The following is a 57671-nucleotide window of genomic DNA, read 5'->3' as shown; positions in this document are numbered from 1 at the left end:
GGCATAGGGGAGTGAGAGTCGAGATGGATCTGTCTGGCTACACCCTGGATACGTTGCATCAGGACGGCGATTTCACACTGTGCCGGGGGCGTGCCACGGCCGGTCCTGGTGCGCAAGCAGCTTCGGTGCTGGTGTCGATACTGAGCTCGGAGCATCAGCGCCCTGACCAGATTCAGATGCTGGAACGCGAGTTTGCCTTGGCGCCTGAACTCGATCCAGAGTGGGCCATCCGGCCGCTCGCCCTGTCGAACTACCAAGGCCGTCCAGCTCTTTTCCTCGAGGACCGGCCATGCGAGCTGCTCGAGCGAATTCTGAAAGCTGCGCCAGCCTACCGCGGATCGTCGACACACTCCGAACCCGAACCGGGGATGAGAATTGGATTGTTTCTGCGGCTGTCCGTTCATCTCGCCGCCGCTATAGCAGGCATGCACGGGCGTGGCATCGTTCACAAGAACATCAAACCTGCCAATATTCTGGTCGACACCGCGACTTCGAGGGTGTGGCTGACCGGCTTCGGAATTGCCACGCGACTCCCGCGAGAAAGGCAGGCGCCCGACCCACCTCAGACGATCGCGGGCACGCTGGCGTACATGGCGCCCGAGCAAACTGGACGCATGAATCGCTCGATCGACACCAGGAGCGATCTCTACGCCCTGGGCATCACGCTCTACGAAATGCTGACGGGCTCGCCGCCGTTCAGCGCTGCGGATCCGATGGAATGGGTGCACTGTCACATCGCGAGGCAAGCGGTGCCGCCGAGCGAGCGAATGAAGGACGTTCCGCCGACTGTTTCGACGATCACCATGAAGCTGCTTGCAAAGACGGCCGAGGATCGCTACCAGACCGCAGCCGGCCTGGAGCGCGACCTCCGGCGCTGCCTGACGCAGTTCGAAGCCGAGCGTCGCATCGACGACTTCGCGGTCGGCGAGGGCGATACTCCAGACCGCCTGTTGATCCCCGAAAAGCTGTATGGGCGTGAGCGCGATGTCGAGACCTTGCTCGCCGCATTCGAACGCATCGTCAGGGGAGGCCCTTCCGAGCTGGTCCTGGTCTCAGGCTATGCCGGAATCGGCAAGTCCTCGATGGTCAACGAGCTGCACAGGGTGCTCGCTCCGCAACGGGGCCTCTTCGCAGCCGGAAAGTTCGACCAGTTCAAGCGCGACATTCCTTATGCGACCGTGGGCCAGGCCCTGAAAGCCCTGGTGCGCTCGCTGTTGGCCAGCAGCGATCGAGAGCTCGAACAATGGCGCGAGGACCTCCGCGAGGCTCTGGGACCAAACGGCCAACTCATCATCGAACTTGTCCCGGAGCTGAAGCTCGTCATCGGCGAGCAAGCACCTGTCCGGGAGCTCCCGCCACAGGACGCTCAATGGCGCTTCCTGTTCGTCTTCAGACGCTTCCTGGCCGTGTTTGCGCGGCCGGAGCATCCGCTCGCTCTGTTCCTGGATGATCTGCAATGGCTTGACGCAGCCACCCTGGCTCTGCTCGAGGATCTGCTGAGTCATCCGGATGTACGACATGTGCTGCTGATCGGTGCCTATCGGGACAATGAAGTCACGTCAGCGCATCAGCTGATGAGATCGCTCGATCGAATCAGGAAAGCGAGCGCGAACGTCGAGTCCATCGCCCTTGCGCCGCTTGCGCAAGAACACGTGATCCAGCTGACTGCTGATGCTCTTCACTGCAATCGTGAGCGTGCAGCATCCCTGGCTGAACTCATACAGAAGAAGACGGGAGGCAATCCATTCTTCGCAATCCAGTTCCTTGCAACGCTGGTCGACGAAGGACTGCTCAGATTCGATCACGCTGCGGCGCAGTGGACGTGGGAGCTGGCTCGCATTCATGCGAAAGGCTACACCGACAACGTCGTCGACCTCATGGTCGACAAGCTGAGCCGCCTTCCGAAGCGCACTCAAACGCTCCTGCAGCAACTCGCCTGTCTGGGAAACAGCGCAAGACTCGAACTGTTGGCCGCCGTCTGCAAGGTTTCGCGGGCAAAGCTGCGCGACGACTTGCAACAGGTGCTGCGAGCCGAACTCCTACTGCATTCAGAAGGGTCCTATCAATTCGTTCATGACCGCGTTCGAGAGGCCGCATACTCGATGATTCCTGATGCACGGCGGCCTGCGGCACATCTGCGAATCGGCAAGCTCCTCGTCACCCATGCAAGGCCTGACAGGCGGGACGACTCCGTCTTCGAGATCGTGAATCAGCTCAACCGGGGCGCACCGATCATCACGTCACCTGAAGAACTCAGACAGTTCGCAGAACTGAACCTGGCCGCTGGCAAGCGCGCCAAGGCATCGTCAGCCTATGCCGCGGCCCTCGCGTATCTCACCACCGGATTGGATCTCTTGGCGACTTGTCCATGGGAGCGCCGGCGCGAACTGGAATTCGAGCTCGAGCTGCATTCAGCCGACTGCGAAGTGTGTACGGGTGCGCTGCGAAGAGCTGAAGATCGCCTCGCGGAGCTCGCGAATCGCACGGTCGACGTGGTCCAGCGCTGCGCCGTGGCTCGGCGACGCGTCGAGCTGTACGCAATGATGGGTGCAAGCGACAGGGCGCTTGACGTAGGGCATGAATGCCTGCGGCATGTCGGCATCGATTGGCCCCTCAATCCGACCAAGGAAGAAGTGCGCGCAGTGTACGACCGGCTCTGGTCAAAACTCGGAGGACGCGCGATCGAGGATCTTGTCGGCCTGCCGTTGATGCAGGATGCGAAATCCCTCGCAATGCTGGAAGTACTCGCCGTGCTGACACTGCCGGCCATGCTGAACGACGAGAACCTGCATGCACTCAACGTCAGCACGGTCGTCAATCTCAGCCTCGAACGCGGCAACAGTCACGCCGCGCCGGGCGCCTACGCGGCTCTGGCGTTGATCACAGGTGCGCGGTTCGGCCGGCACGATGAAGGCTATCGCTTGGCAAAAATGGCTTGCCATCTCGTCGAGAGTCGCGGACTCAACCACTTCGGAGCAAAAACCTACTTCAACTTTGCGGTCCTGCTGCCGTGGACGCGGCCATTCAAGGACGCTATCGAGCCGGCGCGCCGTGCATTTCAACTGGCAAGGGAGCAGGGTAACCCGGCATCTGCAGCACATGCCTGCCGCATTTTCATCTTCCTTCTTCTTTCCTTGGGCCATCCTCTCGACCAGGTCGAGTCCCAAGCCGAGGAGGCACTGGTATCGATCTCGCCGTTTGGCTTCTTCCTCGACAGAATCTCGGCGCCGCTCGGGCTTGTACGGTCCCTGCGTGGGAAGAACACCAAGTTCGGATCGCTCGATGATGGTCGCTTTGTGGAGTCGTCCTTTGAGAAGCGCCTCACTGGTGACCCAAGTTTCGCTCTTCTCGAATGCTACTACTGGCTCAGAAAGCTCCAGGCGCGCTTCTTCGCTGGCGATTTCGTGTCGGCGGCAGACGCGGCCAACAGAGTGGAGAGATGGTATGCCACATCAGTGGCATTGCCCTTGTTCCTGGTGGAGATGGCAGATTGCTGCTTCTTTGCCGCCCTCGCTCGCGCTGCATGTTGTGCTCCCCTGGGCACCGATCCGTATGCCGAGCACCAAGAGGCAATTCATAAGCATCACCAAGAGCTCCGAGGCTGGGCAGCGGCGTGCCCAGAGAACTTCGAGGATCGTGCAGCGTTGGTCGCCGCTGAGATCGCCCGCCTGGAGGGGCGTCCCCTTGACGCGATGGACCTGTACGAGCGTGCCATCGAGGCCGCGCGGGCTTCCGGCTTTGTCCACAATGAGGCGCTCGCCTGCGAGCTTGCGGCGCGCTTCCATGCGGCGCGTGGCTTTGCAACCATCGCGCGTGCTTACCTGAGGAATGCAAGATCCGCATATCTGCGTTGGGGCGCAGATGGAAAGGTCCGCCAGCTCGATTTGCTTTACCCGGACCTGAGTGCCGGCGCTGCTGTAGCCGTTCCCAAGGACACCATCAACGCCTCGGTCGAGCAACTCGACCTCGCGACCGTGATCAAGGTGTCGCAGGCTGTATCGAGGGAAATGGTCCTCGATGCATTGATCGATACGTTGATGCGTACCGCAATGGAGCACGCAGGTGCGCAGCGTGCAATCTTGATACTCTCGCGAGGAGAGCAGCAGCGAATAGCGTCTGAAGCCACGAGCGGCTTTGACGACGTTCTCGTTCGCTTGTGTGATGAGCCTGCGGACGGTTCCGTGATTCCGCAGACGGTGCTTCACTACGTTTGGCACGCACAGGAGACTGTGATCGTTGACGACGCCATCAAGGACCCTTTGTTTTCGATAGACCCGTATATCGGAGAGCGCCAGGTGCGATCGGCGCTCTGCCTGCCGCTCACGAACCAAGGCAGGAAAATTGGCGTGTTGTATCTCGAGAACAACCTCTCCTCGCGCGTTTTTGCGCCGGCGCGCACCGCCGTGCTCAAGCTACTCGCCTCGCAGGCCGCGGTCTCGCTCGAGAATAGCCGCCTGTATCGCGACGTCGCTGAACGCGAGGCCAGGATTCGGCGTCTGGTCGATGCCAACATTGTTGGCATCTTCATCTGGGAACTTGATGGTCGCATCGTTGAGGCGAACGATGCATTTCTCGGTATGGTCGGATATGACCGTCAGGATCATGCTGTGCGTGGGTTGCGATGGACCGACTTGACACCTCCGGAATGGCGTCGACGCGACGAGCAAATGGTCTCCGACCTCAAGACAAGCGGGACCTTGCAGCCATTCGAGAAGGAGTACTTCCGGAAGGACGGTGGTCGCATTCCAGTGCTCGTCGGAGTGGCCAGCTTTGATGAGACGGCGAGCCAGGGCGTGGCCTACGTGGTCGATCTAAGCGAACGCAAGCACGCGCAGGAAGCGCTCGATCGTGCCGCCGCCGAACTGGCGCATGTGTCAAAGGTCAGCACACTGAGCGCTCTCACCGCGTCGATCGCGCATGAGGTCAACCAGCCGCTTTCGGGCATCATGACCAATGCGAGCACCTGCCTTCGGATGTTGGATTCCACACCTCCGAACATTGACGGAGCGCGCGAAACTGCGCGCCGCACGATCCGAGACAGTACCCGAGCTTCCGACGTCATCGCACGTCTGCGAGCCATGTTCAGCAAGCGCGACTCTACGCTTGAGTTGCTGGATCTGAACGTGGGGGCGAGAGAAGTGATCGCGCTTTCGTTGGGTGAACTTCAACGAAATCAGATCGTGCTTGAGACGCAGCTCGCCGAGAATCTTCCGATCGTGAAGGCTGATCGAGTTCAGCTTCAGCAGGTCATGTTGAATCTCATCCGGAATGCGACGGATGCGATGGCAGAGGTCGCCGATCGACCAAGGCAGTTGCTCATCAAGACTCACCGAGATGATGTCGACCGGGTCTGCGTTGTCGTCCGAGATACCGGCGTCGGACTGTTGCCGCAGAACATTGAATCACTCTTCAATGCTTTCTACACGACAAAGAGCGACGGCATGGGGATTGGTCTGTTTGTCAGTCGCTCGATCATCGAGCGACATCGCGGTCGCATCTGGGCAGAGCCCAATCCCGGCGCTCCCGGCGCGACATTCACGTTCGCGATTCCATGCATGTCGAGCGATAGTCTCGAGAGCTGATCTGCTATTGCGCTGCAAGATTCTTTGGTCGTGAAGTAGCGTCGCGCTGCCCCGAAACTGCGCCAGTTGTGCACGAATCCACAGCGTGGCTCAAACGGTCATCGGGTTGGCCTTGGAAGGATCGAGTTCGTACTTGCCGATCGCCGCTGCCACAATCTTCTGTTCGATCGTGCCTTCGCCGGCCAGCGCGTTGAGGGCGGCGACCGTCACCCAGTATCGGTCGACTTCAAAGAAGTGCCTCAGCGCGGCGCGCGTGTCCGACCGTCCGTAGCCGTCCGTACCGAGCACCACGAACTTGTTCGGAACAAAGGGATAGATCTGGTCGACAAGCGCGCGGATGTAGTCGGTCGAGGCTATGACCGGCCCCGGCGCGCCGCTCAGCAGTTTCGTGACGTGCGGCACCCTCTTCTCTTCGCCCGGATGCAGCATGTTGTGGCGCTCGGCCGACTGGCCGTCGCGCGCGAGCTGCGTGAAGCTCGGCACACTCCACAGGTCCGCAGCGACACCCCAGTCATTCTTCAGCAGGTCAGCCGCAGCGATCACTTCGTTGAAGATCGTCCCGGCCCCCAGGAGCTGGACGCGCGGCGCACCCGCTGCCGCTTGCGCTTTCCGGAACGAGTACATGCCCTTCACGATGTCCGACGCCACCGTGTCGCCTTGCGGCATCGGCGGATGATCGTAGTTCTCGTTCATCACGGTCAGGTAGTAGTACACGTCCTCCTGTTCTGCCATCATTCGGCGTAGACCGTCCTGGATGATCACCGCCAGTTCATAGTTGAAAGTCGGGTCGTAGCTCATGCAGTTGGGGACGCCCGCGGCAGCAAGGAGCGAGTGGCCGTCCTCGTGCTGGAGGCCCTCGCCGTTGATGGTCGTTCGGCCCGAAATACCGCCCAGCAGGAAGCCTCTCGATCGCATGTCGCCCGCTGCCCATGCGAGATCTCCGATCCTCTGGAAGCCGAACATCGAGTAGAAGATGTAGAACGGCACCATGGGCTCACCGTGAGTCGAGTACGAGGTGGCCGCAGCGATCCAGTCACACATGCCCCCAGCTTCGTTGATCCCTTCCTGCAGGATCTGGCCCGTCTCGGATTCCTTGTAGAACGTCAGTTGCCTCGAATCTTGAGGTATGTACTTCTGCCCATCCCGGTTCCAGATGCCGATCTGGCGGAAGAGCCCTTCCATCCCGAAGGTGCGTGACTCGTCCGGCACAATCGGCACGATGCGCGGCCCGAGAACCGGGTCCTTCAGCAGGATGCCGAGAATCCGCACGAAGGCCATCGTGGTCGACATGGTTCGGCCTTCGCTGGTGCCTCGAAGCATGGGCTCGAAGGCGGACAGCTCGGGCACCGGAAGCGATTGCGCGTTCTGCCTGCGCGACGGCAGGTAGCCGCCCAGCTCGGCACGGCGAGCGCGCATGTACTCGAGTTCCCTGGATCCCTCCTCGAACACGACGTATGGCGTATCGGCGATCTGGTCGTCAGCGATCGGCAGACCGAACTGATCGCGAAAACTCCTTAGCTGCTCGTTCTGCATCTTCTTCTGCTGGTGATTCGCGTTCGATGCCTGAGCGGACTCACCCATTCCATAGCCCTTGATGGTCTTGGCGAGGATCACCGTCGGCCGATCCTTCGCGTTCTGAGCCTGCATGTACGCTGCGTAGACCTTCTGGGGATCGTGTCCACCGCGATCCAGGCTCCAGATATCCGAATCGGACCAGTCGGCGACCAGTGCCTTCAGCTCGGGCGTGTTGAAGAAGTGTTCCCGAACATATGCGCCGGATTCCGCCTTGTACGTCTGGTACTCACCATCGACGACCTCCATCATCCGGCGCATCAGCGCACCTGAGCGGTCGCGCTCGAACAGAGGATCCCAGCGGCTGCCCCAGATCACCTTGATCACGTTCCAGCCGGCGCCTCGAAATTCGGACTCGAGTTCCTGGATGATCTTCCCGTTGCCGCGGACGGGGCCATCGAGGCGTTGCAGGTTGCAGTTGATCACGAAGACGAGATTGTCAAGGTGTTCGCGTCCCGCCAGGCCCAGCGCACCGCGCGACTCGGGTTCGTCCATCTCACCATCCCCGAGGAAGGTCCAGACCTTGCGGCCCTCGGTCTTGGTGATGTCGCGCGCCTGCAGGTACTTCATGAAGCGCGCCTGGTAGATCGACATGATCGGACCGAGACCATTCGACACAGTGGCGAACTGCCAGAAGTCCGGCATCAGCCACGGATGGGGATAGGAGGAGATGCCATGTCCGGCGACCTCCCGGCGATAGTTGTCCAACTGCGCTGCAGTCAGCCGACCGAGCAGGAACGCCCGCGAGTAGATTCCGGGAGCGGCATGACCCTGCACGTACACAAGGTCGCCGCCATGCTGTTCCGAAGGTGCGTGCCAGAAGTGATTGAAGCCCATGTCATACAGCGTGGCCGCCGAGGCGAACGAAGCGATGTGTCCTCCCACATTGCTCTCCTTCGCCGCGCGCAAGACCATTGCCGCGGCGTTCCAGCGCGTGTAGGCGCGGATTCGGTGCTCAACGGCCTGATCGCCCGGCAACCGCGGCTGGTCACCAACCGGGATCGTATTGACATACGGGGTCGTAGCGGAGAACGGCAGATGCCTGCCATGCATCCGGGCGAACTCGATCTGCTTGTCGATCAGATAATGGGCGCGATCCGCTCCGACGTTAGAGATGACGCCGTAGAGCGCACCGAGCCATTCGGCGGTCTCCTGCGGGTCATCGTCGCCGGCATCGGTGACGTACTTGAGTACTTCGCTGGGAATCGCGGCCATGTGCATCTCCTGTGCAAGCACCCATCACAGATCGGCTAGCAGCTGCCTGGCTGCTGTGAAGTGCCTACGGGCAAGCTCCATTCGGGCCGAACGTAGTGACACGTGTAGCCGCCGGGATGCTTCAGCAAGTAGTCCTGATGCTCGGGTTCGGCCTCCCAGAAATCGCTCGCCGGAGTCACTTCGGTCACGACCTTCCCCGGCCATACGCCCGAAGCATCGACGTCGGCGATCGTACGGTGCGCGACCTGCTTCTGCTCATCGGTCATGAAGAAGATGGCTGACCGATAGCTGGAGCCGACATCGTTGCCCTGTCGATTGCGCGTGGTCGGATCGTGGATCTGGAAGAAGAGTTCGAGGAGCTTGCGGTAGCTGATGCGCGACGGGTCGAAGACGACCTCGACCGCTTCGGCATGTCCGCCATGGTTTCGATACGTGGCGTTCCGGATGCTGCCACCCGTGTAACCTACTCGCGTCGACAGCACACCCTCATGGCTTCGGAGAAGGTCTTGCACGCCCCAGAAGCAGCCTGCGGCAAGCAGGGCACGTTCTTCAGTCATTGGCGTTCTCCACATGGTGCAGGTAGGCCCCATAGCCTTCGGCCTGCATATCATCGCGATGGATGAACCGCAACGCGGCTGAGTTTATGCAGTAACGCAACCCGCCACGATCGCTTGGGCCATCAGGAAACACATGTCCGAGATGGCTGTCGCCATGCAGCGATCGAACCTCTGTCCGAATCATTCCATGGTCGGTGTCCTTCAGTTCGTTGACATAAGCGTGTTCGATGGGTCTGGTAAAGCTGGGCCATCCAGACCCGGACTCGAACTTCTCGGAGGAGGCGAACAACGGTTCACCCGACACCACATCTACATAAATTCCCGGCTCCTTGTTGTCCAGGTACTCGCCGGTCCCGGCGATCTCGGTACCGTTTTGCTGTGTGACGCGATACTGCTCCGGCGAGAGCTTGGCGATCGCCTCGGGGTCTTTGCTGAATCTCGGCATCTTCTTCTCCTGATGGTGGCGATGAGAACGTAAGGCTAGTCGGAGGGACCCTTGCGAAAACCGACCGCAAGGCGGTTCCAGCCGTTGATCGCGACGATGGCGACGGTCAGATCGACCATCTCCTTGTCGGCAAAATGGTCGCGGACGAGGGCGTAGTCCTCGTCTGGCGCATGAGTGTCGGCAAGAAGCGTCAGCGATTCGGTCCAAGCGAGTGCCGCCCGCTCTCGCGGCGTGAAGAACGGTGCCTCTCGCCATACGACCACCGAGTGCAGACGCCTCTCCGATTCACCCATCTTCTTCGCGTCGCTCGCGTGAAGATCGACGCAGTATGCGCATCCATTGATCTGGGACGCACGCAGTTTCACCAACTCAAGGAGGCTCTTTTCAAGCCCCAACTGGGTCACAGCTTTCTCAAGGCTGACCAAGGCGCCGACCGCCTCTTTGGATGCCTTGTAGTAGTCGATTCTCTGCGTCATGACGTGCTCCTGCTTTCTGGTGTGTGCTGGTGGATTCAGGGGGTACAGCTGACAAGGATGCCTCAGCGAAGCGGGAGCACTGCGTCCGGGCCCTTGTTCTTGAAGAAGACGACGAGGAACTTCGCGGGCATGGTGCTGCTCGCGTTCCGAGACACCGTATGGACATCCAAAGGTGCCTCATAGAAGGTCTGGCCTCTTGTGAGGGTGACTTCCGCGCCGCCGCGCAGCGCCATGACGATCGATCCCTCCAACACATACACAAACACGTGCGCATCATGCCGATGGATGGGATCCGAGCCCCCGGGCGGATACTCGACCGTGATGGCCAACAGCTCCTTTCCGGGGTGATCTCCGAGTTCCTTCGACAGCAGTGTCGTCAGCACGGGGCCCGGCCCGGCTTTGGCGAGCTGCGCACCGAAAGCCGCGAGGGGGAACACCAGCAGCATTCCGAGATAGTTCAAGCGATTCACTGTGAGTCCTTTCATTTCGGTGTATAGGTTGGGCCGAGGCGTTCATCTTGGCGGGGCTGCAGGCGAGCGGGATCGGCCAGAGGTTCGTCGAGAGGGTCATCCGAAGGACAGTGAGCGCCTTGATCCCACCTCCGGCCACTGCAATTGCCCGCTTTGCAGTCGACCCGATTCGCAGCCACCGACACGCGGCTCTTGGACCAAAGGCAGCCATGGGGCCTTCTCCGGGGCTGGCCGACCGGTCGGTCCCGCGGGATGCTCAGGCGCATTGCGATGCTGGCTCGCGCATGGGGCTGTTGGAGAACCGTGCCTCAGCTTCGTTCGCAGCATCGTTTTCGAGCAGCCCGCGGGCCGCGGCTATTCGAGCCGCGTCGGTGCGAGAGCTCGCGCCGAGCTTCGCCATGGTCGCGCTCATGTGCGACTTGACTGTCCCGACCTCGATTCCGAGCATTCGCCCAATCGTCTTGTTCGGCCGCCCGGCTGCAGCAAGCTTCAGGACTTCGATCTCCCGGGAGGTGAGCGTCGCTCGCGTCAGGCTGTCGGCGATCCTTTGCGCCACGGCCTGGCTCATGTAGCGTAGACCGCTGGCAACGGCAGTCACGCCGTCGATCAGGTCGTTCAGCGGTCCGCCGACCAGCAGGTAACCATGCACCCCGGCCTCGATCGCGCGGCGGATATCAGCCTCGCGATCATTGCGCGTGAAGGCAAGCATCCTTGCCTCGTCCATGAGGCCATACGCGACGCGCTGTGCTGGCTGCGTGAGTTGCATTGCATTGCCGTAGTCAGCAATGACGACGTCAATCCGAGCCCCCTCCGGGCCCAGGTTGTCTACCCCGTGGACATAGACCTCGAACGCGGCATGCTGCCGTAGCGCAGCCACGAGACCAGCAGAAAGAATCGGGTCTGGTTGCATGACCAGGACGTTCGAGCGGCGCAGGGAGCAGTAGTTCATGCTTGTCTCCTTATGAGTGCGGGTAAAGACGGATGTGGTCTTGCGAGCGGCACCGCGAGTTCACAACAATAGGAGCGCGCGTTCCATTGCACGTTGGTACCGTCGATACCAAAGTTGTGCCTCGGCGCGAATGCCATGCTTTCCATTTGCTCCCTTAGTTGCGCGCTTGCTGTCGTTTGCGGCGGGATGCAGACCGGCGCCACGTCGCTGCACATGAAGGAGCGGGACTTGAGCAGTTTGCGGGCGCAATGATTCGGCAGTCTCACCTCGTTGAAAGGGCGACGGTCACCGCATCGAGAAGCGCCTTCTCGCTGAAAGGTTTGAACAAGCATTCCACTGCGCCTTGCTGGATCAGCTGTGGGCGCAGGGTCCGATCGATGTGGGCGGTGACAAAGATGACGGGGATGCATTGACCGCGCCGCCTCAGCTCCAGGTACAGCTCCGGACCGGTCATGCCCGGCATCGCCACATCCAGGACCAGACAACTCGCCCGGTCAAGCAGGTGGGACGCAAGTAGTTCTTTCGCCGAGGCGAACGCCTCCGACGCGAAGCCGAGCTCGCGGATCAGGTCCGGCAATGCCTCGCGCACCGACTCATCGTCGTCGACAACGCAAACGAGCGGTGGGTTCAGAGCCTCGGAATCTGTCACTTAGACGCCTCCGTCGCAATCCGCATTCACCAGGGGCTCGAAATCGCGACCCGGTGTGAATGCGTGAGCCAACCTGCGGCGAGTTCGCGGCAGCCATTCTTCATCACAACCCCTTGGCGCAGTTCTGGTGCAAGAGTGAACCACTTCGGTGACAAGGTAAACAATACCTTGGTATTGGTCGGCTGTCTGGCGCCAAGGATGCTCGACGCACGGCCAACAGCTTTGGTATCGGCGAGACCTTGGTGCAATGAAATCCGCCCGAGCATCTGCTTTGATGGGAACCCTTTCATTTACGCCAGGAGGGCTCCGTGATGACGCAAGCGAAACACTTTCCTTCCGGGGTTTGTGCCGCCCGATGCGGGTTGCACATGCGCACAGCATTCCCCCTGCCCAATCGAGGAAGCTCTCTCGTCGCTCGCAAGTGGGGGTGGCCATGAGCATGATGCCGCCGGAACACGCGTTTCCTGGCTACTCGCGCGAAGAGAAGCGAAAGCGCATCTTCGCTATCGCGGCGGCGTCCTCGGGAAACCTCGTGGAGTGGTTCGATTTCTACATCTATGCCTTCTGTGCCATTTATTTCGCACCGGCCTTCTTTCCCGCCTCCGATCCGACTGCACAACTACTGAACACTGCCGGCGTATTTGCAGCAGGATTTCTCATGCGCCCCATCGGCGGCTGGCTGTTCGGAAGGATCGCGGACCGGCGTGGCCGAAAGACTGCCATGCTGATCGCCGTCGTGATGATGTGTGGAGGGTCCCTGGTGATTGCCTGCTTGCCGACGTACTCCAGCATCGGTGGATGGGCTCCATTTCTTCTTCTCATCGCGCGCCTCCTTCAAGGGCTGTCCGTGGGCGGCGAGTACGGCACAACCGCGACCTACATGAGCGAAGTCGCGCTGCGTGGCCGCCGTGGATTTTTTTCATCCTTCCAGTACGTCACCCTCATCGGCGGCCAGCTGGCAGCAGTCCTTGTCGTCATCCTGCTGCAGCAGGTGCTTGACGAAAGCCAACTGAGGCAATGGGGCTGGCGCATTCCGTTCTTCATCGGAGCGGTAGGCGCCCTGGTTGCAATGATCCTGCGCCGTACATTGCACGAGACTTCCACGGCGGAATCGCGCGGCACCCGGACCGCGGGACAGATCACCGAGCTCCTGCAACGGCACCGTGCGGCCTTTCTGACAGTCCTCGGGTATACGGCGGGCGGATCGCTGATCTTCTATACGTTCACGACCTACATGCAAAAGTACCTCGTCAACTCGGCAGGACTGTCGATTCGGACGGCCAGCGGCGTCATGACCGTTTGCCTATTCATCTACATGTGCATGCAACCGCTCTTCGGCGCACTGTCGGACCGCATTGGACGACGTACGAGCATGCTCCTGTTCGGCGCGCTCGGCACTGCGGCGACGGTACCCGTCTTTGCCGGGCTTCAACGATTCGACAGCCCGTACGCGCAAGGTGCGCTGATACTGGTCGCACTCACCATCGTCAGCCTCTACACGTCGATCAGCGGCATCGTGAAGGCCGAGCTCTTCCCGCCGGACATCCGTGCCCTGGGAGTGGGTCTCTCGTACGCGATCGCGAATGCCATCTTCGGGGGATCGGCCGAGTACGTCGCGCTCGCCCTCAAGTCGGTGGGCCACGAGGGGGCGTTCTACTGGTACGTGACCGGGATGATGACGGTCGTCTTCCTGGTGAGCCTGCGTCTGCCGAAGCGGGCCACCTACCTGCGCCACGATCACTGACGCGGAAGCGGCTCGACCTGGTCGATTCGATGACGCGCTCTTCCCATGCCACCGAGAAGGATGGACCTGCCTCGGGGCAATCTACAACCAAAGAACTATTTACGTTCAAGCTCGCTGCGCGCATGCTGCCCGGAGCGGCAGCGATGAAAGGCCGGATGGCCCCCCAGCAGCGCCGGAGCTTGCAGGCGCATCATTGGCGGGTCGGAAAGGGCCGGGGGCGGCCGCTCCTTCAATGCGCGGCAAGCAAGCACGAGCAGCATGCAGCGAAGGAGCCCGGCGATCCGGTCCACAGGAAGCGAGGCCATCATGACGTCCGACGCCAAGCCAACCGTTTACATCGTCGATGACGACGTTTCGGTGCGCGAATCGCTCGACCTGCTGATCCAGTCGCAGGGATGGAACGCGGAGGCCTTTGCCTCGGCCACGGAGTTCCTTGCCCGTCCTGCGACAACAACGGCGAGTTGCCTCCTGTTGGACGTGAACCTCCCAGATCTGAACGGCCTCGAAGTTCAGGAACGCATCGCCGCTCACCGGTCGAGCATGCCGATTATTTTCGTCACCGGATACGCCGATATACCGACGACCGTACGCGCCATGAAGGCCGGAGCGGAAGAGTTCCTGACCAAGCCCTTCAACGACGATGTGCTTCTCCGCGCGATCTGCAACGCCATCGAGCGCAGCCGTACCGCGATTGACCACGAGGTGTTGCAGACGGGACTGCGCAGACGCTACTTGGCGCTGAGCACCCGGGAAAGGCAAGTCATGGACCTGGTAGTCACCGGCCTCCTCAACAAGCAGGTTGGCGCAGAGCTGGGAATCAGCGAGATCACCGTGAAGGCGCACAGAGGGCGTGTGATGCAGAAGATGAACGCCCGTTCGCTGGCCGAACTGGTGACGATGGCAGCAAGGGTGCGCGCCGACGCTTCGCAAGAAGGCTGAGCGATGCTCACCGCTTGCGGCGCAGGCAGAGTCTTCACATCGCGCACCGACACCATCGTCCGATAGCCAGTCGCGGACGATCCGGCGATATTTCGCTCATGTCTTGCGTATTTGTTCGCTGCAATCCGACAGGTACGCGACGCAACCCGATGGAGCTGCCATGAGCGATTTCTCCCTGCATCCGGAGCGTGGTCCGATCCTCTCATCGACGCGCCCGCCGTCCGCACGGCGCGGCTCGCCCGGGGTGCAGTTGTCGGCAAGGGAACACCAGTACCGCGTGATGGAACACGCCTTCCGTGCCAGCGGAGGCATCGCGAGATCCGACGAGGTCACGGCACGGCTTTCCAGACGTACGGACCAGCCGATCTCGGTGCTCGCACGCTGGATCGTCAGCCATGACGTCCTGAGCTTCCGCTGGCAATCGCGCACGATGCTGCCCTTGTTTCAGTTCGACGCGCACACGATGACACTCCGTCCACCTGTCGTGGACGTGATCCGCGAGCTGGTACCCGTGCTGGGCGACTGGGAAGCCGCCCTATGGTTTGCATGCCCGAACGGGTGGCTCGACAACGCTGCGCCGGTGGATGTCATCGGCCCGGATGCGCGCGCCGTGCACCAGGCTGCGAGGGCCGATCGCTACCTTACGCAGAGTTGACGCACGTCGCAGCCCCTACAGTGCTCTGAATCTGGAGGATCTGCCATGCGCAGCGAACCTGCCTCTCCGATCTCAGGTGTCGAGATGCGCTTGCGCTCGCTGCATCTGCGTCCGATCCACCCCGCAGATCTTCCGCTCCTGCGGGAATTCGTGAAGCATCTGTCGCAGGACACCGGCTACAAGCGGCTGCTGTCCGGACGTACGCCGACGGAGGACGAACTGCGGCGCTGGAGCGCGATCGATGTCTCGCGTGAAGGCGCCATCGTGGCCATCGACAAAGGGCCAAACGGCGAACGCCTTGTCGGTGTGGCTCGCTACGTGATGCAGTCCCCCGACGAGACGGATTTCGCGATCGTGATAGCCGACGCCTGGCAGCGCCGCGGACTGGGACGCGAGCTGATGACGAGGCTGATCGCCGCGGCTCGAGCTCACGGCGTTCGCAACCTGAGCGGGATTGCGCTTTCCACCAACTTCGCCATGCGATCGCTGGCGCGCGCAATGGGCTTCGAAGCCGCGCGCATGTCGGATGCCCTCGCCATCAAGCTGAGCCTCGACCTATCGAACACCGATGTGCATGCTGGAAATGCCACCGGCGCCAACCCGTCCGACGCGGATCAACGTGCGAGCTCGTCACGATGAATCCCGACCAGCTGCTGTCGCAGTTCAGCGCGACAGGTATCCAGACATGCTTCCATGGCCGCCACATCAAGCCCCAGATCTACGCTGGCCTGAATGGCAGCAACTGGCACCTGGGCGACTACGAACTGCGCGGCGGGTACCAGGGGCTGCGCATGATCCTCGAGGGCGGCCTTACGCCCGACCATGTGATCGCCGAGATCAAGGCATCGGCCCTGCGCGGACGCGGCGGCGCCGGCTTTCCGACGGGGCTGAAGTGGAGCTTCATGCCTCGGCAGTTTCCCGGTCAGAAGTACCTCCTATGCAACTCGGACGAGGGAGAGCCGGGAACCTTCAAGGACCGTGACATCCTCCTGTACAACCCGCACATCGTGATAGAAGGAATGATCATCGCGGCGTACTCAATGGGCGCAAGCGTCGGCTACAACTACATTCATGGAGAGATCTTCAACGCCTATGAGCGCTTCGAGGCAGCGCTCGCTGAAGCCCGTGCAGCAGGCTACCTGGGCGACAACATCCTGGGCAGCGGCCTTGCCTTCCAGCTCCATGCAACACATGGCTTCGGTGCCTACATCTGCGGAGAGGAGACTGCCATGCTCGAGTCGCTCGAGGGCAAGCGTGGCCAGCCTCGCTTCAAGCCGCCGTTTCCAGCAAGTTTCGGGTTGTATGGAAGACCCACCACGATCAACAACACTGAGACCTTCGCGGCGGTCCCCTGGATCATCCGCAACGGCGCCTCGGCCTATCTCGAATGCGGATTACCCAACAATGGTGGCACCAAGATCTTCTCCGTCAGCGGTGACGTCGAGCTGCCCGGCAACTATGAGATCCCGATGGGCACACCCTTTGCCGAGCTGCTTGAACTGGCTGGCGGCGTGCGGCGCGGGCGAAAGCTCAAGGCCGTGATTCCTGGCGGTGCTTCCTCCCCGGTACTTCCCGGGGAAGTTGCCCTGGAGCTGACAATGGACTTCGATGCGATTGCAAAGGCCGGCTCGATGCTGGGCTCGGCGGCGGTGATCGTGATCGATGACAGCCGTTCCATGGTGGAGTCACTGAAGCGGCTGTCCTACTTCTACATGCACGAGTCCTGCGGCCAATGCACGCCGTGCCGCGAAGGGTCGGGCTGGCTGTGGCGAATCATCGACCGCATTCACCAGGGCAAGGGCAAGGCCTCGGACTTGGCCTTGCTGAACTCGCTGTGCGACAACATCCAGGGTCGTACGATCTGCGCGCTCGGCGATTCAGCCGCTGCACCGGTACGCGCCATGATCAGGCACTTTCGACACGAGTTCGAGATGCTCGTTCCTCCGGGCTCGCCATAGGCCGGCACTGCACGGTGCCCGGCCCGCTCGTCAGCTGGCCGGCGCTGGCTAAGACGGCCAGCCTCCTCCTAGTGCCTTGTAGACGCCCACGAGCGAGGTGGCGGCCGCAGTCTGGGCTTGGGCAAGCTGGTCGCGCGCGGACAGCATTTCGCGTTCGGCATCAAGAACAGGCAGGAAATCACTCACACCGGCAGTGAAGCGCTCGCGTGCGATCAGCGCTGCGCTCTCAGCGGCGCGAGCGGCGTCATACAGGTGCTCGGCCTGCCGCTGGCTGCGCGTGTAGGTCGCGAGCGCACCTTCTGCTTCCTCGAGCGCGGTGAGCACTGTGCGCTCGTAGACGAGCATCGCCGCGTCGCCACGTGCATCAGCCGCAGCGATCCGGGCGCGAATGCGGCCGAAGTCGAGCAGGTTCCAGACCATCCGCGCGCCCAGGCTATACGCATAGGACGCGCCATCGCCAAGATTGCCGAGCGTCAGCGCGTTCTGCCCGATCGTCCCTCCAAGAGTGATCCGGGGAAAGAGCTCTGCGCGCGCCACGCCGACTCGCGCGGCTGCGGCGGCTGCCTGCTGCTCCGCCGCCAGGATGTCAGGACGGCGACGCAGCAGACTTTCCGGCGAGCCGATGCCCCCCAGGGCCACGCTCTTGAGCCCAGGCAACGGTTTGGGCACGCTCAGCTCGACGTCGAGGGCCGTCGGCTGTTCACCGCACAGCCTGCTCAGGCGATAGCGTGCTCGAAGCACGGCCGCCTCCAGCGCCGGTACGCTGGCTGCGGCGGACTGCACCAGGACGCGCGCGCGCTCGGCGTCGAATGCCGTGCCTCGGCCCGCGTCGTGCCGAGCCTTGACCAGCTCCAGCACCGATCGCCGGGTTTCCAGCGATGCGTAGGCCACGCGCAATCGCTCCTGCAGGCCGCGCAGTTCGAAATAGATGCGCGCCACTTCGGCGCTCACGCTGAGGTGGACGAAGTGCAGGCCGGCCTCGCTGGCCGTCACGTCCGCCACGGCGGCGCGGCGCTCGTCACCCAGGCGCCCGAACAGGTCCACTTCCCAGTTCACATCGAAGCCCACCGCGTAGGCGTGGTTCGTTCGAGGGTTCCCCGCGGCGTCGGGGGCTCGCACGCGCCCCGCGCCGGCAGCCACGTCGACGGCGGGCAGCAGCTGCGCTTCGGCGAATTGCGCCAGCGCGCGCGCCTCGCGCAGGTTCGCGCCAGCGATGCGAAGGTCGGCATTGGCCCCGAGCGCACGCGCAACAAGAGCGTCGAGTTGTGCGTCCTGGAAACCGCGCCAGAATTCCGCCGCGGGTTCTTCCTGGGCCGCTTCGTCGGGCCGATTGGCAAAGCCAGGGGTCGACGGCGGCTCGTAGAGCTTGTAGTTGGGCGCATGGGAACAGGCAGACAGGAACGCAACTACCGCAAGGATGGTCAGGGTTTTCATTTCGCACCATGCGTCTGGGGCGGCAATGCGTCGTCCACGCCCGGGTGAAAGGGGTGGGCAGCTGCATCGATCTGGTGGCGCAGCTCTGCGGCATCCGCGCGCTGTTTCTCGGTGCTCTTGCGCAGCAGCACGTAGAACAGCGGCGTGAGGAAGATGCCGAACAACGTCACCCCGACCATCCCGGAGAACACCGCGACGCCCATGGCACGGCGCATCTCGCTGCCTGCGCCGCTGCCCAGGATCAGCGGGATGACGCCTGCACAGAATGCGATCGAGGTCATCAGGATCGGGCGCAGGCGCAGCCGGCAAGCCTCGATCACGGCTTCCACAATCGGCTTGCCGCGCTCTTCGAGCTCCTTGGCGAATTCGACGATGAGGATGGCGTTCTTGCAGGCCAGCCCCACCAGCACGACCAGGGCCACCTGGGTGAACAGGTTCAGGTCGCCCACCTGGCCGAACGGTGGCAGGTGCGACAGCCACACGCCGAACAGGGCCGACAGGATGCACATTGGCACGATGAGGACGATCGACAGGGGCAGGCTCCAGCTCTCATACTGGGCCGCAAGTACCAGCACGACCAGGATCACCGACAGGAGCAGCACAACGGTGAGCGTCGGAATCTTGACGCCGAGACCCGGCACGGCGACGTCGCGTGTCAGCCGATCCTGGTAGGACAGCTCCGTCCACTCGTAGCTCATCCCACGCGGGATGTTCTTCAGCAGGCGCTCGATCTCGCCTTCGGCCTGGCTGCTGGAGACGCCCGGCTTGGCCGCACCATTGATGTCGGCTGAAGGAAAGCCGTTGTAGCGAGTCACACGGGTGGGTCCGAAAGTCGGCTCGACTTGCATCAGCGCACCCAACGACACCATCTCGCCGCGACCGTTGCGCGTCTTCAGATCGATGATGCTCCGGGCCTGCGTCCGATAACCGGTGTCGGCCTGGACGATCACCTGGTAGGTCTTGCCGAAGCGGTTGAAGTCGTTGACGTAGAGCGAGCCCAGGTTGATCTGCAGCGTGTCGTAGATGTCCTGCAGCGCCACGCCCATCTGCTTGGCCTTCGTGCGGTCCACATTGGCGAAGAGCTGCGGCACGTTGATGTCGTAGTTCGAATAGGGCGTGCCGATGCTGGATGCGGGGTCGGCGTAGATGGGTCTGAGCGTGTCCCGGACGGCAGCGAACAGCGCCTGCTCCCCCTGCCCGCCTCGGTCCTGCACCTGCAACTTGAAGCCTCCGGCATTCCCCAGGCCGTCCACGGCAGGCGGCGGCACGACGAACATGCGAGCGCCCTGGATGGCCTGGATGGCACCGTTGACGCGGGCGAGAACGGCTTCCTTCGAGAGCTCTCGCGACCGGCGTTCCTCGAACGGAGCGAGCAGAAAGAACAGCACGCCTTCGTTGGGTGCGGAGGAGAAGCCTGCGATCGACAGCCCGGGGTAGCTCGTCACATCCACGATGCCGGGGACCTTCAGCGCGATCTCGGTCATTTCCCGAAGCACCCGTTCGGTCCGCTCCAACGTGGCGCCGGCAGGAAGTTGAGCGATGCCGATCAGGTATTGCTTGTCGGGTGCCGGAACGAAGCCGCTCGGAATACGCGAGATCAGCACGACAGTAGCCAACAGCAGACCGGCATAGACGGCCAGGGCTATCGACTTTCGCTTGAGCAGGCCGGAGACGCCGCGGCTGTAGTTCTCGCTGCCGAGGTGGAAGGCATGGTTGAACCAGCGGAAGAAGCGGCCGAAGAGCCGGTCCATCACGCGCATCACGGCATCCTTGGGCGCGTCGTGCGGCCTCAGCAGGATGGCCGCGAGCGCAGGAGACAGTGTGAGCGAATTGATGGCGGAAATCACGGTGGAGATCGCGATCGTCGCGGCGAACTGCTTGTAGAACTGTCCCGACAGGCCCGGCACGAAGGTGAGCGGAACAAACACCGCGCACAGTACCAGCGCGATCGCGACGATGGGCCCGCTGACCTCCCGCATGGCCTTGACCGAGGCATCGTGCGGCGTCAGCCCGTCTTCCAGATTGCGCTCGACGTTCTCGACGACCACGATCGCATCGTCGACCACGATGCCGATCGCCAGCACCAGACCGAACAAGGTGAGCGTGTTGATCGAGTAGCCGAGGGCCAGCAGCACGGCGAAGGTACCGACGATCGACACCGGTACGGCCAGCAGCGGGATGATCGAGGCGCGCCAGGTCTGCAGGAACAGGATCACCACAAGCACCACCAGCAACACCGCCTCGACAAGGGTGTGCACCACTTTATCGATCGAGATCTGGACGAAGCGCGTAGGGTCGTAGACGATCGCATAGTCCACCCCCTGCGGAAAGTCGGCCTTCAGCCGCGCCATGGTGGCGCGCACCCTCTCGGAGACCTCGAGTGCGTTGGAGCCGGGGGCCTGGAAGATCCCGATGGCCGCGGCTTCCTTGTTGTTGATAAGGCTGCCCACCGCGTAGGAGTTGGAGCTGATCTCGACGCGCCCGACATCCCGGATGCGGATCAGGGCACCGGTGGCCGGGTCGGTGCGCACGATGATGTCGGCGAACTCCTCCTCGCGCACCAGGCGGCCCCGGGTATTGACCGCAAGCTGGAATTCCGTGCCCCTGGGCGAGGGTGGCGCCCCCACCACCCCGGCGGCCACCTGGACGTTCTGTTCGCGCACGGCCGCCACCACGTCGCCGGCCGTCATGTTGCTGCCGGCGAGCTTCTGCGGATCCAACCAGATGCGCATGGCGTAGTCGCCGCCGCCGAAGAACATCACCGAGCCCATGCCTGGAATCCGCAACAGCTCGTCGCGCACCTGCTGGTGGGCGTAGTTGCGCAGATAGAGGGTGTCGCGGCTCTGGTCGGGGCTGACCATATGCACGACCATGGTCAGGTTCGGGGACTGCTTTTCGGTGATCACGCCGATCTGCCGCACGATCTCAGGCAAACGGGGCAAGGCACGGTTGACGCGGTTCTGCACCGCAGTCTCGGCCTGCTCGGGGCTGGTCCCGATGCGGAAGGTGACCGTCAGGTTCAGGGAGCCGTTGGCTGTGGCCTGACTCTCGTAGTACAGCATGTTCTCCACGCCGTTGATCTGCTCCTCCAGCGGCGTGGCGACAGTTTCCGAGACGACGCGCGGATTGGCGCCGGGGAACTGGGCGCGCACGACGATCTGCGGCGGCGTCACGTCGGGATACTCGGAGACCGGCAACTGGAAGATCGACAACAGTCCGACCAGGAAGATGAAGATCGACAGCACCGCTGCAAAGCGGGGGCGCTCGATGAAGAAGCGCGAGATGTCCATGCTGCACCTCTCAGTTCTGCGCCATTGCGGAGGGGGCGCCTCCCGCGGCACGGACGCTTGCCGGCAGAGGCATGCCCTTGTCGTCAACAGCAAGCGACTGCGGCGTCACCGGCGCACCAGGCAGGGCCCGCAACAAGCCGTCCACGATGACCCGCTCGCCGGCCGTGACACCCGCGACCACGCGCATGCCCTCGATGAGCGCGCCCAGCTTGATCTCGCGCGGCTGAACGATGTCGTTCTCGCCGACGACGAGCACCATCTTGCGCGTCTGGTCCGTCGTGATGGCACGCTCGGGCACCAGTGTGGCTTTGTAGCTGCCGCTGCCGATCAGCTTGACGCGAGCGAAAAGGCCCGGCGTGAAGTGCCCTTGCTGGTTGTCGAATGCTGCGCGCCCCCGGATCGATGCCGTGAGCGGGTTGAGCCGGTTGTCGACGAAGTCCAGGTGTCCCTTGTGCGGAAATCCCTCCTCGTCGGCCAGCCCCATCATCACGGGATTGGGCACGTCACGCCCGGAAGGCCGTGTGCCGTCGCGTGCCGCCTTCACGTACTTGAGGTATGTTGCCTCGCTGGCATCGAAGTAGGCATAGACCTTGTCACTCGACACCAGGGTCGTCAACACGGGATCGCCGACGCTGACAAGGTTGCCCGGCGTGATGTTGGCACGCGAGGTGCGGCCCGCCACAGGTGCGGTGATGCGGGTGAATTCAAGGTTCAACCGAGCGTGGGTCAGCGCTGCTTCTGCGGCCTGGATGTCGGAGTGCGCGTTGCGCGCACCGGCGCGCAACTGGTCGATCTCCTGCTGGCTGACACCTTGGATCTGGATCAGCTTCTCGGCGCGCGCCAGGTCACTCTTGCTCAGTTCGGCCTGGGTGCGTGCTGTCCCTAGTCGAGCCTCCAGGCGCGCCACCTCGGCAGCGAACGGACGCGGGTCGATGGTGAACAAGGGGTCGCCCTTCCTGACCATCTGGCCTTCTCGGAAATGCACGGCGTAGAGAGCACCTGCAACGCGTGCGCGTATCTCGACAGTGTCGGGCGCCTCCAGGCGCGCCGTGAACTCATCGAACTCCTGCACCTCGCGCTCCAGGGCCGATGCGACCGAAACCTGTGGTGGGGCGCTGGCCTGTGGCGGCTCCTCTTGGCCGCAGCCAGCGGCAATCCATGCCACGGACACCAATGCCAAGGCGGCGCTCATGGAATGCCGCCGACGAAGTGACTGATGATTCATGGCGTTCTCCAAGCGATCGTGAAGGCAAGACAGTCATCTTCGACACGCTTCAGGGAGGTGGCATCGGACAGAGGATTACCTGGGGGTTGAGCCAAGGGGCGAAGAAGTCATTGGCTTCCCGTGGACGCTGAGGCCCTGCAGGACGGCGCGTGTGGCTCGAGAGGAAGAAGCTTGGGCGATGCATCCTCCGGCACCCTCTCACTGGCTCGCCACTCTCCGCTTGCACCATGGTCGTACCCGGCCCTCCCACCACCGTGCAATTGCTCCTACGCCGCCCCTCTGCTGTGATCAACACCGGGGCGTGCCACTTTTCCAAGGCACCCTTAACCAAGGAGCTTCATATGAGCGCTACCCACCAGCCCGGACAAACTGAACCAGCTGCGCCCGACGTGCGGCGGATCGACTTGAAACTCGAAGTCGTCACCATCCCCGTATCCAGCGCCGAGCGCGCCAAGCGCTTCTACGAGAACCTCGGCTGGCGGCTCGATGCTGATGTGAAGATGGGCGAGGCATTCCACGTCCTGCAGTTCACCCCTCCAGGGTCTTCATGCTCGGTGCATGTCGCAATGGGCGCCACGCCCGCCCCTCCAGGCTCCTGCCAAGGGCTTTTTCTCGCGGTGTCGGACATCGAGGCGGCACGGTCGGATCTGCTTCGGCGCGGTGTCAGTGTGGGCGAGATCTTCCATAGGGTACCGGGAGAGGAGTCAGGGCCAGGGCCGCACCCCGAGCGGCGTACGTACTCCTCTTATGCGGCCTTCAACGATCCTGACGGCAACGGATGGCTGCTGCAGGAGGTCACCTCGCGCCTCCCGGGCCGACTCGACACGGGCGTCGTGGCGTTCACCTCTCCGTCGGAACTGGCCGCCGCGCTGCGGCGGACGGCCGCGGCACATGGAGAGCATGAGAAGAGCGCGGGCGGGGAGCACGATGTGAACTGGCCCGACTGGTATGCGGACCATCTCTTCGTGGAACAGTCCGGCAACTCCCTGCCCACATGATCTCCGCGCGGCAGCGAGTCCAGCGCCTTCGCGCATTGTCGCCACTCGACCAGTGCGCGGCGCGCTTGCGCATCGAGTCTCATGCCTCGCTTCCCGAGGCCACCCACCCGGCTCCTCCACCCTTCTCAACTTGCGAAAGAAACCGTCATGAACCTCTCTCCGATCATCGCTGCCGCCGCCCTCTCCTGCCTGTTCGCGGTGAATGCCAACGCGGAGCAATACCACGGCGTGCTGCAGTTCAAATCCACCGCGAGCCGTGCCGAAGTGCAGGCCCAAGCGCTTGCTACGTCCCACGCGCCCGATCCCTTCCGCGAGGGTGCCTACGCAGGTGTTGCGCCTGCGCTCGGCGGACAGATCGACAAGACAAACGTGCACGCACAAGCGCTGACCGCCGCGCGTGCGGGAAACCCGTTCGGCGACAGCGCCGGCGCGGGCGTTGCCAGTGTCTTCCCAGGTGCGGTCGATCGCCAGGCCGTTCGCGCCGAAGCGCGCGCCACCGCCGCACGCGGCGTGGCTGAAGCGCTCCAGTGACTACGCCCGGGGCCTCTCTGACCCGCGAGGGCTTGAATGTCTCATGCAGCCCTCTTGCCCAGGCGCTCGTGCCTGGGCGCTGCCGCGCTCGGCGTGGCCGCCTCCTCGAGTTGTTTGGTGTGGGCAGGATGACTTCATGAAGAAAGCACTTTCGACAAATCTCCTCGCTCCCTGCGACCCAGTGGACCACGTCCTGGGCGCAGCGGACGCCATGGTTGACATCGTTGAATACGGCGACTTCGAGTGCCCCTTGTGTGGACAGGCACACGCGGCATTGAAGATCGTGTTCGCACATTACAGTCCGCAACTGCGCATTGCCTTCCGACATTTTCCTCTGCGGGAGGTCCATCCGAAAGCCGAGCTCGCGGCGGAAGCGGCGGAGGCGGGCGCCGCTCAAGGAAAGTTCTGGGAGATGCACGACCTGCTCTTCCGAAACCAGCGAAGGCTCGACAGGGATTGCTTGAGCGACTATGCCGCGCACATTGGGCTGAATGTCCACCGGTTCGACGACGAGATGGACACCCATGTGCACTTGTCGAGGGTAAGACACCAAGTTGCCGTAGCGGAGGGCATACCGGTGAGGGCTCGACCGGCGTTTTTTGTCAACGGAGCGTTTACAGATGTTTCCTTCGGGCTCTTGCGTCTGCAGCAGGCAGTGGATGAGGCGTTGAGGGTTGCCCTCCACCAGAAGGTTCCAAGCATGGACAGGGCGAGTCGAAGAGCGCCAAGCCCAAAGCCTGAAGCGAAAGCCAAGGTTCTCTAACAGCGGATGGGACGGGACCGTGTCCTCGCTCCATCAACGTCGGACGCAGGGAACCGTCGAAGAGAGGGCTTCTTGAAGGACAGAGGCGACCTGCAACAAACGGCTACAAGGCAGTGCGGACGGGGGTGCCTACACTTGCCCGTTTCTTCCCACCCCCTGGAGACACAAGGAATGCGCGTCAAAGACAAATCCATCATCGTGACCGGCGCCGGCGGCGGCATCGGGGAAGGCATTGCCAAGCGCCTGGCAGCCGAGGGCGCGCAGGTCGTCGTGAACGACATCAACGCCGCGCTCGGCGAACAGGTGGTCGAGGCCATCCTGCGCGCGGGCGGCAAGGCCTCCTTCTTCGCGGCCGATGTCACGAAGTCGGCCGAGGTCCAGGCCCTGGTTGCCGCCGCCGTGCAGCGCCACGGCAAGCTCGACGTAATGGTCAACAACGCGGGCTGGACCCACCGCAACCGCCCGGCCCTCGAAGTGGGCGAGGACGAGTTCGACCGCTGCTACGCGGTCAATGTGAAGAGCATCTATCTCTCCACCATCCACGCGGTGCCGGCCTTCCGCGCCAATGGCGGCGGCGCCTTCATCAACATCGCCTCCACGGCCGGCGTGCGTCCGCGCCCGGGCCTCACCTGGTACAACGGCTCGAAAGGCGCGGTGATCACCACCAGCAAGTCGCTGGCCGCCGAGTTCGGGCCGGACAACATCCGCGTCAATTGCATCAACCCCGTGTTCAACCCCGACACCGGCCTCGCGGCCGAGTTCGCCGGCGGCCCGATCACCGAGGAGCGCAAGGCCAAGTTCCTCGCCAGCATCCCGCTCGGCCGCTTCTCGACCGCGCTCGACGTCGCCAATGCGGCGCTGTACCTGGCCAGCGACGAGGCCGCCTTCATCAGCGGCGTCTGCATCGAGGTGGACGGCGCGCGCTGCGTGTAGGCCCAGGGAACGGGCGCGGATGTCCGCTTTGATCAAGCCTCTATTCAGCGGCAGAGGGGCGCCAAGCCCCGCAATGGGGTAAATTGCCCTTCCGAATGAGCAGCAAGCACATCGTCCCCGTCTCCCAGATCGGCCGCGCGCCCCGCGGCGCGGCGCTGCCCGAGCACGTGGTGGCGGCGACCGGCGTGCTGCTAGACCAGCGCTCGCGTCCGCTCACCGACCTGCGCATAAGCGTCACCGACCGGTGCAACTTCCGCTGCAGCTACTGCATGCCCAAGGAAGTCTTCGACAAGGACTACCAGTACCTGCCGCACAGCGCGCTCCTGAGCTTCGAGGAAATCACCCGGCTGGCGCGCATCTTCGCCACGCACGGCGTGCGCAAGATCCGGCTCACCGGTGGCGAGCCGCTGCTGCGCAAGAACCTGGAACTGCTCGTCGAGCAGCTGGCGGCGATCCGCACGCCCGAAGGCAAGCCCCTGGACCTCACGCTCACCACCAACGGCTCCCTGCTCGCCCGCAAGGCCGCGGCGCTCAAGGACGCGGGCCTGCAGCGCGTGACCGTCAGCCTCGACGGCCTCGACGACACCGTGTTCCGCCGCATGAACGATGTCGACTTCCCGGTGGCCCAGGTGCTCGCCGGCATCGATGCGGCGCACGCCGCCGGGCTAGGCCCGATCAAGGTGAACATGGTGGTCAAGCGCGGCACCAACGAGCAGGAGATCCTGCCGATGGCGCGGCGCTTCCGCGGCACCGGCGTCGTGCTGCGCTTCATCGAATACATGGACGTCGGCGCCACCAACGGCTGGCGCATGGACGAGGTGCTGCCCTCGGCCGAGGTGCTGCAGCGCATCGCCGAAGCGTTTCCCCTGGTGCCGCTCGACGCGACGGCCCCGGGCGAAACCGCCCAGCGCTGGGCCTACCGCGACGGCGGCGGCGAGATCGGCGTGATCAGCAGCGTGACCCAGGCCTTCTGCCACGACTGCACCCGCGCGCGCCTGTCGACCGAGGGCAAGCTCTACCTCTGCCTGTTCGCGACCAGCGGGCACGACCTGCGGCCGCTGCTGCGCGGCGACGCCGACGATGCCCGGATCGCCTCCGCAATCGGCCATGTCTGGCAGGGCCGTGCCGACCGCTACTCGGAGTTGCGCGCGCTGCGCGGCCCCGACACGGAGGCGGGCGGCGGCGCGCGTCGTGTCGAGATGAGTTACATCGGCGGATGAGCGCTTCCACTGCCATCGCTGCCGGCGAGATCACCGGCCTCGTCCTCGCTGGCGGCCGCGGCTCGCGCATGGGCGGCATCGACAAGGGCCTGCAGAACTTCAACGGCACGCCGCTCGCGCTGCACGCGCTGATGCGGCTCCAGTCGCAGGTCGGCGAGCTGATGATCAACGCCAACCGCAACATCGCGGCCTATGAATCCTTCGGCGTGCCGGTCTGGCCGGATGGCCTTGCGGACTATGCGGGGCCGCTGGCGGGCTTCCTGACCGGGCTGGAGCGCTGCGAGACGCCCTACCTGCTCACGGTGCCCTGCGACACGCCGCTGTTCCCCCTCGACCTGGCCGCCCGCCTTGGCGAGGCGCTGCTGGCGCACGACGCCGAGATCGCGATGGTCAACGCTCCCGAAGCCGCGGCCGAAGCGGACGGCGCCTCAGCCCTGCGGCCCCAGCCCGTGTTCTGCCTGCTGCGCGCCAACCTGCTCGAAAGCCTGGTGCGCTTCACGCAGGGTGGTGGCCGCAAGATCGACCGCTGGACTGCCCAGCACCGCACGGCGCTGGTGCCCTTCGACCGCCCGGGCGATGCGCCGGGTGCCTTCTTCAACGCCAACACGCTGGCCGAGCTGCACACGCTCGAAAGCCAGCGTCGCTGAGTCCTATCTTCATGAGCCGCACGGCCGCTCCGAAGGCGAATAGCACCGCAGCCCGCTGGGCGGAGGTTATTCGATGAGCCGCATTGCCGAGATCGCTGCCGAACTGGCCGGCTACGACCCCAAGGCCCTCGGCGTCGATGCGGTGCAGGGCTTCCTGGCCCGGCTCGCGCAATCGGCGGTGGTCACGCAGAGCGAGAACATCCCGCTGCGCGACGCGCTCGGCCGCGTGCTGGCCGAGGACATCATCTCGCCCGTGAGCGTGCCGCCGCACGACAACTCGGCCATGGACGGCTTCGCCTTCGACGGCGCCCTGCTGCCGGCCGATGCCGCCAGCGACGCCTCGGTGAGCCTGCGCGTGGTGGGCACTGCGCTCGCCGGCACGGCCTGGCGCGGCCCGCTGGCGCCGGGCGACGCCGTCAAGATCATGACCGGCGCCGTGATGCCGGCCGGCCTCGACACCGTGGTCCCGCAGGAGTTCTGCTTCGTCGACGGCGAACAGGTGCGCTTTCCCGCCAAGGCCCTGCGGCGCGGCGACAACCGCCGCCTGGCCGGCGAGGACCTGCAGCAGGGCCAGCCCGCCCTGTTGCGTGGCGAACGCCTGTCGCCCGCCGCGCTGGGCATGGTGGCCAGCCTCGGGTTGCCCATGGTGCCGGTGTTGCGCCGCCTGCGCGTGGCCTACTTCTCGACCGGCGACGAGATCCTGAGCCTGGGCGAGCTGCCGCGCGAAGGCGCGGTCTACGACAGCAACCGCTACACGGTGTTCGGCCTGCTCACCCGCCTCGGCTGCGAGGTGATCGACCTGGGCCTGGTGCGCGACGACCCCGCCGCGCTGGCCGCCACGCTGCGCCGCGCCGCGACCGAGGCCGACGCCATCATCACCAGCGGCGGCGTCAGCGTCGGCGAGGCCGACCACACGCGCGCCGTGATGCAGCAACAGGGCGACATGGCCTTCTGGCGGGTGGCGATGCGCCCGGGCCGGCCGATGGCGGTGGGCCTCATTCCGAGGCAGCGCGCGGCCGGCGGCACGGCCGTGCTGTTCGGCCTGCCCGGCAACCCTGTCGCCGTGATGGTCACCTTCCTCGCCTTCGTGCGGCCGGCCTTGCTGCGCATGATGGGCTGCCACGAAAAGGGCTGCGCGCCGCCGCCACTGCTGCGCGCCAGGAGCGTCGATGCGATCCGCAAGAAGCCGGGACGCACCGAATACCAGCGCGGCCGGGTCGAGCCGCAACCGGGCTCGCTGCCCGAGGTGCGCATCGCCGGCAACCAGGGCTCCGGCGTGCTCAGCTCGATGGTCGAGGCCAATGGCCTGGTCGTGCTGCACCACGCGCAGGACAGCGTCGCCGCAGGCGACCTGGTCGACGTGATGATGTTCGAAGGCGTGATCTAGATCCAGGATCGCGGTCCCAGCCCGCGCAGGAGACGCGCATGCTCGCAGCCAGAATCGAGTTGATGCAGCAGATGCCGATCTTCGGCGCCATCGACGCCGCGGCCATCGAGTTCCTGCTCGAGCCCGCGCCGGTGATCGAGGTCGCGGCCGGCGACTACTTCTGCCGCGAGGGCGACCTGGCCGACGGCATGTACGTGCTCGAGCGCGGCCGTGTGACCGTATCGAAGAGCTGGGAGGACCAGCGCCTGCTGCTGCGCCGGCTGGGGCCGGGCGACTGCTTCGGAGAGATGGCTCTCCTGGACTTGTTCCCGCGCAGCGCGTCGATCCGTGCCGACGAGGACTGCAGCGCCATCCGGATCACGCCCGACAACCTGCTTCGCCTGTTCGAGCACGATGCCGTGCAGTTCGCGCTGATCCAGATGAACATCGGCCGAGAAATCAGCCGCCGCCTGCGCTACACCGACGAGCTGCTGTTCCGCGCCCGCATGGGCGAGGTGCTGGAGGCGCCGGAGCGCCTCGTCACGCGGCCGGGCGGACTCTAGAGCCGCCCGAGCGCCCGCTCCACGCCCTTGTTGGCCAGCATGTCGGCACGGTCGTTGCCGACATCGCCCGAGTGGCCCCGCACCCAGCGCCATTCGATCTGGTGGCCGCCTTCGGACACCAGCTTGTCCAGCTCCTTCCACAGTTCCACGTTCTTCACCGGCTGCCTGGTCGAGGTCAGCCAGCCCTTGGCCTTCCAGCCGCGCACCCATTCGGTGATGCCCATGCGCACGTACTGGCTGTCCAGGTAGAGGATCACCTTGCAGGGCCGCTTGAGCGCGCGCAGGCCCTCGATCACCGCCTTGAGCTCCATGCGATTGTTGGTGGTGTTGAGCTCGCCGCCGAAAAGCTCCTTCTCGGTGGCTCCCGACTTGAGCCAGGCGCCCCAGCCTCCGGGGCCCGGGTTGCCCTTGCAGGCACCGTCGGTGTAGATCTGCACTTCGGTCAAGAACCGCTTCCTTGTCGTTGTCGTGATCGATGATGTGGGTGGTGATGGCCCCGGTGCACCTTGCCGGCGATCGGCACCGGCGCGCTCGCGCGCTGCGCCGCGCGGCGCCAGTCGGCTGACAGCAGCCGCATGCCGCGCACCCGCTTGACCGCGACCAGGAAGTACACGGCGCCGAAGATCGGCCACCAGCGCTCGCCGAGGGTGTCGAACCATCGGCAGCGCTCGAGCCAGGCCTCGCTGCGCACCGCCGGCCGATAGATGCCGAAGTCGCCCGATTCGACCTCGAAGCTCAGGAGGCGCAGCCAGTCACGCATGCGCCTGTACCCGATGAAGTCGCCCGAGTCGGGCAGGAACAGCTCGCCGAAACCCAGCCGCCGATACATGTGCGCACGCCACTGGCGCATGCCCCACAGGCTGGCCGGGTTGAGCCCGCAGATCACCACGCGGCCCTCCGGCACCAGCACGCGCTCTACCTCGCGCAAGGTGCCGTGCGGGTCGTGGCTCAGCTCCAGCGCATGCGGCAGCACCACCAGGTCGAGGCTGTTGGCCGAGAACGGCAGCGCCGTGAAGTCGGTGACCAGCGCCGCACTTGCGGCGGCCGCGGGGTCGTCCAGGGCCAGCCAGCGGTGCGGCATGCGGTTGGTGCGCAGGCCGTCGACCTCGGCCACGCCGAGCTGCAGCGCGTGGTAGCCGAAGACGTCCGCCACCGCCTGGTCGAAATGCGACTGCTCCCACGCCAGCAGGTAGCGGCCGGGAGGGGTCTGGAACCACTCGTGCAAACCTATAATTTGACCGCTCATGAAGCTCGTTCCACTGCCCGCCTTCGCCGACAACTACATCTGGATGCTGCAGGATGGGCGCAACGCGCTCGTGGTCGACCCGGGAGATGCCGCGCCGGTGTTCGATGCGCTCGCTCGCGGCAATCTGCAGTTGGCCGCGATTCTAGTCACGCACCATCATGCCGATCACACCGGCGGTGTCGCGGCCCTGCGCGACGCCACTGGCGTGCCGGTCTTCGGCCCTGCGCGCGAAGCGATTCCCGAGCCCCTGACGCGCCTCTCACAGGGCGATCATGCAGAGGTCCTTGGCCTTCGCTTCGAGGTGATCGAGGTGCCGGGCCACACGGCAGGCCACATCGCGTACTTCCTGCCGGCCGATGCGGCGAACACCGCGGCCGGCGCACCGGCCCCGCTCGTCTTCTGCGGCGACACGCTGTTCTCCGGCGGCTGCGGCCGGCTCTTCGAGGGCACGCCCGCGCAGATGCTGGCTTCGCTCGACGCGCTGGCCGCCTTGCCCGGCGAAACCCGCGTGTGCTGCGCCCACGAATACACACTTGCTAACCTTCGCTTCGCACACGCCGTGGAACCCGGCAACACCGTGCTGACTCAGTACACGGCGCAGTGCGAGGCATTGCGTGCGCGCGGCGAGCCGACGCTGCCTTCGCAGCTCGCCACCGAACGCCAGATCAACCCCTTTCTTCGCAGCCGCGAAGCCGCCGTCCTGCAAGCAGTCCGCGCGCAAGCCAGCCTCTCCCCGCACAGCGGCGAGGCCGAGGTCTTCGCCGCACTGCGCCAATGGAAAAACGACTTTCGATGAAATTCATCCTAGCTGCCTGCCTTGCCGGCTCGCTGCTGCTCGCGGGCTGCGCGAGCACCACCGGGACGGGTTCCTCTCCCTCGACCCCCGTCGACACTGCGTCCACTGCGTCCACCCCGTCCACCGCGTCCAGCCCCGCCGCGGCCCCGGTCTATCCCGGCGGGCCGCTGACCCCCATCACCTCCGGCACCACCCGGTCGCGCTCCGTCGTCACGCTCGCACCGCCGGCCGACATGTGGGACCGCATCCGCCGCGGCTTCAAGATGCCCGACCTCGACACCGAGCTGGTGCGCGACCGCGAGCAGTGGTATGCGAGCCGGCCCGACTACATGCAGCGCATGACCGAGCGCTCCAGCCGCTACATCTTCCACATCGTCGAGGAACTCGAACGCCGCGACATGCCCACCGAGCTGGCGCTGCTGCCCTACATCGAGAGCGCCTTCAACCCGCAGGCCGTCTCCAGCGCCAAGGCCGCCGGCATGTGGCAGTTCATGCCCGCCACGGGCACAGACTTCGACCTCAAGCAGAACGTCTTCCGCGATGACCGCCGCGACGTCATTGCCTCCACCCGTGCGGCACTCGACTACCTGCAGAAGCTCTACGGCATGTTCGGCGACTGGCACCTCGCGCTGGCCGCCTACAACTGGGGCGAAGGCAGCGTGGGCCGCGCCATCGCCAGGAACCAGCGCGCCGGCCTGCCCACCGGCTATACCGACCTCAACATGCCGGCCGAGACCCGCTACTACGTGCCCAAGCTGCAGGCGGTAAAGAACATCGTCGCCAGCCCGGAGCGCTTCAACGCCGACCTGCCGGTCATCGCCAACCACCCCTACTTCCAGACAGTCACGCTCAAGCGCGACCTCGACGTCGCCCTCGCCGCCAAGCTGGCCGACGTGAAGATCGAGGACTTCCGCGCCCTCAATCCGTCCGCCCACAAGCCGGTGCTGCTGGCCGCAGGCACGCCCGAGATCCTGCTGCCGTGGGACAACGCCGCCGTGTTCCAGCGCAACTTCGAGGCATACACCCAAGGCCAGTACGCGAGCTGGACCGCCTGGACCGTGCCCTCCACGATGACGGTCGCCGACGCCGCCCAGCGCTCGGGCATGAGCGAGGCCGACCTGCGCGCCATCAACAACGTGCCGCCGCGCATGCTGATCAAGGCCGGCTCGACGCTGATCGTGCCGCGCGGCGCGCGCGTGCAGGAGGACGTGCAGGCCACCGTCGCCGACACCGGCCACCTGAGCTTCCAGCCCGAGCTCGTGACCCGCCGCACCACCGTCAAGGCGGGGCGCCGCGACAGCGTGGCGAGCATCGCCCGCCGCTACAGGCTCAGCCCCGCCAGCGTCGCCGAATGGAACGACGTCAAGACCAGCCATGTCTTCCAGCGCGGCGGATCGGTGGTGGTCTACCTGCCGGTGCGGGCCGCCCGCGCGGCGCGCGTCGGCCGGGGCGTCGCGGCGCGCGGCCGGCATGACAGCACCGTCGTGCTGACCAGCAAGCGCGGCGGCGGGGTCGTCAAGACCAGCGCCGCCAAGAACACACCGGCAGCGCGATCGGGCCCGTCGAGCAAGATCGTGCGCGAGAAGCGCGGCGGCACGCCCTCCAAGAAAAAGCGGTAGCCCGGGGCCGCGCAGGCACGGCGCTGCAACGGTGCGAGGCAGGCTCTCAGAGCTTCTCCGTCTCCCCGCTCTTCGGCTGCCATTTCATGAGCCGGCGCTCGATGACGCCCACCACGCCATCGAGCAACAGCGCGAAGGCGGTGAGCACCGCGATGCCGGCGAACACCGTGTTGACGTCGAAGGTGCCTTCGGCCTGCAGGATCAGGTAGCCCACGCCGCGCGCCGAGCCCAGGTATTCGCCCACCACGGCGCCGACGAAGGCCAGGCCCACGGAGGTATGCAGGCTGGAGAACACCCAGCTGGTTGCACTCGGCAGGTAGACCGTGCGCAGCAGCTGCCGCCGGCTCGCACCCAGCATGCGCGCGTTGGCCAGCACCACCGGGCTGACCTCCCTCACCCCCTGGTAGACATTGAAGAACACGATGAAGAACACCAGCGTGACCGCCAGCGCCACCTTGCTCCAGATGCCCAGGCCGAACCACAGCGCGAAGATGGGCGCCAGGATCACGCGCGGCATCGAGTTCGCGGCCTTGATGTAGGGGTCGAGGATCAGGCTGGCGGTGGGCGCCAGTGCGAGCCACAGCCCGCAGGCCAGCCCCAGCAGGGTGCCGATGCCGAAGGCCAGCACGGTCTCGAGCAGCGTCACGCCGAGGTGCAGGTAGATGTCGGCGCGGCCGGAAAGGCCGTCGGGAAAGAGCGTGTTCGGCGCGATCGCGATCGGCAGGAACCAGCTCCAGATCCGACCCGCCACCTTGACCGGCTCGCCGAGGAAGAAGGCGACCTGGGTGTCGCGCGACACCAGATGCCACAGCGCCAGCAGCACCACCAGCAGCGCGAGCTGCCAGCCGCGCGCGTTGCCTTCGTTCGGCCGCAGCCTCATCAGGCGGCCTTCTTCAATTGCTGCGCATAGCCCTTGAGCACCTCGTCGCGCAGCACGCTCCAGATCTGCGTGTGCAGTTCGACGAAGCGTGGATGCGTGCGCACCTCGGCCACGTCGCGCGGGCGCGCGAGGTCGATGACGAATTCGCCGATCGGATGCGTGGCGGGGCCGGCAGAGAGCACCACCACGCGGTCGCTCATCGCGATGGCCTCGTCGAGGTCATGCGTGATGAAGAGCACCGCTTTTCTCTTGGCAGCCCACAGGTCGAGCACCTCGTTCTCCATCAGCTGCCGCGTCTGCACGTCGAGCGCGCTGAAAGGTTCGTCCATGAGGATGATGTCCGGATCCAGCGCCAGCACCTGTGCCAGCGCCGTGCGCTTGCGCATGCCGCCCGAGAGCTCGTGCGGATAGCGGTCGCCGAAGCCCGCCAGCCCGACGCGCGCCAGCCACTGCTCGGCCAGCGCCCTCGCCTGCGCATCGGGCATGCCGCGGTACTGCAGGCCGAGCATCACGTTGCCCAGCGCACTTCGCCAGGGCATCAGCGCCTCGGTCTGGAACATGTAGCCCGCGCGGGTGTTGGTGCCTGAAAGCGGCTGGCCGAAGACCTTCACCGTGCCCGAGGACGGCTCGAGCAGGCCGGCGCCGACGTTGAGCAGCGTCGACTTGCCGCAGCCCGTGGGCCCGACCACCGAGACGAACTCGCCCGCGCGCACGCGCAGCGAGGTGCCAGCCACCGCGGTGTAGCGCTGGCCGCGCTCGTCCTTCGAGCGGAAGGTGCAGCTGATGTCGAGCAGTTCGAGCGCGTGGTCGGAGTCAGCGGGCATGGGCAGAAAAAAAGACCCGGCCGGAGCCGGGTCGCGAAAGCGGCAACTCAGGCTTTGAAGCGGTCCTTCGCACGTCGCGCGAAGTCGTTGGTGTAGGTCTTGGCCAGGTCGATCTTGTCGGCCTTCACAGCGGGGTCGAAGCTGGCAATCGCAGCCAGCGCGGTCTTCGGGCCCTCGGCAGGCACGATGCCGTCGGTCGCGATCGCCTCGCGCACCTTGTCGAAAGAGGCGAGGTAGAGGGCGCGGTCGCCGAGCAGGTAGGTCTCGGGCACGGTCTTGATGATGTCGCCCGGCCCCGCGGTCTGCAGCCACTTGAGGCCGTGCACGATCGCGTTGGCCAGCGCCTGGCAGGTGTTGGGATGCTTCTGGACGAACTCGGCCGGCGCGTACAGGCAGGCCGCCGGCATCGGGCCGCCGAACACCTCCTGCGTGCCCTTCAGGGTGCGCGTGTCGCTGATGATCTTCACGTCGCCCTTCTGCTCGAGCATGGTCATCACCGGGTCGGTGTTGCTGATGGCGTCGATCTGGCCCGAGCGCAATGCTGTCAGCGCGCCGGCCGCCACGCCCACGCCGATGAAGCTCACGTCGCTGGCCTTGAGCCCGCCGCGCGAGAGCACCAGGTTGGCCACCATGTTGGTGGACGAGCCCGGCGCCGACACGCCGATCTTCCTGCCCTTGAGATCGGCAATGCCCTTGTAGCCCGCCATGTTCTTGGTCGACACGCCGATCGCGATCTGCGGTGCGCGGCCTTGCAGCACGAAGGACTGGAAGACCTGGTTCTTGGCCTGCAGGTTGATGGTGTGCTCGTAGGCGCCCGAGCACACGTCGGCCGAGCCGCCCACCACCGCCTGCAACGCGCGCGCGCCACCGGCGAAGTCGGAGATCTCGACGTCGAGGCCCTCGGCCTTGAAGTAGCCCAGTTGCTCGGCGATGGTGAGCGGGAGGTAGTAGAAGGCCGCCTTGCCGCCGACAGCGATGGAAATCTTCGGCTTCTCGAGCTTGGCCTGGGCGCGCACCCAAAGCGGCACGGCAATGGATGCGGCACCCAGGGTCGCGGCGATGGTGAAGCTTCGGCGGTGGAGCATGCGTGTGGCCCTCGGGCTCTCTGGGTTCGTTGTTCGAATCGAGCTTAGGGGCGCGCACCTTCTGCCTGCATCGGGAACATCCCGTGCGGGTTTCCACGTAATCAGGAAGACCACTTCGCCAGCGTCTCCTGGCTTCGTGCAACCGGCCTTGGGGACGGCCTGATCAGGCGATCCGGCGAAGAGGTCTACGGCTTGTCGATCGACCTTCGCGTGCGCAGCGACGTCAGCATCGGTTGATGGTCGGACGCGAACGCCGGACCATCGTGGTGAGCCAGCACGCATTCCTTCACCGCCTGGTCGTCTTCGATCATCCCATCAGGCAATTCGCCGAACTGGAAGGCCGGCAGCACCTTGCAGCTGACACTATCGACTCCAAGACCGGGCGTCGGATTCAGGTCCCGCCAAACGGCGACTCGCAGCCGCGGGCTGCGGGGCGCCGGTCTAGAAGCCGGCGATGAAGAGGATCGCGACGTTGAGCGCGAACGCAAGCGCCCAGACCGTGCTGCGCGCAGTGCCGAAGCCGCGGATATAGAGCGCGATGTAGACGACGCGCATCAGCACGTACGCCGCGGCCAGCATGTCGAGCCGTGCCTGCGCCGCGCCGAGCTGGTGTGCGATGACCACCGCGCCGATGAAGAAGGGAAGGCCCTCGAAGCTGTTGTTCTGTGCGGCAAGCGCCCGCGCGCGCCAGCCGGCCTGGCGGCGCATCCATTCGCGCGGCGCCTGGTTGTCGCGCAGCCTGAAGTTGCCGATCTTCGCGATGTAGGCCGCGACGTAGGGCAAGAGCGCCGCGGCCAGCACGCACCAGTAGGCGAGCGTCAACGCGGGCAGGCGCATGCTCAACGCCGATCGACCAGCGCGTGCGCGATGGTGCCGAGGTCCACGTACTCGAGCTCGCTGCCGGCCGGCACGCCGCGCGCGAGCCGCGTCACGGTGAGGCCGCGCTGGCGCAGCGCCTCGCCGATCACGTGCGCGGTGGCCTCGCCTTCGGCGGTGAAATTGGTGGCGAGGATGACCTCGCTCACCGTGCCGTCGAGTGCGCGGTCGAACAGCTTCGAGAGGCCGATGTCCTTGGGGCCGATGCCGTCGAGCGGGCTCAGCTTGCCCATCAAGACGAAGTAATAGCCGCGGAATGCGCCGGTGCGCTCCAGCGCCGCCTGGTCTGCCGGGGTCTCCACCACGCACAGCTTGGTGGCGTCGCGGCGCGCGTCGAGGCAGACGCTGCATACAGGCGCCTCGGTGAAGGTGTTGCAGCGCTCGCAATGCCGCACCTGCGCGGCGGCCTCCTGCAAGGAGCGCGCCATCCGATTCATGGCCTCCCGGTCGTGCTGCAGCAGGTGAAAGGCCATGCGCGAGGCCGACTTGACGCCGACGCCGGGCAGGCGGCGCAATGCCTCGATCAAGGCATCGAGCGCGCTGGAATCCGCCATGCGGAGACTTAGAACGGGAGCTTCATGCCGGGCGGCAGGCCGGGCATGCCAGCGGTCAGCTTGCCCATCTTCTGCTCGCTGGTCTCCTCGGCCTTGCGCACCGCGGCGTTGAAGGCGGCGGCCACCAGGTCTTCCAGCATGTCCTTGTCGTCGGCCAGCAGGCTGGGATCGATGGTGATGCGCTTGACGTCGTGCTTGCAGGTCATCACGACCTTCACCAGGCCGGCGCCGGATTCGCCCTCGACCTCGATGGTCGCCAGTTCTTCCTGCGCCTTCTTGAGGTTGTCCTGCATCGCCTGCGCCTGCTTCATGAGGCCGGCAAGTTGTCCTTTGTTGAACATCGTTGGTCCTGTCGTCGTTGGATGGATAAAAAATGGATCAGGCAGGCCGCAGCGTGCCCGGCACGATCCTGGCGTCCCAGTCGCGCATCATGGACTGCACTTCGGGGTCGTTGCGAATCGCTTCCTCGGCCTCGCGCTGGCGCGCGTCGGCCGCCTGCTTGTTGCGGCGCGCCGGGCTGTCGGTCACGACGCCGATCTCGATGGCGAGCTTCACGCCGTGTCCCAGCGTTGCCAGCGCCGCCTGCAGTTTGTCACGGCTGCCTGCCTGGTTGAGCGACTCGCGCTCGACGCGCAGCAGCCACTGGTCGACGTCGCGCGCCACCAGTTGCGATTGCAGCGCGAGCTCGCGCGCCAACGCGGTGATCGCCTCGGCCGCCACCAGCTGCGTGACGGTCGAATACCAGAAGTCGCCCTCCTCGCTGGGTTCGATGGGCGCCGGCGCGCTCTCGCGGGCGAGGTCGCGCGCGCCGGGCGGCGGCTGCACGCGCACGTGCATGGCCAGCACCTGGGCAGCCGAGGGACTCGCTTCGGGCGCGCTCGGGGCGACCGCCGGGCGGCCCTCCTCGCGCACCGGCAGGCGGTGCCCGGGCGGCGCGGCACGCGTTGCGTCGGATGCTGCAGGTGTGGCAGCAGTTGCCTGAGCCGCCGCGGGGGGGGGCGCGGCCACAACCGCCGGCCGAGGCGCCTGCGCCGCCGCCGGGGCTTCATTCAGAGTTTTTTTTTCCGCGCCGGCAGCAGCCGCCGGCTTGAACGCCAGCAGGCGCAGCAGCACCATGGTGAGCGCGGCGTACTCGTCGGGCGCCAGGCCCAGTTCACCGCGGCCATGGAGGCACAGGCTGTAGAGGAGTTGCGTCTCGTCGGCCGGCATCGCAGCCGCGAGGCGCGCGGTCTCGGCTGCCTCGGGGTCGCTCGCGTTGCCGGGCTCGGCGCGCGAAGGCACCGCCTGCAACACGGCCATGGCCTGGAGCACGGCCGTCATTTCCTCGAGCGTCGAGGCGGCTGAGAGGCCGTCGCGGCGCAGCCCCTCTGCGGTCTCGACCACCGTCTTGCCGTCGCCCTGTGCCAGCGCCTCGATCAGGCGGAACACGTGGCCGCGGTCCACGCTGCCCAGCATCTGCCGCACGCCGCCTTCCGTCAGCTCGCCGTTGCCGAAGGCGATGGCCTGGTCGGTCAGCGACAGCGCATCGCGCATCGAGCCGCGGGCCGCGCGCGCGATCAGCCGCAGCGCATGCGGCTCGGCCGGCACGGTCTCGGTCTGCAGCACACGGGTGAGGTGCTCGAGCACCGTCTCGGGCGCCATCGGGCGCAGGTTGAACTGCAGGCAGCGCGACAGCACCGTGACGGGCACCTTCTGCGGATCGGTGGTGGCCAGCACGAACTTGAGGTATTCCGGCGGTTCCTCGAGCGTCTTCAGCATCGCGTTGAAGGCATGGCCGGTGAGCATGTGCACCTCGTCGATCATGAAGACCTTGAAGCGCCCCTGCACCGGCTTGTAGACCGCCTGCTCCAGCAGGGCCTGCACCTCGTCCACGCCGCGGTTCGAGGCCGCGTCCAGCTCGGTGTAGTCGACGAAGCGGCCCGAATCGATGTCCTTGCAGGCCTGGCAGACGCCGCACGGCGCAGCGGTGATGCCGCCCTGCCCGTCGGGCCCCTGGCAGTTGAGCGACTTGGCCAGGATGCGCGAAACGGTGGTCTTGCCCACGCCGCGCGTGCCGGTGAAGAGATAGGCATGGTGCAGCCGCTGGGAGGTCAGCGCGTTCTCGAGCGCCTGCACCACATGCTCCTGGCCCACCATCTCGCTGAAGGTCCTGGGGCGGTGTTTGCGAGCGAGAACGAGATAGGCCATCGGCGCATTTTAGGTGGTCACCCAAGACGCCTCCCCGATGTCCTCCGACGGGACATAGGCCTTTTTACTTATAGCTTTTCACCATTTCCCTCCTAGCATGGCATTGGCTTCCGAGGAGACCGACATGCCCACAGCGCACCCCCGAACCGCGCGCGCGCCCGCGGCCGGCAAAGCCAAGGCCCAGCCGGCCAACGCGCGCCGCTACTGCATGCAGCCCGTGCAGGCGCCGCGGCAATTCGACAACAGCGTCTCCGCCGGCCGCGCCGCCGCCATCCTGGCCGCAAGCAGGAAATGGGTGAACGGCACGCAGCTGAACTACTACTGCTACAAGCGCGGCGACGGCGTGCCGGCTGCCTGGCAGGGCAACAGCGCGGATACGGCGGTGGTCGAGGAGGCCTTCGAAGGGTGGGCCAAGCTGGGCATCGGCATCGGCTTCCGCCGCGTCGAAGCGCCCGAGGACGCGATCGTTCGCATCGGCTTCGATCCGCAGGAGGGCTCCTGGTCTTATGTCGGCCGCGATGTGCTCACCGTGCGCGACCCGCTGCAGCGGACGATGAATTTCGGCTGGCCGCTCAACACCGACTACGGCCGCGACACCGCGCTGCACGAGATCGGCCACACACTGGGACTCGAGCACGAGCACCAGAACCCCCACGCCGGCATCAGCTGGAACCGGCAGGCGGTGATCGACTATTTCTCGGGTCCGCCCAACCATTGGCAGGAGCCGCAGATCGAGTGGAATATCCTGCGCAAGATCCCGGCCTCGGAGGTCAAGGGCACGACCTGGGACCCTGACTCGGTGATGGAGTACCACTTCGAGCCCGGGCTCATCGACGCGCCCGCGCAGTACCGGGAAGGGCTGGTGCCCAAGGGCGGGCTCTCCTACGCAGACAAGGCGTGGGTGGTGGAGTCCTACCCCGGCGTGCGGGCGCCCGCGCTCGGCACGCTCAAGGTCGGGCTGTCGCAGCTGCTCAAGATCAAGGCCGGCGAGACCCGCAACTTCGAGTTCGTGCCGCCGCGCACGCGGACCTACAACATCGGCACGTTCGGCACATCGGACACCGTGCTGGTGCTGTTCGAGGTCACGCCAGCCGGCAACGTGCAGATCGCGGGCAGCGACGACAGCGGCAGCGACCTCAACGCCCGGGTGAGCGTGCGCCTGCAGAAGGGCCGCCACTACCTGGTCGGCATCCGCCTCTACTACGCTGACGCCGCCCTCGAGACTTCGCTGATGGCCTGGTGAGCCGGAGGGCCTCGGGCCGTCGCCTACAATCGCGGCTGACGGGCCTCCCCGCATGGTGAAGTGGCCAAACGGGTCAGGTGGGGAACCAAGCAGCCCTAACTGCGTAGCCAGTGCCGGGGGTAAGGCTCGTCAACCTCACATCAGAAAAAAAGCCGCGTCCTGGAACGCGGCTTTTTGCTGGCAGCAAGCCCTTCAGGTCGCGGCCTCAAAGCGCTCCAGCTTGGCCAGCAGCGTGTGCGCCAGCGCCACCGTCTTGTGCTCCATGCTCGCGACGTGATAGCAGCCCAGCGCCCGCCCCTCGTAGCTGATGGCCGCCACCGGGAAGTGGTGGCCGAGCGCGGTCGCCGCGTCGTGCAGGCATTCCGCGATCGACCGCAGGCCCTGGCGCACGTAGCGCTCGTCGGCATGGCCGGTGCTCACGCTGTAGTTGAAATACCTGTCTCGGATCTTCTTGATGTCGACGTGCGGATGCATAGAGATGGTAGGGGCCCGTCGGGGCAGCCCGCGATTGTCTGCGTCCTCGCAAACAAATGCACTTCAGCCAGAAGTATGCAATTTCATGATTCGGGATCGCCATGGCCCAACCGCCGCAGCACGCCCCGCGCGGCGACCACGCCGCTGGCCATGGAAGCGGTCAGCAGGTAACCACCGGTGGGCGCCTCCCAGTCGAGCATCTCGCCGGCACAAAACACGCCGGGCATTGCAGTGCTCATCAGGTGGTCGTCAAGGGCCTCGAAGAGCACGCCGCCGGCGCTGCTGATCGCCTCGTCGATCGGCCGCGGTGCGACCAGCCGCAGCTGCAGCGCCTTGATGGTTTCGGACAGCTTCTCGGGCTCATGCATCTCGTCACGCGTGAGCGCCTCGTGCAGCACTGCCGTCTTGATGCCTTCGAGGCCGAGCCGGCTCTTCAGATGGCTGGCGACGGAGCGCGCCCCGCGCGGATGCAACACGGCCGCACGCACCTCCTCGGCACTGCGGTCCGGCAGCAGATCGAGCCAGAGCGTCGCGCTGCCCTTCGCCGCGATCTCGTCGCGCAGCAGCGAGGACGCCGCATAGACCAGGCTGCCTTCGATGCCGGTCGCGGTCGCGACGAACTCGCCCTTGCGCGCGAAGCGGCGGTCTCGCGCATCGGTGAAGGAGATCGCCACCGACTTGAAGGGCATCCCCGCGAAGCGCTCGGCAAAGTACGGCGTCCACCCGATGTCGAAGCCGCAGTTGGCCGGCGCCAGCGGCGCCACCTCCACGCCGCACGCGGCCAGCCAGGGCACCCAGGCACCGTCGGACCCCAGCCGCGGCCAACTGGCGCCGCCCAGCGCCAGCACGGTGGCCTCGGGCCTCAGCGCCAGCTCGCCGGCCGGCGTGGCGAAGCGCAGCGCATCCGGCAGCGCACCCGCACCGGACCAGCCGAGCCAGCGATGGCGCATGTGGAAACTCACGCCGCGCTCGCGCAGCCGATGCACCCAGGCGCGCAACAGCGGTGCCGCCTTCATGCCCGTGGGAAAAACTCGGCCCGAGCTGCCGACGAAAGTCTGGATGCCGAGGCCGTGGACCCACTCGCGCAGCGCCTCGGGCCCGAAAGCTTGCAGCAGCGGCTCGATCTGCGATCGGCGCTCACCGAAGCGGCTCGCAAAGCGCTCGAAGGGCTCCGAATGCGTGAGGTTCAAGCCGCCGCGGCCCGCCAGCAGGAACTTGCGCCCAACGGAAGGCATGGCGTCGTAGACGTGCACGGCCAGGCCCTGCGCGCTCAGCACCTCGGCCGCCATCAGCCCGGCCGGGCCGCCGCCCACGACGGCGACCTTCACGCCATCGCCGTTCATTCGACCCCCACCAGTTCGCCCTGCCCGGTGAGGAAGGCGGCGCGCACCGCCTCGCCGGGGCAGGCCTCCTGCACGGCTTCGCGATAGCGCAGCATCTGCGCGATCAGCGCCGCATCGTTCTCCGGACGTGCGGCCGACTTGTAGTCGAGCACCCACCAGACGCCGCTCGCGCGATGCCGCACCAGGCGATCGATGCGCAGCACCTCGCCGCCATGCACCAGCGTGACTTCGTTGCCATGCCAGGCCAGCGCGTCGGCATCCCAGGCCCAGGCGCCCGCGCCTTCGCGGATGCGCTGCGCCATTGCGGCAGCGATTGCGGCGGTGGCGGAGTCCAACCCGAACTCGCGGCCGGCGGCGCGCACGTGGGCCGGTGCGGGGGGCGCGCCGGGCTGCGCCCATTCGAGCAGGCGGTGCATCGCCTGGCCCAGGGCCGAGGCGCGCGAGTCGGCGCTCCTCGGCGCAACGCCCGCCGCCGTGCGTGCCAGGCCCGGCGTGACCGGCAGCTGGAGCATGCCGAAGACTTCGGCTGCCGGCGACGCGCCGGCCTGCAGCGCACCGGCGGCGGTCAAGACCGTGTCGATGGGCTCGCAGCGCGCTTCGAGGCGCGCCCACCAGCTGCGGCCGTCGGGCCGCGCGGAGGGTACCGCCGACAGCACCAGCTCGCTGCGCGCGCGGGTGGTCGCCACGTAGAGCGCGTTGATCTCCTCGCGATGCCGCGCGGCTTGCTCCTCGGCGAGGTCGGCGGTGGTGCAGGCCGGGGGATTCTTCTCGCTGGCGACGAAAACGAAGCGCTCGGGCGCCGCGGCCTGGCCTGGCCACTTGACGAGCACGCCCATGGTCTGCGCGCGCTGCGCCGATGCATCGGTGTCCAGCATCAGCACCAGGTCGGCCTCCAGGCCCTTGGCGCCGTGTACGGTCAGCAACTGCACTGCTTCGGCCGCAGCGACGGAGGGCGCGCGGACGCCTCCCCGGCGCAGCGCGCGCACGAAGGCGTAGGGTGTGGCGAAGCGCGCCCCGTCGAGCTCGAGCGAAGCGGCCATCAGTCCGCGCAGGTTGCCGAGCACGCCGGCCCGCAGCGCCGCGGGCGCCGCGGCTGCAAAGCGGCCGAGCACGTCGGCGTCGTGATAGATCGCGCTCAGCGCATCGTGCGGGGGCCAATCGGCCAGCCAGCGTTGCCACTGGCGCAGTCGAGGGCCGATGCCTGCGAGCGGCGGCTCCAGGCCCGGTCCCTGCAGCAGCTCGAACCAGCTCGCGCCGTGCTGGCGCTTGCGCAGCGCCAGGCGGACGAGGGCATCGTCGTCGAGGCCGAAGAGCGGGGAGCGCAGCGCGCGTGCCAGCGAGAGGTCGTGGTCCGGCGAGACCAGTGCATCGAGCAGCGCCACCATGTCCTGCACCTCGGGCGCGTCGTGCAACTCGTTCTTCTCGGGCTGCTGGACGGCGATGTGCAGCTTGCGCAGTTCGTCCTGCAGCACGGTCAGCCGGCTGCGGCGGCGCGCGAGCACCATGATTCGGGCAGGCGCGAGGCCCTCGGCGATGCGCCCGGCGATCCAGCGCGCGGCCTGCTCGCATTCCTTTTGCAGCAGCTTTTCCTCGGGCAGCAGGCGCGGCGTGGCGAGGCTGTCGCGCCAGAGCAGCATGCCCTCGTCGTCGGTCGCGCGGCCCTGTTCCTTCGGCGCGATCGCGTCGCGCGGGATCGGCGGCAGCTTGCGCACCCGGCCCGGCGCGCGCGATTCGGTGGTGTGGTCCCGGAAGCCGCTGAACTCGCCGGCGCGCTGGGCGTCGCCCATGGCGGCGTTGACCAGGCCCACCACCGCCTGCGCGTTGCGATGGGTGTGGTCGCAGTTGAGCAGGTCGCCATCGAGGCCTTCCTTGACGAATTGCTTGGCCGCGATGAACACCTGCGGCTCGGCGCGCCGGAAGCGATAGATGCTCTGCTTCGGATCGCCCACGATGAACACGCCCGGCCGCCGTCCGCCCGCACCCGCGTAGCTGCCGAGCCAACCGTGCAGCGCCTGCCATTGCAGCGGATTGGTGTCCTGGAACTCGTCGATGAGCAGATGCCGCACACGCGCATCGAGCCGCTCCTGCACCCAGCCCCACAGCTCCGAGTTGCCGAGCAGAAGGTGCGCGGCCTGCTCGACGTCGTTCATGTCGACCCAGCCATGCGCCGCCTTGACCTGGGCGAAGCAACGGATCAACAGGCGAGTCAGCCGCGCCATGCGCTGCTGGTAGAGCCAGGCGGCATGCTGGGCCTGCGCCTCGCAGTACTGCTGCACGTACTGCTGCGCGGCGCGCACGTCTTCCACGCCGGCGAGCTTGTCGCTGAACTTGCGCGGCTCGCCCTTTTGCGTGAGCAGCGCATCGAGCACGCCGGCGACGCGGCCCTTGGTCACGGCATGCTCCAGCTTCAGGCCTTTCTGCGAGAAGGTCGGGGCGCTGGCGCGGCCCAGCGCTCGCGCTGCGGCGAGCAAGGCGGCGCGGCAGGCCGGATCGTGCAGCAGTCTCTCTTCGGGCGACTCGGCACCCGCGAACGCTGGATAGAGCTCGCCCATGGGAACCACGGCATCGTCGACGGTGCCGTGGGCATCGGCGAGCACGAACTCGACACGTCGGGTCAGCGCCTCGTCCAGCGCCTTGGCCGTCTGCGATCGGCCGTAATCCGCGACGAGCGCGCGGTAGTCGGCAGCGGCCCCGGGATCGTCCGCCACGGCCGCGAAGAAAGGGCGCCAGACTCGCGCTCGCGCCTCGGCGTCGTCCTCGAGCAACTGGTAGTTGGCCGGCAGCCCCAGGCGCTCGAGCACCGCCACGGGCGCGCTGCGCAGCAGCCCGGCGAACCAGGCGTGGAAAGTGCGGAACTGGACCGGTCGGCCGCCCGCGAGCAGCTCTCGGTAGAGGCCCTGCAGCCGCGGCGCACGGGCCTCGGCCGATGCGCGGTCCATGCCGCGCATCACGAGCTCGGGCACCAGCGCCTCCACGGGCTGCGCCGCGAAGGCCTCCAGCCACTGGTCGAGGCGCTCGCGCATCTCGCCGGCGGCCTTCTTGGTGAACGTGATGGCAAGGATTTCGTGCGGCGCGCAGGCGCCCGCGCCTTCTTCCAGCAGGGCACGAAGGATGCGCGAAACCAGCATCCAGGTCTTGCCCGCGCCCGCGCAGGCCTCCACAGCTACCGAGCGGCGCGGGTCGCAGGCGATGGCGTAGAAGCGCTCGCGCGGGACGGCGGCGCCGTTGTGTTCGTAGGCGGCGGCCTTCGGTTCCGCTGGCGGCGCGACCGGCACCGGCACCTGGACGACGGACGGCGCAGCGGGCACGACGGCTGCGGCAGGCGGCGAGGGCTCGTCGCTCCAGAAGTCCTTGCGGCACAGGCCGCGTGCGCCGCAGTGCTCGCAGACCTGCCCTTCGCCCAGCGCAGGCAGCGCCGCTCCGCGACCGATGCGCGCGAGATCGTCCATGACGCCGGCGACGAGGGCGTCGCGCGCGGCGATCACATCGGTCTGCTCGACGGTGCGCGTGCCGGAGGCCTTCTCGCCGACGTTGACGTAGGCCGCCCGCAAGTCATCGTCCGGGAAGAGCGCCGCGTAGAAGGCCAGCTGGGTGTCCTCCGTCGGGTCCTTGACGCGATCGCGGGTCTTGTCGACCGACTCGGTCTTGTAATCGATCACGAAGGCGCGCCCGTCGGCGGTGGAATCGACGCGGTCCAGCCTGCCGACCAGCTTCACGCTGCCCAGCGACAGCTCCTTCCACGGCTCCGACTCGACGAACACGGCACCTTCGTCCTGCTCGTGCGTGGCGAGCCAGGCGAGGTAGCCGTCGCGTACCGCCGGCCAGGCCGCCGCGAAGGGCAGGAACTCGGCCTGCGAGAGGCCGAACTCGCGCGTGGCCTCCTGCTCGGCCGCTGCCATCAGGGCGAGCCGCGCGTCCAGTTCCGCATCGGGCGCTTGCTTCAGCGCCTCGTGGAAATGGCCGAGCACCGCATGCAGCCAGTTGCCGAAATCGCGCTTGTCGACCTCCGCGTCGAGCTCGTCGCTGCTGCGCAGGCCGAGCTGGCGCATCGCAAAGAAGCGATAGGGGCAGCGGCGCAGGTCCTCGTAGGCCGTGGAGGACAGCGTCGCGGGCAGCAGCGCGTCGCCGTGCGGCTGCGGGCGCGGCGTGGGCTGCGCGGCCTTCTGCACCGCGATCCGCGGGTCGGCGGCCGCAGCCGCGGCGTGCTCCAGTTGCAGCATCTGCAGCAGGGCGCTGGGGCGCACGGGCTCGCCGCTGGCATCGAATCCGCGCCACAGCAGGTCGCAATGCGGCGCACACAGGGCAATGCCCCAGGCAGCGCGCTGGGCCGCCTCCAGCGCCTCGCGCGCAGGCAACGCGAGAGCGAGGCGCTGCGCCGGCGTCCAGTCGCCGGGCGGCTCGGGCGATGCGGGCAGGCGCTGGTCGTCGCAGCCCGGCAGCACGACGGCGCCGAAGGCCCGGCCCAGCATCTGGTGCAGCGGCAGCACCACGACCCGCGGCTGATCCTCGTCGGCAGGCAGGCGCACGCTCGCGGCCTCGAGCACGTCGCGCACCCAGGCGCTGAATTCCACGAGGGTGCAGCGGGTGCCGCGGATCTCGGTTTCGGCATCGAGGTAGAGCGCTGCGATCAGCTCGGCACCGACCACGTCTTCGCGCAGCCGGGGCCACTGGCCGCCGGCCTCGAGCAGCACTCGCGTGGCTTCGAGCCACTCGCCGAGCGGCCTGGCACGGGCCAGGGTCGCGCGCAGCGCCTCGACGTCATTGGTAAAGGCCAGCAGGTCCTGATCGCGCGGGTGCCCGCTGGACGCAACGAAGGAACACCAGCCGCGCCAGTCGCGCATGCCGCGCTCGCGCAGGCGTGCCTCCAGCACGCGGATGGCACGGCCATCGAGGGCCGCGGCGCTCTTGAGCCAGTCCAGCACCTGGTCGCTCGAGGCATCGTGGGCGCAAGCGCGCAAGGCGCTCATCACCGTGGCAGCGGCGCGCGTGGTGGACAGCTTCCAGCCGGTCTCGTCCCGCGGCTGCACGCCGTGGGCGCTCAACTGGGCGCTGATGCGGCGCGTGAGCGCGCGGTCGGTGGCCACCAGCGCCACGGGCGCGCGGCCTTCGGCGAGGTGGCGCAGCACGCAGGCGGCGGCGCGCTGGGCCTCGTCCTCGGGGTCGTCGCAGGGGTGCAGCCCTGCAACGCATGCAGGCGTGGACTGCGTCGCCAGCGGCAGGCGCAGCGCGCGTTCGCCGAACAGGTCCGCGAGCTTGTTGGCCAGCGGATCGCTCTGCAGGCCTTCGAGCACGATCATCTGGTCGACCTGAGCCAGCACGCCATCTGCAAGCAGCACGTCGGTGGCATAGCCGGAACTGGCGGCCCACGCCAGCGCGATGCCGTTGAGCGCGCTCTCGGTGTCGAACCATTCGGAGCCTCGGCCTGCCATGAGGGCATCGCGCACGCGCATGGCCCAGCCTGCGCGATCGTCCGGAAGCTCGGCCGCAGCCAACGGCGCGAGCTGCAAGGCGATCTCGACCAGCCGGCCCGCAAGCGCATTGCGCGCGGCACCGAGGCCGGCCCGGGCGAGCAGCGACTGCGCGGCGAGAAGGTCGCGCGCCATGTCGAAGGTGATGTCGTCGTCGCCAGGCACGAAGCCGCCCACGCTGCGCGCCCAGTTGCGCGTGGTCTCGAAGCGCGGCGCGAAGCCCGGGGCGCCGCAGCCAGCCCACATGGCGCGCGCCACCTGCATCAACTGCGCGTAGGGCACCAGCACCACGGTGCGCGCGGGGTGCAGCCCGCGCTCGGCCAGCAGGCGCGAGATGCGGGCGACCAGGCCCTCGGCCGGGTCGCACCAAAGGGCATGCGCACAGTGGCGCTCGGAAGAGTTCATCGGGGGTTCTTGTAGGGCTTTGGCTATCGGGGCCATAGCGTGCGCGCCGACCACGGCATCACTTGGTTTCTGTCACAATGGCCCGCACTTTAGCTGCACCATCATCCAGCCCAGAAGGACCCATCCCATGGCCAGCGAACTCATCAAACACATCTCCGATTCTTCTTTCGAGGCTGACGTCCTCAAGTCCGGCAAGCCTGTGCTCGTGGACTACTGGGCCGAGTGGTGCGGTCCCTGCAAGATGATCGCCCCCATCCTGGACGAAGTCTCCAGCACCTACGAAGGCAAGCTGCAGGTCGCCAAGATGAACGTCGACGAGAACCGCGACATCCCCGCCAAGTTCGGCATCCGCGGCATTCCGACGCTGATGCTGTTCAAGGACGGCCAACTGGCCGCGACCAAGGTCGGCGCGATGAGCAAGGCCCAGCTCACGGCCTTCATCGATCAGCAACTCGCCTGAGTTCTCCCCCTGGGCTGCCCGCGTGCAAGGCGCTGGCAGCCCTTGTCGTTTTTCCTGTCATAATCTTCGCAGTTCACCGGCCCTTCTTTCTGGCAGCCGGTTCGAGTTCCCCGGTTTGTGAGGCCTCCTCGCCTCTCCTCAAACCTCCCCCCTGGTTCTTTCCGACAGTTTCCCCGCGAGGGGTCGTTCCATGCACTTAAACGAACTCAAGGCACTCCACGTGTCTGAAGTCTTCAAGCAGGCTGAAGCCCTGGAGATCGAGAACACCGGCCGCATGCGCAAGCAGGAGCTGATGTTCGCGATCATCAAGAAGCGGGCGAAGGCCGGCGAGCAGGTCTTCGCCGACGGCGTGCTCGAGATCCTGCCGGACGGCTTCGGCTTCCTGCGCAGCCCGGACACGAGCTTCACCGCCAGCACCGACGACATCTACATCAGTCCCAGCCAGGTGCGGCGCTTCAACCTCCACACCGGTGACCTGATCGAGGGCGAGGTGCGCATTCCCAAGGACGGCGAGCGCTACTTCGCGCTGACCAAGCTGGACAAGGTCAACGGCGGCGCGCCCGAGGCGAACAAGCACAAGGTGATGTTCGAGAACCTCACGCCGCTCTTCCCCAAGGAGCTGATGCGCCTGGAGCGCGACAACTTCAAGGGCGAGGAGAACATCACCGGCCGCATCATCGACATCATCGCGCCCATCGGCAAAGGCCAGCGCGCGCTGCTGGTGGCGCCGCCCAAGAGCGGCAAGACGGTGATGATGCAGCACATGGCGCACGCGATCAGCGCCAACTATCCCGAGGTCCACATGATGGTGCTGCTCGTCGACGAGCGGCCCGAGGAAGTGACGGAGATGCAGCGCACGGTGAAGGGAGAGGTCATCGCCTCGACCTTCGACGAGCCCGCTGCACGCCACGTGCATGTGGCCGAGATGGTGATCGAGCGCGCCAAGCGCCTGGTCGAACTCAAGAAGGACGTGGTGATCCTGCTGGACTCGATCACCCGCCTGGCACGCGCCTACAACAACGTCGTGCCCTCCTCCGGCAAGGTGCTGACGGGCGGCGTCGACTCCAACGCGCTGCAGCGCCCCAAGCGCTTTCTCGGCGCGGCGCGCAACGTGGAGGAAGGCGGGTCGCTGACCATCATCGGCACCGCGCTGATCGACACCGGGAGCCGGATGGACGAAGTGATCTTCGAGGAGTTCAAGGGCACCGGCAACTCCGAGATCCACCTGGACCGCCGGCTCTACGAGAAGCGCGTGTTCCCCTCGATCCAGCTCAACCGCAGCGGCACCCGCCGCGAGGAATTGCTGCTGCCGCCCGAGATCCTGCAGAAGACCCGCATCCTGCGCCAGCTCATGTACAACATGGACGAGATCGAGGCGATGGAGCTCATGCTGAAGAACATGCGGGCGACGAAGACCAATGTCGAGTTCTTCGACATGATGCGCCGAGGCGGTTGAGCCTCGCCCAGAAGGATCAGCGCGCCGGAAGCGCGCGGCCTTCGGCAGCGCTTCGGCGACCGAGGTCCAGGAGTTCCATGAGTTCGACGGCCTGCTCGGGCGGAACGGGGCTCTCGCCCTTGCCCAGGATCGCATCGCGCACCGCGGCGTAGTAGGCCATGTAGTTGCCGGCGAGCGTCGGCACATTCCTTTGCTCGATCTGGCCGTCATCGGATGGCAAGGCCAGTTCGCCATCCAGGTCGTCGGCCCCCCACCTTTCGCCACCCGGCTTTGCGCCAGCCCGCAGGGCGTCTTCCTGCGGATCGACGCCGCGCTTGACGTAGCTGCCGCGCGTGCCGTGCACGATGTAGCGAGGAGCGGCACGGGCCGCCAGCGTGGTCGCGTGCAGCACCGCGCGCAGTGGCGCATGCGTGCCGCTCTCGTAGCGCAGCACGGCGTGGAAGTAGTCCTCGACGAGCGCTCCGTCCCGCAGGCAGGCGGTGTCGAGCTGCAGCGTGTCCGGCGGCCCGAAGAGCTGCACCGTCTGGTCGAGGAGATGCGAGCCCAGGTCCACCCAGAGGCCAGCTCCCGGCACCGGCTGCTCGCGCCAGCGCTCGCGCACCTGGGGGCGGAACCGGTCGAAATGCGATTCGAAATAGACCGGCCGGCCCAGTTCCCCACCGGAGAGCAGCGCCTTCAGCGTCAGGAAGTCCGAATCGAAGCGGCGGTTCTGGTAGACAGACAGCAGCCGGCCCTGCCGCTGCGCCAGCGCCGCGAGTTCGCGCGCCTCGGCCGCGTCGAGGGTGAAAGGCTTGTCGACCACCACATGCTTGCCCGCGGCCAGCGCGGCCCTGGCCACGGGATGGTGCTGCGCATTGGGCGTCGCCACGACGACGAGGTCGATGTCGGAACGCCCCAGCAGAGCCGCCACATCGGGCACCACGTCGACATCGGGCCATTCCTCATGGACCTTGTGCGGCCGCGAACTGGCTACTGCCGCCAATTGAAGCCCCGGCACGGCCGAGAGCACGGGCGCATGGAAAGTCTGGCCTGCGAAACCGAAGCCTGCCAGACCGGCACGCAAGGGGCTTGAATTCATGGCTGGGTTGGGGCTGGCGCCCAAAAGGACCAGTATGCGATAATCGAGGGCTCCGCGAAAAGTGCAGCCCGGCGCCGTGCCGGCGGGACGCGTCTTCAGAAGCGTTCGTACTTGTGGCTCTCGCATCGACCAAAGGAAAAATCATGGCTAAAGAAGGCATTCACCCGAACTACCGCGAGGTCCTGTTCGTCGATCTGTCGAACGGATTCAAGTTCGTCACCCGTTCCTGCGTGAACACCAAGGAAATGGGCAAGGCCGACGACGGCCGCGAGCTGCCGCTCTTCAAGCTCGATACATCGAGCGAGTCGCACCCCTTCTACACCGGCACGCAGAAGTCGGTTGACAACATGGGCGGTCGTGTCGAGAAGTTCCGCAACCGTTTCGGCAAGACCGGCGCTGCTGCCTCCAAGTAAGGCAGGCGCTTCCGAGTCGAGGGCAGCCCGGTTTACCGCGCTGCCTTTTTTTCTTTCAGTCCCCCTCCATCCAGACGCCTTCCCGTTGAACCAGCCGACGCCAGCGATCGTTGCCCAGAGCGCCGTGCGCCACCTGCCGCGCATCGCCCTGATCCTGCTGTGCGCGGCCTACCTGATGCCAGGACTGGTGGGGCGCGGACCCTGGAAGAGCGCGGACATCGTCTCGTTCGGGTACATGGCCGAGCTGGCGCGCAGCACGGAAGGCCTGGCCCGCTGGCTCGATCCAATGCTGCTGGGCCTGAGGCCCGAGACGCCGGCGTTGATCCCCTACTGGATCGGCGCGTGGGCGATCAAGATCGCGCCGGCCTGGGTGCATCCCGACCTCGCGGTCCGCATCGCTTTCGCGCTGCTGCTCTGGGGCACCTTCACAGCCACCTGGTACGCGGTGTACTACCTCGCGCGCACCACGCAGGCACAGCCTGTCGCCTTCGCCTTCGGCGGCGAGGCACGTCCCACCGACTACGCCCGCGCCATCGCCGACGGCGCGCTGCTGGCACTGATCGCCTGCCTGGGCCTGGCCCAGCTGGGACATGAGACCACCCCGGCACTGGCCCAGCTCTTCTTCACCTCGCAGCTGTTCTACGGCGTCGTAGCCCTTCCTTACCGCCGCATCGGTCCGATCGTCGCCCTGGTGGTCGGCGCGGCCGGCATGACACTGAGCGGGGGTCCGACGGTCGGGCTGGCGCTGGGCATCGGCTGCGTGATCTTCCTCGCCCTGGACCGCCGGCGCGGCGCCAGGGAGCAAACATCCGACGACGAGCCCACCTATTCCGCCGGCGCCATCGGCACAATCTTCGGCGCAACGCTGCTGGCCGGGCTCCTCGCCGCCTGGCTCGGCCTGCTGCAGTGGAAGATCGAGCTGCCCGGCAGCCAGCCCGGCACCCGCGTCTGGAGCGAGCTGCGCAGCCAGGCCAGGCTTCTGCTGTGGTTCACCTGGCCGGCCTGGCCGCTCGCGGTGTGGACCCTCTGGCGCTGGCGCCGGCAGCTGGCAGCGCGGCACGTCGCGCTGCCTCTGTGGTTCGCCCTGGTGCCGCTGGCAGCCACCTGGACCACCAGTTTTTCCGAGCGCTCGCTGCTGCTCGCTTTGCCGGCCTTCGCGACCCTGGCGGCATTCGCACTGCCGACCTTCAGGCGCAGCGTCGCCGCGCTGATCGACTGGTTCACGCTGCTCTTCTTCAGCGTCTGGGCGATCGTGTTCTGGGTGATCTGGGTCGCGATGCAGACCGGCTTTCCGGCGAAGACGGCTGCCAACGTCGCGAAGCTGGCGCCCGGCTTCGTCCCGCACTTCTCCGCCACCGCATTTGTGTTCGCCATCGCTGCCACGCTCGCCTGGGCCTGGCTGGTGCGCTGGCGCACCGGCCGGCACCGCGCCGCGTTGTGGAAGACGCTGGTGCTGCCGGCCGGCGGCGCGGCCCTGTGCTGGATGCTGGTGATGACGCTGTGGCTCCCGGTGCTGGACTACGCCCGCAGCTACGCGCCCCAGGTGAGCGCAATTACCGAGCGGGTCGGCCAGCCGAGCTGCATGTCCGAGCTGGCGCTGGGCCGGGCCCACATCGCGGCCCTGCGCCACCACGGGCAGATCAACCTGCAGCCGCTGCTGGGCGGCCCGAGCTGCCCCTGGTTGGTCGTGAGCCCGGAAGCGATCGGGCGCCTGCATACGCTGGTCAACCTCGAGAGCTGGCGTCTCATCGGCACCCTGCGCCGGCCCACCAGTCCCAGCGACGACCTGCTGCTCTACCAAAGAACCGCGCCTTGAGCAGCGAACGGCGAGTCATCGCGCGCCACGCTGCGACGGTTCTGGCTGGCCAACTGGCAGTGATGGCCTTTGGCGTGACCGACACCATCGTGGCCGGCCGCTACGCCGAAGGCGCGCTGGCGGCGCTGTCGGTGGGCTCGGCGATCTTCGTCAGCGTCTACGTCTCGCTGCTGGGGGTGCTGCAGGCGCTCCTGCCGGTCTGGGCCGAACTGCACGGCGCGCAGCGCACGGCGGAAGTCGGCCGCTCCGTGCGCCAGTCGCTTTACCTGTGCGCCTTCGCGATCGCCCTGGGCATGGCGATCCTGCTCTTCCCCGCGCCGCTGCTGCGCTGGGCGGAGGTGCCGCAGGCCATGCGCACCGACGTGGAAGCCTATCTGCAGGTGCTGGCCTTCGCGCTGGCGCCGGCGCTGCTGTTCCGGGTCTTCAGCACGCTCAATCAGAGCCTTGGCCAGCCGCAGCTCGTGACCTGGCTGCAGCTGGCCTCGCTGGCGCCGAAGCTGGCGCTGTCGATCTGGTTCACGTTCGGCGGCGCCGGCCTGCCGGCCATGGGCCTGGTGGGCTGCGGCTGGGCCACCCTGGCCGTCAACTGGACGATGCTCGCCTGCGCGGCATGGCTGCTGCGCAGCCAGCCCGTCTACCGCGAATACCGCATCTGGCGCCGCATCGAGCCGCCCGACTGGCGCCAGCTCGGCCAGTTCGCACGGCTCGGCGTCCCGGCCGGCCTCGCGGTGCTGGTGGAGGTCACCTCATTCACGCTGATGGCGCTGTTCATCGCTCGCCTGGGCACCGCCGCCTCGGCGGCCCACCAGATTGCATCGAACCTCACGGCCGTCGCGTACATGGTGCCGCTGTCGATCGCCATCGCCACCAGCGCGCGCGTGAGCTTCTGGCTCGGGGCCGGCGATGCCGCACTTGCGCGGCGCGCCTGTGTGCGCGGCTTCCAGCTCGCCCTTCTGGGCGCCCTGCTCTTTGCCGCAGCGATGGCGCTGCTGCGCTGGCGCCTGGCCGCCGTCTACTCCGCCAATCCCGCGGTTGTGGCGCTGGGTGCCACGCTGCTGCTGGCGACCGCGGCCTACCATCTCGCCGATGCCGTTCAGACGCTGTGCGTTTTCGTGCTGCGCTGCTACCGTGTCACGGTGCTGCCGCTGGTGCTGTACTGCACGCTGCTCTGGGGCGTCGGGCTGGGCGGCAGCTACCTGCTGGCCTATCGCGGCATCGGCCCCTGGCCGGCGATGCAGTCGCCGCTGGCCTTCTGGCTCATGAGCGCGCTGGCGCTGGCGCTGGCGGCGGTGTTGCTGATGGGGCTGCTTTGGTCGACGCTCAGGCGACGGCGCTGAGGGCTGCAGCCTGACGCAGGCGCGTGACCGGGAACAGCAGCGCAAAGCGCGAGCCCTTGCCCACCACGCTCTCGATGCGCAGCTCGGCGCCGTGGCGCTGCGCGACGTGCTTCACGATCGCCAGGCCCAAGCCGGTCCCGCCGGTCTCCCGCGAGCGGCTGCGATCGATGCGGTAGAAGCGCTCGGTGAGGCGCGGGATGTGCTCGGCCGCGATGCCCGGGCCGCTGTCGCGCACCGCGTACTCGCCGCGGCCGTCGGGCAGCAGCCGCCAGCTCACCGCCACCTCGCCGCCGCCGGGCGTGTAGCGGATGGCATTGCTGAGCAAATTGGACATGGCACTCTGCAGCTCGGTGGCCGCGCCGGCGATCTCGGAATCGGCTTCCAGCACGAAGCTCAGCTTGTGCCCCTGCGAGGTCAGCCGGTTGGAGAGGCCGCGGCCCTCGTCCTCGCACTGCGCCATCAGCGCCCGCACGCGGGTCCAGCGGTTGGAAGGCGGCAACGCGCCGCCTTCCAGGCGCGACAGCGTCAGCAGGTCATTGACCAGCGTCTCCATGCGGTGCGACTGCTGGCCCATGAGCGTCAGATAGCGGGACCGTTCCTCCGCGTCCAGTGGCAGGTTCTGCAAGGTCTCGACGAAGCCGGCGAGCACCGTGAGCGGGGTGCGGATCTCGTGCGAGACATTGGCGACGAAGTCGCGCCGCATTGCCTCGGCCTGCTCCAGTGAGGTGATGTCGCGCGTCAGCAGCATGCGGCGGTTGCCTGCGTACGGGTGCACCTGCACCGACAGCCGCACCGGATGGCCGCGGTGGGCGTGGCGCTGCGAGGGCGCGTCGATCACCACGTCGCGGCTGTAGTTCCAGGAAGCCAGGTAGGCCACGAAGGCGGGATCGCGCACCAGGTTCGAGAGATGCTGCAGCAGGTCGCGCTCCGCATCGATGCCGAACTGGCCAGCCGCCGTCTGGTTGCACCACTCGATGCGGCCCTGCTCGTCGAGCAGCACGACGCCGTTGGGCGAGGCCTGGATGGCCGCCAGGAACTCCTGCAGCCGGTCCTCGGCCTGCCGAGCCTGCTGCTCGCGTGCGCGCAGCAGCTTGCGGATACGCTCGGCGATCTCGCCCCACACACCCGGACCGCGCGACGGCAGGCCGTTGGCATCGTTGCGCAGCACTTGCAGCAGCCGCTGGGCGCGCCAGGCATCGAGCCCGAGCCACAGCACCGCACCCAGCCATGCGCCCAGCCACAGAAGGCGAAGCCCGGCCAATCCCGCGACGATGGCGGCCCCCACGATGGAGGCTGTCAGGAAAGTTGCGATACGAAACGGCATGCCCGCCCATTGTGCCGCCGGGCGTTCGCCGGCGTACCCTTCACACGGTGACCTGGGCCGTGAGCCTGTAGCCCGCGCCGCGCACGGTCTCGACCATCGGTGCCGCGGCGCCGAGCGACTCGCGCAGGCGCTTGACGTGCACGTCGACCGTGCGCTCCTCGATGTAGACGTGATCGCCCCACACCTTGTCCAGCAGCTGGGCGCGGCTGTGCACGCGCTCGGCGTGCTGCATCAGGTAGCCCAACAGCTTGAACTCGGTCGGCCCTACCTTCAGCGGCATGCCTTGCCAAGTCACGCGATGCGTCGCGGTGTCCAGGGCCAGCTCGCCGATCTCGACGCGCTCGGTCACCACCTCGGGCGCGCGGCGCCGCAGCACGGCGCGGATGCGCGCCAGCATCTCCTGCGTGGAGAAGGGCTTGGTGATGTAGTCGTCCGCCCCGGCGTCCAGCCCCGCGACCTTGTCGGGCTCGTCGCCGCGCGCCGTCAGCATGAGGATCGGCATGCTCTTGGTGCGCGGGTCCTTGCGCCACTGGCGTGCCAGTTGCAGGCCGCTCTGGCCCGGCAGCATCCAGTCGAGCAGCACGAGGTCGGGCAGGTAGGCGTCGA

Annotated in this window: 49 protein-coding genes, 1 other RNA gene and 1 pseudogene; 23 read left to right on the top strand and 28 right to left on the bottom strand. The window is 66.5% G+C overall.

All coding sequences use genetic code 11. From position 1 onward, the window contains the following. Positions 1-23: 23 nt before the first annotated feature. The gene (locus APY03_RS39115; protein ID WP_162487102.1) at positions 24-5582 is read left to right on the top strand and encodes a trifunctional serine/threonine-protein kinase/ATP-binding protein/sensor histidine kinase; all 5559 of its coding nucleotides are present in this window, start codon (positions 24-26) and stop codon (positions 5580-5582) included. Between the two features lie 90 nt (positions 5583-5672). On the opposite strand, the gene aceE is transcribed toward APY03_RS39115, so the two are convergent. The 8 genes from aceE to APY03_RS42240 form a co-directional block, all read right to left on the bottom strand. Continuing rightward, entirely contained in the window at positions 5673-8369 is a 2697-nt protein-coding gene (gene aceE, locus APY03_RS39110) for a pyruvate dehydrogenase (acetyl-transferring), homodimeric type (protein WP_068686130.1), read from the bottom strand. A gap of 35 nt (positions 8370-8404) precedes the next feature. After that, positions 8405-8926: a peptide-methionine (S)-S-oxide reductase MsrA gene (gene msrA / locus APY03_RS39105; protein WP_068686128.1), complete on the bottom strand. Its 522-nt coding sequence runs from the start codon at positions 8924-8926 to the stop codon at positions 8405-8407. Further along, the gene (gene msrB, locus APY03_RS39100; protein ID WP_068686126.1) at positions 8919-9371 is read right to left on the bottom strand and encodes a peptide-methionine (R)-S-oxide reductase MsrB; all 453 of its coding nucleotides are present in this window, start codon (positions 9369-9371) and stop codon (positions 8919-8921) included. The genes msrA and msrB overlap by 8 nt, the downstream gene beginning before the upstream one ends. Before the next feature lie 35 nt (positions 9372-9406). Beyond that, a complete protein-coding gene (locus APY03_RS39095; protein ID WP_068686124.1) occupies positions 9407-9847 on the bottom strand; it encodes a carboxymuconolactone decarboxylase family protein in 441 nt (146 codons plus the stop codon). A gap of 62 nt (positions 9848-9909) precedes the next feature. Then, positions 9910-10332 carry a cupin domain-containing protein gene (locus APY03_RS39090; protein ID WP_068686122.1) on the bottom strand — a complete coding sequence of 141 codons (423 nt, stop codon included), beginning with the start codon at positions 10330-10332 and terminating at the stop codon, positions 9910-9912. A 241-nt stretch (positions 10333-10573) separates the two neighbouring features. After that, positions 10574-11266, bottom strand: a complete 693-nt coding sequence (locus APY03_RS39085) for a response regulator transcription factor (protein ID WP_068686120.1) — start codon at positions 11264-11266, stop codon at positions 10574-10576. Between the two features lie 262 nt (positions 11267-11528). Beyond that, positions 11529-11915 carry a response regulator gene (locus APY03_RS39080; RefSeq protein WP_232081104.1) on the bottom strand — a complete coding sequence of 129 codons (387 nt, stop codon included), beginning with the start codon at positions 11913-11915 and terminating at the stop codon, positions 11529-11531. A 26-nt stretch (positions 11916-11941) separates the two neighbouring features. Then, positions 11942-12205, bottom strand: coding sequence for a hypothetical protein (locus tag APY03_RS42240; RefSeq protein ID WP_146039338.1), 264 nt, complete (start codon positions 12203-12205; stop codon positions 11942-11944). Positions 12206-12348: 143 nt separating this feature from the next. Between APY03_RS42240 and APY03_RS39075 the strand changes: the two genes are divergently transcribed. The 5 genes from APY03_RS39075 (at position 12349) to nuoF (ending at position 17211) form a co-directional block, all read left to right on the top strand. Then, positions 12349-13659, top strand: coding sequence for an MFS family transporter (locus APY03_RS39075; protein WP_068686118.1), 1311 nt, complete (start codon positions 12349-12351; stop codon positions 13657-13659). Between the two features lie 306 nt (positions 13660-13965). Beyond that, positions 13966-14598 carry a response regulator transcription factor gene (locus APY03_RS39070; protein WP_068686115.1) on the top strand — a complete coding sequence of 211 codons (633 nt, stop codon included), beginning with the start codon at positions 13966-13968 and terminating at the stop codon, positions 14596-14598. Positions 14599-14758: 160 nt separating this feature from the next. Further along, positions 14759-15253, top strand: coding sequence for a hypothetical protein (locus APY03_RS39065; protein WP_068686114.1), 495 nt, complete (start codon positions 14759-14761; stop codon positions 15251-15253). 45 nt (positions 15254-15298) lie between these two features. Then, positions 15299-15892 (top strand): GNAT family N-acetyltransferase, encoded by a 594-nt coding sequence (locus APY03_RS39060; RefSeq protein ID WP_068686112.1) that lies wholly within the window; start codon positions 15299-15301, stop codon positions 15890-15892. Then, the gene (gene nuoF, locus APY03_RS39055; RefSeq protein WP_068686109.1) at positions 15889-17211 is read left to right on the top strand and encodes an NADH-quinone oxidoreductase subunit NuoF; all 1323 of its coding nucleotides are present in this window, start codon (positions 15889-15891) and stop codon (positions 17209-17211) included. Before APY03_RS39060 ends, nuoF begins: the two co-directional genes overlap by 4 nt. A 48-nt stretch (positions 17212-17259) precedes the next feature. On the opposite strand, the gene APY03_RS39050 is transcribed toward nuoF, so the two are convergent. From APY03_RS39050 to APY03_RS39040, 3 genes are read right to left on the bottom strand one after another with little or no spacing between them, the layout of a single operon-like run. After that, a complete protein-coding gene (locus APY03_RS39050) occupies positions 17260-18645 on the bottom strand; it encodes an efflux transporter outer membrane subunit (protein WP_068686107.1) in 1386 nt (461 codons plus the stop codon). Beyond that, positions 18642-21935, bottom strand: a complete 3294-nt coding sequence (locus APY03_RS39045; RefSeq protein ID WP_068686105.1) for an efflux RND transporter permease subunit — start codon at positions 21933-21935, stop codon at positions 18642-18644. The genes APY03_RS39050 and APY03_RS39045 overlap by 4 nt, the downstream gene beginning before the upstream one ends. Positions 21936-21945: 10 nt before the next feature. Then, a complete protein-coding gene (locus APY03_RS39040; protein ID WP_068686103.1) occupies positions 21946-23160 on the bottom strand; it encodes an efflux RND transporter periplasmic adaptor subunit in 1215 nt (404 codons plus the stop codon). Between the two features lie 341 nt (positions 23161-23501). Between APY03_RS39040 and APY03_RS39035 the strand changes: the two genes are divergently transcribed. The 8 genes from APY03_RS39035 (at position 23502) to APY03_RS39000 (ending at position 30181) form a co-directional block, all read left to right on the top strand. Continuing rightward, positions 23502-24158, top strand: a complete 657-nt coding sequence (locus APY03_RS39035) for a VOC family protein (protein WP_068686101.1) — start codon at positions 23502-23504, stop codon at positions 24156-24158. A gap of 147 nt (positions 24159-24305) precedes the next feature. Then, on the top strand, positions 24306-24689 hold the full coding sequence (locus APY03_RS39030; protein ID WP_068686099.1) for a hypothetical protein: 384 nt from the start codon (positions 24306-24308) through the stop codon (positions 24687-24689). A gap of 136 nt (positions 24690-24825) precedes the next feature. After that, positions 24826-25452: a DsbA family protein gene (locus APY03_RS39025; protein WP_068686097.1), complete on the top strand. Its 627-nt coding sequence runs from the start codon at positions 24826-24828 to the stop codon at positions 25450-25452. 171 nt (positions 25453-25623) lie between these two features. Beyond that, entirely contained in the window at positions 25624-26385 is a 762-nt protein-coding gene (locus APY03_RS39020; protein WP_068686095.1) for an SDR family oxidoreductase, read from the top strand. Between the two features lie 95 nt (positions 26386-26480). Further along, a complete protein-coding gene (moaA, locus tag APY03_RS39015) occupies positions 26481-27605 on the top strand; it encodes a GTP 3',8-cyclase MoaA (RefSeq protein WP_068686093.1) in 1125 nt (374 codons plus the stop codon). Beyond that, positions 27602-28252 (top strand): molybdenum cofactor guanylyltransferase MobA, encoded by a 651-nt coding sequence (gene mobA, locus APY03_RS39010; RefSeq protein WP_068686090.1) that lies wholly within the window; start codon positions 27602-27604, stop codon positions 28250-28252. The genes moaA and mobA overlap by 4 nt, the downstream gene beginning before the upstream one ends. A gap of 73 nt (positions 28253-28325) precedes the next feature. Then, positions 28326-29639 carry a molybdopterin molybdotransferase MoeA gene (moeA, locus tag APY03_RS39005; protein WP_068686088.1) on the top strand — a complete coding sequence of 438 codons (1314 nt, stop codon included), beginning with the start codon at positions 28326-28328 and terminating at the stop codon, positions 29637-29639. Positions 29640-29677: 38 nt separating this feature from the next. After that, positions 29678-30181, top strand: a complete 504-nt coding sequence (locus tag APY03_RS39000; protein ID WP_068686086.1) for a Crp/Fnr family transcriptional regulator — start codon at positions 29678-29680, stop codon at positions 30179-30181. On the opposite strand, the gene rnhA is transcribed toward APY03_RS39000, so the two are convergent. Both rnhA and APY03_RS38990 read right to left on the bottom strand, forming a co-directional pair. Next, positions 30178-30627, bottom strand: a complete 450-nt coding sequence (rnhA, locus tag APY03_RS38995; protein ID WP_068686084.1) for a ribonuclease HI — start codon at positions 30625-30627, stop codon at positions 30178-30180. The two genes, APY03_RS39000 and rnhA, sit on opposite strands and share 4 nt — an antisense overlap. Then, complete coding sequence (locus APY03_RS38990; RefSeq protein ID WP_068686082.1) at positions 30624-31406, bottom strand: class I SAM-dependent methyltransferase; 783 nt, start codon at positions 31404-31406, stop codon at positions 30624-30626. The genes rnhA and APY03_RS38990 overlap by 4 nt, the downstream gene beginning before the upstream one ends. A 19-nt stretch (positions 31407-31425) precedes the next feature. Here APY03_RS38990 and gloB point away from each other — a divergent pair, with 19 nt between their 5' ends. Continuing rightward, positions 31426-32223 (top strand): hydroxyacylglutathione hydrolase, encoded by a 798-nt coding sequence (gene gloB / locus APY03_RS38985; RefSeq protein ID WP_068686080.1) that lies wholly within the window; start codon positions 31426-31428, stop codon positions 32221-32223. Continuing rightward, positions 32220-33842: a transglycosylase SLT domain-containing protein gene (locus APY03_RS38980; protein ID WP_068686078.1), complete on the top strand. Its 1623-nt coding sequence runs from the start codon at positions 32220-32222 to the stop codon at positions 33840-33842. Before gloB ends, APY03_RS38980 begins: the two co-directional genes overlap by 4 nt. A 46-nt stretch (positions 33843-33888) precedes the next feature. Here the strand turns inward: APY03_RS38980 and APY03_RS38975 are convergent, their stop codons facing one another. The 8 genes from APY03_RS38975 to dnaX all read right to left on the bottom strand — a co-directional run bounded on the left by APY03_RS38975 (position 33889) and on the right by dnaX (position 40248). Further along, on the bottom strand, positions 33889-34722 hold the full coding sequence (locus APY03_RS38975) for an ABC transporter permease (protein ID WP_068686076.1): 834 nt from the start codon (positions 34720-34722) through the stop codon (positions 33889-33891). Then, positions 34722-35546, bottom strand: coding sequence for an ABC transporter ATP-binding protein (locus tag APY03_RS38970; RefSeq protein ID WP_068686074.1), 825 nt, complete (start codon positions 35544-35546; stop codon positions 34722-34724). Before APY03_RS38970 ends, APY03_RS38975 begins: the two co-directional genes overlap by 1 nt. Positions 35547-35593: 47 nt before the next feature. After that, complete coding sequence (locus APY03_RS38965) at positions 35594-36631, bottom strand: ABC transporter substrate-binding protein (protein WP_068686072.1); 1038 nt, start codon at positions 36629-36631, stop codon at positions 35594-35596. Positions 36632-36816: 185 nt separating this feature from the next. Further along, positions 36817-36981: a hypothetical protein gene (locus APY03_RS42235; RefSeq protein ID WP_157103533.1), complete on the bottom strand. Its 165-nt coding sequence runs from the start codon at positions 36979-36981 to the stop codon at positions 36817-36819. Between the two features lie 91 nt (positions 36982-37072). Next, the gene (locus tag APY03_RS38960) at positions 37073-37468 is read right to left on the bottom strand and encodes an MAPEG family protein (RefSeq protein WP_068686070.1); all 396 of its coding nucleotides are present in this window, start codon (positions 37466-37468) and stop codon (positions 37073-37075) included. A 2-nt stretch (positions 37469-37470) separates the two neighbouring features. Next, positions 37471-38061 (bottom strand): recombination mediator RecR, encoded by a 591-nt coding sequence (gene recR, locus APY03_RS38955; protein WP_068686068.1) that lies wholly within the window; start codon positions 38059-38061, stop codon positions 37471-37473. 8 nt (positions 38062-38069) lie between these two features. Then, on the bottom strand, positions 38070-38402 hold the full coding sequence (locus APY03_RS38950) for a YbaB/EbfC family nucleoid-associated protein (protein WP_012747441.1): 333 nt from the start codon (positions 38400-38402) through the stop codon (positions 38070-38072). A 37-nt stretch (positions 38403-38439) separates the two neighbouring features. After that, positions 38440-40248, bottom strand: coding sequence for a DNA polymerase III subunit gamma/tau (gene dnaX, locus APY03_RS38945; RefSeq protein WP_068686066.1), 1809 nt, complete (start codon positions 40246-40248; stop codon positions 38440-38442). 124 nt (positions 40249-40372) lie between these two features. On the opposite strand from dnaX, the gene APY03_RS38940 reads away from it, so the two are divergent. Together APY03_RS38940 and ffs are read left to right on the top strand one after the other, a co-directional pair. Next, complete coding sequence (locus tag APY03_RS38940) at positions 40373-41491, top strand: M12 family metallopeptidase (RefSeq protein ID WP_083944933.1); 1119 nt, start codon at positions 40373-40375, stop codon at positions 41489-41491. 37 nt (positions 41492-41528) lie between these two features. Then, an RNA gene (gene ffs, locus APY03_RS38935) (signal recognition particle sRNA small type) lies at positions 41529-41625 on the top strand. 58 nt (positions 41626-41683) lie between these two features. On the opposite strand, the gene APY03_RS38930 is transcribed toward ffs, so the two are convergent. The 4 genes and pseudogenes from APY03_RS38930 to APY03_RS45240 form a co-directional block, all read right to left on the bottom strand. Then, complete coding sequence (locus tag APY03_RS38930; protein WP_068686063.1) at positions 41684-41965, bottom strand: hypothetical protein; 282 nt, start codon at positions 41963-41965, stop codon at positions 41684-41686. Positions 41966-42048: 83 nt separating this feature from the next. After that, on the bottom strand, positions 42049-43308 hold the full coding sequence (locus tag APY03_RS38925; protein ID WP_068686062.1) for a TIGR03862 family flavoprotein: 1260 nt from the start codon (positions 43306-43308) through the stop codon (positions 42049-42051). After that, positions 43305-46583, bottom strand: a complete 3279-nt coding sequence (locus APY03_RS38920; protein WP_068686151.1) for a UvrD-helicase domain-containing protein — start codon at positions 46581-46583, stop codon at positions 43305-43307. Before APY03_RS38920 ends, APY03_RS38925 begins: the two co-directional genes overlap by 4 nt. Before the next feature lie 90 nt (positions 46584-46673). Next, positions 46674-47528, bottom strand: a pseudogene (locus tag APY03_RS45240) (RecB family exonuclease); the annotation flags it as partial. A gap of 1780 nt (positions 47529-49308) precedes the next feature. Between APY03_RS45240 and trxA the strand changes: the two are divergent. Further along, positions 49309-49641 (top strand): thioredoxin TrxA, encoded by a 333-nt coding sequence (gene trxA / locus APY03_RS38915; protein ID WP_068686060.1) that lies wholly within the window; start codon positions 49309-49311, stop codon positions 49639-49641. A 190-nt stretch (positions 49642-49831) separates the two neighbouring features. After that, the gene (gene rho / locus APY03_RS38910) at positions 49832-51097 is read left to right on the top strand and encodes a transcription termination factor Rho (protein ID WP_068686058.1); all 1266 of its coding nucleotides are present in this window, start codon (positions 49832-49834) and stop codon (positions 51095-51097) included. Positions 51098-51113: 16 nt separating this feature from the next. Here the strand turns inward: rho and APY03_RS38905 are convergent, their stop codons facing one another. After that, on the bottom strand, positions 51114-52175 hold the full coding sequence (locus APY03_RS38905; protein WP_068686056.1) for an oxidoreductase: 1062 nt from the start codon (positions 52173-52175) through the stop codon (positions 51114-51116). 143 nt (positions 52176-52318) lie between these two features. Here APY03_RS38905 and APY03_RS38900 point away from each other — a divergent pair, with 143 nt between their 5' ends. From APY03_RS38900 to APY03_RS38890, 3 genes are all read left to right on the top strand, one after another. Next, entirely contained in the window at positions 52319-52588 is a 270-nt protein-coding gene (locus APY03_RS38900; protein ID WP_068686053.1) for a type B 50S ribosomal protein L31, read from the top strand. A gap of 85 nt (positions 52589-52673) precedes the next feature. Next, positions 52674-54404, top strand: coding sequence for a hypothetical protein (locus APY03_RS38895; RefSeq protein WP_068686050.1), 1731 nt, complete (start codon positions 52674-52676; stop codon positions 54402-54404). Further along, entirely contained in the window at positions 54401-55741 is a 1341-nt protein-coding gene (locus tag APY03_RS38890) for an MATE family efflux transporter (protein WP_068686048.1), read from the top strand. The genes APY03_RS38895 and APY03_RS38890 overlap by 4 nt, the downstream gene beginning before the upstream one ends. On the opposite strand, the gene phoR is transcribed toward APY03_RS38890, so the two are convergent. Both phoR and APY03_RS38880 read right to left on the bottom strand, forming a co-directional pair. Beyond that, on the bottom strand, positions 55725-57065 hold the full coding sequence (gene phoR, locus APY03_RS38885) for a phosphate regulon sensor histidine kinase PhoR (protein WP_068686046.1): 1341 nt from the start codon (positions 57063-57065) through the stop codon (positions 55725-55727). The two genes, APY03_RS38890 and phoR, sit on opposite strands and share 17 nt — an antisense overlap. A gap of 40 nt (positions 57066-57105) precedes the next feature. Beyond that, the coding region (locus APY03_RS38880; RefSeq protein ID WP_232324576.1) for a winged helix-turn-helix domain-containing protein at positions 57106-57671 on the bottom strand (566 nt) is incomplete at its 5' end.

The sequence above is a fragment of the Variovorax sp. WDL1 genome, from assembly GCF_001541225.1.
In the GTDB taxonomy this organism is placed as follows: domain Bacteria; phylum Pseudomonadota; class Gammaproteobacteria; order Burkholderiales; family Burkholderiaceae_C; genus Variovorax.
This window is presented reverse-complemented; position numbering and strand designations above follow the sequence as displayed.

What these genes read in the sequence shown, in the direction of transcription:
- moaA (WP_068686093.1), top strand. Translation starts at nt 26,481, where the DNA reads ATGAGCAGCAAGCACATCGTCCCCGTCTCCCAGATCGGCCGCGCGCCC.
- aceE (WP_068686130.1), bottom strand. Translation starts at nt 8,369, where the DNA reads ATGGCCGCGATTCCCAGCGAAGTACTCAAGTACGTCACCGATGCCGGC.
- APY03_RS38965 (WP_068686072.1), bottom strand. Translation starts at nt 36,631, where the DNA reads ATGCTCCACCGCCGAAGCTTCACCATCGCCGCGACCCTGGGTGCCGCA.
- APY03_RS38970 (WP_068686074.1), bottom strand. Translation starts at nt 35,546, where the DNA reads ATGCCCGCTGACTCCGACCACGCGCTCGAACTGCTCGACATCAGCTGC.
- rho (WP_068686058.1), top strand. Translation starts at nt 49,832, where the DNA reads ATGCACTTAAACGAACTCAAGGCACTCCACGTGTCTGAAGTCTTCAAG.
- APY03_RS39040 (WP_068686103.1), bottom strand. Translation starts at nt 23,160, where the DNA reads ATGAATCATCAGTCACTTCGTCGGCGGCATTCCATGAGCGCCGCCTTG.
- APY03_RS39095 (WP_068686124.1), bottom strand. Translation starts at nt 9,847, where the DNA reads ATGACGCAGAGAATCGACTACTACAAGGCATCCAAAGAGGCGGTCGGC.
- APY03_RS39035 (WP_068686101.1), top strand. Translation starts at nt 23,502, where the DNA reads ATGAGCGCTACCCACCAGCCCGGACAAACTGAACCAGCTGCGCCCGAC.
- APY03_RS39025 (WP_068686097.1), top strand. Translation starts at nt 24,826, where the DNA reads ATGAAGAAAGCACTTTCGACAAATCTCCTCGCTCCCTGCGACCCAGTG.
- nuoF (WP_068686109.1), top strand. Translation starts at nt 15,889, where the DNA reads ATGAATCCCGACCAGCTGCTGTCGCAGTTCAGCGCGACAGGTATCCAG.
- APY03_RS39085 (WP_068686120.1), bottom strand. Translation starts at nt 11,266, where the DNA reads ATGAACTACTGCTCCCTGCGCCGCTCGAACGTCCTGGTCATGCAACCA.
- APY03_RS39050 (WP_068686107.1), bottom strand. Translation starts at nt 18,645, where the DNA reads ATGAAAACCCTGACCATCCTTGCGGTAGTTGCGTTCCTGTCTGCCTGT.
- mobA (WP_068686090.1), top strand. Translation starts at nt 27,602, where the DNA reads ATGAGCGCTTCCACTGCCATCGCTGCCGGCGAGATCACCGGCCTCGTC.
- APY03_RS42240 (WP_146039338.1), bottom strand. Translation starts at nt 12,205, where the DNA reads ATGAAAGGGTTCCCATCAAAGCAGATGCTCGGGCGGATTTCATTGCAC.
- msrA (WP_068686128.1), bottom strand. Translation starts at nt 8,926, where the DNA reads ATGACTGAAGAACGTGCCCTGCTTGCCGCAGGCTGCTTCTGGGGCGTG.
- APY03_RS39045 (WP_068686105.1), bottom strand. Translation starts at nt 21,935, where the DNA reads ATGGACATCTCGCGCTTCTTCATCGAGCGCCCCCGCTTTGCAGCGGTG.
- APY03_RS39115 (WP_162487102.1), top strand. Translation starts at nt 24, where the DNA reads ATGGATCTGTCTGGCTACACCCTGGATACGTTGCATCAGGACGGCGAT.
- APY03_RS38980 (WP_068686078.1), top strand. Translation starts at nt 32,220, where the DNA reads ATGAAATTCATCCTAGCTGCCTGCCTTGCCGGCTCGCTGCTGCTCGCG.
- APY03_RS38950 (WP_012747441.1), bottom strand. Translation starts at nt 38,402, where the DNA reads ATGTTCAACAAAGGACAACTTGCCGGCCTCATGAAGCAGGCGCAGGCG.
- gloB (WP_068686080.1), top strand. Translation starts at nt 31,426, where the DNA reads ATGAAGCTCGTTCCACTGCCCGCCTTCGCCGACAACTACATCTGGATG.
- dnaX (WP_068686066.1), bottom strand. Translation starts at nt 40,248, where the DNA reads ATGGCCTATCTCGTTCTCGCTCGCAAACACCGCCCCAGGACCTTCAGC.
- APY03_RS39070 (WP_068686115.1), top strand. Translation starts at nt 13,966, where the DNA reads ATGACGTCCGACGCCAAGCCAACCGTTTACATCGTCGATGACGACGTT.
- APY03_RS38940 (WP_083944933.1), top strand. Translation starts at nt 40,373, where the DNA reads ATGCCCACAGCGCACCCCCGAACCGCGCGCGCGCCCGCGGCCGGCAAA.
- APY03_RS38930 (WP_068686063.1), bottom strand. Translation starts at nt 41,965, where the DNA reads ATGCATCCGCACGTCGACATCAAGAAGATCCGAGACAGGTATTTCAAC.
- APY03_RS39020 (WP_068686095.1), top strand. Translation starts at nt 25,624, where the DNA reads ATGCGCGTCAAAGACAAATCCATCATCGTGACCGGCGCCGGCGGCGGC.
- recR (WP_068686068.1), bottom strand. Translation starts at nt 38,061, where the DNA reads ATGGCGGATTCCAGCGCGCTCGATGCCTTGATCGAGGCATTGCGCCGC.
- APY03_RS39065 (WP_068686114.1), top strand. Translation starts at nt 14,759, where the DNA reads ATGAGCGATTTCTCCCTGCATCCGGAGCGTGGTCCGATCCTCTCATCG.
- moeA (WP_068686088.1), top strand. Translation starts at nt 28,326, where the DNA reads ATGAGCCGCATTGCCGAGATCGCTGCCGAACTGGCCGGCTACGACCCC.
- APY03_RS38900 (WP_068686053.1), top strand. Translation starts at nt 52,319, where the DNA reads ATGGCTAAAGAAGGCATTCACCCGAACTACCGCGAGGTCCTGTTCGTC.
- phoR (WP_068686046.1), bottom strand. Translation starts at nt 57,065, where the DNA reads ATGCCGTTTCGTATCGCAACTTTCCTGACAGCCTCCATCGTGGGGGCC.
- APY03_RS38905 (WP_068686056.1), bottom strand. Translation starts at nt 52,175, where the DNA reads ATGAATTCAAGCCCCTTGCGTGCCGGTCTGGCAGGCTTCGGTTTCGCA.
- APY03_RS38960 (WP_068686070.1), bottom strand. Translation starts at nt 37,468, where the DNA reads ATGCGCCTGCCCGCGTTGACGCTCGCCTACTGGTGCGTGCTGGCCGCG.
- APY03_RS39000 (WP_068686086.1), top strand. Translation starts at nt 29,678, where the DNA reads ATGCTCGCAGCCAGAATCGAGTTGATGCAGCAGATGCCGATCTTCGGC.
- msrB (WP_068686126.1), bottom strand. Translation starts at nt 9,371, where the DNA reads ATGCCGAGATTCAGCAAAGACCCCGAGGCGATCGCCAAGCTCTCGCCG.
- APY03_RS39030 (WP_068686099.1), top strand. Translation starts at nt 24,306, where the DNA reads ATGAACCTCTCTCCGATCATCGCTGCCGCCGCCCTCTCCTGCCTGTTC.
- APY03_RS38925 (WP_068686062.1), bottom strand. Translation starts at nt 43,308, where the DNA reads ATGAACGGCGATGGCGTGAAGGTCGCCGTCGTGGGCGGCGGCCCGGCC.
- APY03_RS39075 (WP_068686118.1), top strand. Translation starts at nt 12,349, where the DNA reads ATGAGCATGATGCCGCCGGAACACGCGTTTCCTGGCTACTCGCGCGAA.
- APY03_RS39090 (WP_068686122.1), bottom strand. Translation starts at nt 10,332, where the DNA reads ATGAAAGGACTCACAGTGAATCGCTTGAACTATCTCGGAATGCTGCTG.
- trxA (WP_068686060.1), top strand. Translation starts at nt 49,309, where the DNA reads ATGGCCAGCGAACTCATCAAACACATCTCCGATTCTTCTTTCGAGGCT.
- APY03_RS39060 (WP_068686112.1), top strand. Translation starts at nt 15,299, where the DNA reads ATGCGCAGCGAACCTGCCTCTCCGATCTCAGGTGTCGAGATGCGCTTG.
- APY03_RS38975 (WP_068686076.1), bottom strand. Translation starts at nt 34,722, where the DNA reads ATGAGGCTGCGGCCGAACGAAGGCAACGCGCGCGGCTGGCAGCTCGCG.